43 protein-coding genes and 2 pseudogenes are annotated in these 50,233 nt (G+C 67.1%); 24 read left to right on the forward strand and 21 right to left on the reverse strand.

Annotated elements, in window-relative coordinates:
* The 3 genes from QWJ90_RS13780 to QWJ90_RS13790 form a co-directional block, all read right to left on the reverse strand.
* Positions 1–1,007: serine hydrolase domain-containing protein (locus tag QWJ90_RS13780; protein WP_290108431.1), on the reverse strand; the 1,007-nt coding region annotated here is incomplete at its 3' end.
* Between the two features lie 4 nt (positions 1,008–1,011).
* On the reverse strand, positions 1,012–1,875 hold the full coding sequence (locus QWJ90_RS13785; RefSeq protein ID WP_290108432.1) for a serine hydrolase domain-containing protein: 864 nt from the start codon (positions 1,873–1,875) through the stop codon (positions 1,012–1,014).
* 4 nt (positions 1,876–1,879) lie between these two features.
* Entirely contained in the window at positions 1,880–4,114 is a 2,235-nt protein-coding gene (locus QWJ90_RS13790) for an XRE family transcriptional regulator (RefSeq protein ID WP_290108433.1), read from the reverse strand.
* 124 nt (positions 4,115–4,238) lie between these two features.
* On the opposite strand from QWJ90_RS13790, the gene QWJ90_RS13795 reads away from it, so the two are divergent.
* The 4 genes from QWJ90_RS13795 to QWJ90_RS13810 all read left to right on the forward strand — a co-directional run bounded on the left by QWJ90_RS13795 (position 4,239) and on the right by QWJ90_RS13810 (position 7,312).
* Positions 4,239–4,949: an alpha/beta hydrolase gene (locus tag QWJ90_RS13795; RefSeq protein WP_290108434.1), complete on the forward strand. Its 711-nt coding sequence runs from the start codon at positions 4,239–4,241 to the stop codon at positions 4,947–4,949.
* A gap of 14 nt (positions 4,950–4,963) precedes the next feature.
* Positions 4,964–5,800: an alpha/beta fold hydrolase gene (locus QWJ90_RS13800; protein WP_290108435.1), complete on the forward strand. Its 837-nt coding sequence runs from the start codon at positions 4,964–4,966 to the stop codon at positions 5,798–5,800.
* Between the two features lie 148 nt (positions 5,801–5,948).
* Positions 5,949–6,290 carry an ArsR/SmtB family transcription factor gene (locus tag QWJ90_RS13805; RefSeq protein ID WP_290108437.1) on the forward strand — a complete coding sequence of 114 codons (342 nt, stop codon included), beginning with the start codon at positions 5,949–5,951 and terminating at the stop codon, positions 6,288–6,290.
* Between the two features lie 44 nt (positions 6,291–6,334).
* Positions 6,335–7,312 (forward strand): SRPBCC family protein, encoded by a 978-nt coding sequence (locus tag QWJ90_RS13810; RefSeq protein WP_290108438.1) that lies wholly within the window; start codon positions 6,335–6,337, stop codon positions 7,310–7,312.
* A 123-nt stretch (positions 7,313–7,435) separates the two neighbouring features.
* Here QWJ90_RS13810 and QWJ90_RS13815 read toward each other — a convergent pair whose 3' ends face one another.
* Entirely contained in the window at positions 7,436–8,332 is an 897-nt protein-coding gene (locus QWJ90_RS13815; RefSeq protein WP_290108439.1) for a carbohydrate kinase family protein, read from the reverse strand.
* Positions 8,333–8,565: 233 nt separating this feature from the next.
* Here QWJ90_RS13815 and QWJ90_RS13820 point away from each other — a divergent pair, with 233 nt between their 5' ends.
* From QWJ90_RS13820 to QWJ90_RS13845, 6 genes are all read left to right on the forward strand, one after another.
* Positions 8,566–9,276, forward strand: coding sequence for a GntR family transcriptional regulator (locus QWJ90_RS13820; RefSeq protein WP_290108441.1), 711 nt, complete (start codon positions 8,566–8,568; stop codon positions 9,274–9,276).
* Between the two features lie 20 nt (positions 9,277–9,296).
* On the forward strand, positions 9,297–11,006 hold the full coding sequence (atzF, locus tag QWJ90_RS13825) for an allophanate hydrolase (RefSeq protein WP_290108442.1): 1,710 nt from the start codon (positions 9,297–9,299) through the stop codon (positions 11,004–11,006).
* Between the two features lie 41 nt (positions 11,007–11,047).
* Positions 11,048–12,004 carry an ABC transporter substrate-binding protein gene (locus QWJ90_RS13830; protein WP_290108443.1) on the forward strand — a complete coding sequence of 319 codons (957 nt, stop codon included), beginning with the start codon at positions 11,048–11,050 and terminating at the stop codon, positions 12,002–12,004.
* Between the two features lie 31 nt (positions 12,005–12,035).
* Positions 12,036–12,911 carry an ABC transporter permease gene (locus tag QWJ90_RS13835; RefSeq protein WP_290108444.1) on the forward strand — a complete coding sequence of 292 codons (876 nt, stop codon included), beginning with the start codon at positions 12,036–12,038 and terminating at the stop codon, positions 12,909–12,911.
* A 14-nt stretch (positions 12,912–12,925) separates the two neighbouring features.
* Positions 12,926–13,741 (forward strand): ABC transporter ATP-binding protein, encoded by an 816-nt coding sequence (locus tag QWJ90_RS13840; protein WP_290108445.1) that lies wholly within the window; start codon positions 12,926–12,928, stop codon positions 13,739–13,741.
* Between the two features lie 174 nt (positions 13,742–13,915).
* On the forward strand, positions 13,916–14,359 hold the full coding sequence (locus QWJ90_RS13845) for a hypothetical protein (protein ID WP_290108446.1): 444 nt from the start codon (positions 13,916–13,918) through the stop codon (positions 14,357–14,359).
* Positions 14,360–14,490: 131 nt separating this feature from the next.
* On the opposite strand, the gene QWJ90_RS13850 is transcribed toward QWJ90_RS13845, so the two are convergent.
* The 4 genes and pseudogenes from QWJ90_RS13850 to QWJ90_RS13860 form a co-directional block, all read right to left on the reverse strand.
* A complete protein-coding gene (locus tag QWJ90_RS13850; RefSeq protein ID WP_290108447.1) occupies positions 14,491–15,075 on the reverse strand; it encodes a bifunctional 4-hydroxy-2-oxoglutarate aldolase/2-dehydro-3-deoxy-phosphogluconate aldolase in 585 nt (194 codons plus the stop codon).
* Positions 15,065–15,724: an IclR family transcriptional regulator gene (locus QWJ90_RS13855; protein ID WP_290108448.1), complete on the reverse strand. Its 660-nt coding sequence runs from the start codon at positions 15,722–15,724 to the stop codon at positions 15,065–15,067. The genes QWJ90_RS13850 and QWJ90_RS13855 overlap by 11 nt, the downstream gene beginning before the upstream one ends.
* Positions 15,725–15,841 (reverse strand): annotated as a pseudogene (locus QWJ90_RS14905) (helix-turn-helix domain-containing protein); the annotation flags it as partial.
* Entirely contained in the window at positions 15,825–16,748 is a 924-nt protein-coding gene (locus QWJ90_RS13860; RefSeq protein WP_290108449.1) for a sugar kinase, read from the reverse strand. The pseudogene QWJ90_RS14905 and the gene QWJ90_RS13860, both read right to left, overlap by 17 nt.
* Positions 16,749–16,851: 103 nt before the next feature.
* Between QWJ90_RS13860 and QWJ90_RS13865 the strand changes: the two genes are divergently transcribed.
* The 4 genes from QWJ90_RS13865 to QWJ90_RS13880 all read left to right on the forward strand — a co-directional run bounded on the left by QWJ90_RS13865 (position 16,852) and on the right by QWJ90_RS13880 (position 21,098).
* Positions 16,852–17,847, forward strand: coding sequence for a C-terminal binding protein (locus tag QWJ90_RS13865; protein WP_290108450.1), 996 nt, complete (start codon positions 16,852–16,854; stop codon positions 17,845–17,847).
* Positions 17,844–18,521: an RraA family protein gene (locus QWJ90_RS13870; protein WP_290108451.1), complete on the forward strand. Its 678-nt coding sequence runs from the start codon at positions 17,844–17,846 to the stop codon at positions 18,519–18,521. Before QWJ90_RS13865 ends, QWJ90_RS13870 begins: the two co-directional genes overlap by 4 nt.
* An 88-nt stretch (positions 18,522–18,609) precedes the next feature.
* Positions 18,610–19,953 (forward strand): MFS transporter, encoded by a 1,344-nt coding sequence (locus QWJ90_RS13875; RefSeq protein WP_290108452.1) that lies wholly within the window; start codon positions 18,610–18,612, stop codon positions 19,951–19,953.
* Entirely contained in the window at positions 19,950–21,098 is a 1,149-nt protein-coding gene (locus QWJ90_RS13880; RefSeq protein WP_290108453.1) for a mandelate racemase/muconate lactonizing enzyme family protein, read from the forward strand. Before QWJ90_RS13875 ends, QWJ90_RS13880 begins: the two co-directional genes overlap by 4 nt.
* A gap of 48 nt (positions 21,099–21,146) precedes the next feature.
* Here the strand turns inward: QWJ90_RS13880 and QWJ90_RS13885 are convergent, their stop codons facing one another.
* Positions 21,147–21,743: a helix-turn-helix domain-containing protein gene (locus QWJ90_RS13885; protein WP_290108455.1), complete on the reverse strand. Its 597-nt coding sequence runs from the start codon at positions 21,741–21,743 to the stop codon at positions 21,147–21,149.
* A gap of 66 nt (positions 21,744–21,809) precedes the next feature.
* On the opposite strand from QWJ90_RS13885, the gene QWJ90_RS13890 reads away from it, so the two are divergent.
* Both QWJ90_RS13890 and QWJ90_RS13895 read left to right on the forward strand, forming a co-directional pair.
* On the forward strand, positions 21,810–22,835 hold the full coding sequence (locus tag QWJ90_RS13890) for an NAD(P)/FAD-dependent oxidoreductase (RefSeq protein ID WP_290108457.1): 1,026 nt from the start codon (positions 21,810–21,812) through the stop codon (positions 22,833–22,835).
* The gene (locus QWJ90_RS13895) at positions 22,832–23,494 is read left to right on the forward strand and encodes an SAM-dependent methyltransferase (RefSeq protein WP_290108458.1); all 663 of its coding nucleotides are present in this window, start codon (positions 22,832–22,834) and stop codon (positions 23,492–23,494) included. The genes QWJ90_RS13890 and QWJ90_RS13895 overlap by 4 nt, the downstream gene beginning before the upstream one ends.
* Positions 23,495–23,800: 306 nt before the next feature.
* Here QWJ90_RS13895 and QWJ90_RS13900 read toward each other — a convergent pair whose 3' ends face one another.
* On the reverse strand, positions 23,801–24,628 hold the full coding sequence (locus tag QWJ90_RS13900) for a cation-transporting ATPase (RefSeq protein ID WP_290108459.1): 828 nt from the start codon (positions 24,626–24,628) through the stop codon (positions 23,801–23,803).
* A 212-nt stretch (positions 24,629–24,840) separates the two neighbouring features.
* Between QWJ90_RS13900 and cmtR the strand changes: the two genes are divergently transcribed.
* Together cmtR and QWJ90_RS13910 are read left to right on the forward strand one after the other, a co-directional pair.
* On the forward strand, positions 24,841–25,194 hold the full coding sequence (cmtR, locus tag QWJ90_RS13905) for a Cd(II)/Pb(II)-sensing metalloregulatory transcriptional regulator CmtR (RefSeq protein WP_290108460.1): 354 nt from the start codon (positions 24,841–24,843) through the stop codon (positions 25,192–25,194).
* Positions 25,191–25,862 (forward strand): cation transporter, encoded by a 672-nt coding sequence (locus QWJ90_RS13910; RefSeq protein ID WP_290108461.1) that lies wholly within the window; start codon positions 25,191–25,193, stop codon positions 25,860–25,862. The genes cmtR and QWJ90_RS13910 overlap by 4 nt, the downstream gene beginning before the upstream one ends.
* A 6-nt stretch (positions 25,863–25,868) precedes the next feature.
* On the opposite strand, the gene QWJ90_RS13915 is transcribed toward QWJ90_RS13910, so the two are convergent.
* From QWJ90_RS13915 to purL, 5 genes are all read right to left on the reverse strand, one after another.
* A complete protein-coding gene (locus QWJ90_RS13915) occupies positions 25,869–26,951 on the reverse strand; it encodes a VanZ family protein (RefSeq protein ID WP_290108463.1) in 1,083 nt (360 codons plus the stop codon).
* Between the two features lie 180 nt (positions 26,952–27,131).
* Positions 27,132–27,641, reverse strand: a complete 510-nt coding sequence (locus QWJ90_RS13920) for a DUF421 domain-containing protein (RefSeq protein WP_290108465.1) — start codon at positions 27,639–27,641, stop codon at positions 27,132–27,134.
* Positions 27,642–27,713: 72 nt separating this feature from the next.
* A complete protein-coding gene (locus QWJ90_RS13925; protein WP_290108466.1) occupies positions 27,714–28,847 on the reverse strand; it encodes an L-dopachrome tautomerase-related protein in 1,134 nt (377 codons plus the stop codon).
* A 278-nt stretch (positions 28,848–29,125) separates the two neighbouring features.
* A complete protein-coding gene (locus QWJ90_RS13930; protein ID WP_290108468.1) occupies positions 29,126–29,275 on the reverse strand; it encodes a hypothetical protein in 150 nt (49 codons plus the stop codon).
* Positions 29,275–31,608, reverse strand: a complete 2,334-nt coding sequence (gene purL / locus QWJ90_RS13935; RefSeq protein ID WP_290108469.1) for a phosphoribosylformylglycinamidine synthase subunit PurL — start codon at positions 31,606–31,608, stop codon at positions 29,275–29,277. Before purL ends, QWJ90_RS13930 begins: the two co-directional genes overlap by 1 nt.
* 1,332 nt (positions 31,609–32,940) lie before the next feature.
* On the opposite strand from purL, the gene QWJ90_RS13940 reads away from it, so the two are divergent.
* The 5 genes from QWJ90_RS13940 (at position 32,941) to QWJ90_RS13960 (ending at position 39,593) form a co-directional block, all read left to right on the forward strand.
* Entirely contained in the window at positions 32,941–35,466 is a 2,526-nt protein-coding gene (locus QWJ90_RS13940) for a toll/interleukin-1 receptor domain-containing protein (RefSeq protein ID WP_290108470.1), read from the forward strand.
* 254 nt (positions 35,467–35,720) lie between these two features.
* A complete protein-coding gene (locus tag QWJ90_RS13945) occupies positions 35,721–36,104 on the forward strand; it encodes a TIR domain-containing protein (protein ID WP_290108472.1) in 384 nt (127 codons plus the stop codon).
* Positions 36,076–36,993 (forward strand): DUF4231 domain-containing protein, encoded by a 918-nt coding sequence (locus QWJ90_RS13950; protein WP_290108473.1) that lies wholly within the window; start codon positions 36,076–36,078, stop codon positions 36,991–36,993. The genes QWJ90_RS13945 and QWJ90_RS13950 overlap by 29 nt, the downstream gene beginning before the upstream one ends.
* Before the next feature lie 628 nt (positions 36,994–37,621).
* A complete protein-coding gene (locus QWJ90_RS13955; RefSeq protein WP_290108474.1) occupies positions 37,622–38,821 on the forward strand; it encodes a toll/interleukin-1 receptor domain-containing protein in 1,200 nt (399 codons plus the stop codon).
* 316 nt (positions 38,822–39,137) lie between these two features.
* Entirely contained in the window at positions 39,138–39,593 is a 456-nt protein-coding gene (locus QWJ90_RS13960) for a helix-turn-helix domain-containing protein (RefSeq protein WP_290108475.1), read from the forward strand.
* 609 nt (positions 39,594–40,202) lie between these two features.
* Here QWJ90_RS13960 and QWJ90_RS13965 read toward each other — a convergent pair.
* The 5 genes from QWJ90_RS13965 to QWJ90_RS13985 form a co-directional block, all read right to left on the reverse strand.
* Positions 40,203–42,650 carry a GIY-YIG nuclease family protein gene (locus tag QWJ90_RS13965; protein ID WP_290108476.1) on the reverse strand — a complete coding sequence of 816 codons (2,448 nt, stop codon included), beginning with the start codon at positions 42,648–42,650 and terminating at the stop codon, positions 40,203–40,205.
* Positions 42,647–44,845, reverse strand: coding sequence for a GmrSD restriction endonuclease domain-containing protein (locus QWJ90_RS13970; protein WP_290108477.1), 2,199 nt, complete (start codon positions 44,843–44,845; stop codon positions 42,647–42,649). The genes QWJ90_RS13965 and QWJ90_RS13970 overlap by 4 nt, the downstream gene beginning before the upstream one ends.
* A complete protein-coding gene (locus QWJ90_RS13975) occupies positions 44,842–46,530 on the reverse strand; it encodes an Eco57I restriction-modification methylase domain-containing protein (RefSeq protein ID WP_290108478.1) in 1,689 nt (562 codons plus the stop codon). Before QWJ90_RS13975 ends, QWJ90_RS13970 begins: the two co-directional genes overlap by 4 nt.
* A complete protein-coding gene (locus QWJ90_RS13980) occupies positions 46,527–47,141 on the reverse strand; it encodes a hypothetical protein (protein ID WP_290108479.1) in 615 nt (204 codons plus the stop codon). Before QWJ90_RS13980 ends, QWJ90_RS13975 begins: the two co-directional genes overlap by 4 nt.
* A 573-nt stretch (positions 47,142–47,714) precedes the next feature.
* Positions 47,715–48,521 carry a DeoR/GlpR family DNA-binding transcription regulator gene (locus tag QWJ90_RS13985; protein WP_290108480.1) on the reverse strand — a complete coding sequence of 269 codons (807 nt, stop codon included), beginning with the start codon at positions 48,519–48,521 and terminating at the stop codon, positions 47,715–47,717.
* A 219-nt stretch (positions 48,522–48,740) separates the two neighbouring features.
* Between QWJ90_RS13985 and QWJ90_RS13990 the strand changes: the two genes are divergently transcribed.
* Positions 48,741–50,042: an ABC transporter substrate-binding protein gene (locus QWJ90_RS13990; protein ID WP_290108481.1), complete on the forward strand. Its 1,302-nt coding sequence runs from the start codon at positions 48,741–48,743 to the stop codon at positions 50,040–50,042.
* A gap of 3 nt (positions 50,043–50,045) precedes the next feature.
* Here QWJ90_RS13990 and QWJ90_RS13995 read toward each other — a convergent pair.
* Positions 50,046–50,233, reverse strand: a pseudogene (locus tag QWJ90_RS13995) (hypothetical protein); the annotation flags it as partial.

The following is a 50,233-nucleotide window of genomic DNA, read 5'->3' on the forward strand; positions in this document are numbered from 1 at the left end:
CCCCCCCGCGCGGCGCCCGCGCGCGCCGCGCCCCGCCGCCCCCCCCCCCCCCCCGCCCGCCGGGCCCGGCCCCCCCGCGCCCCCCCCCCCCCCCCCTCGGGGCGCGGGGGGGGCGGGGCCCCGCCCCCCCCCCCCCCCCCCCCCCCCCCCCCCGCGACCGCGAGCTCGGCCATCCTCTGGTCGCGCGACTCCTCGTGAGCGGTGATCGTCACGACGGCGTCGCGCGCCTGGTCGACGATCACGTACTGCCCGTATCTCCCGTCCAGGCGCCACGCGTCACCCGGGCCGTCCCACACGGCGATGCCGTAGCGCTCATATGGCGCGGGCCCGCCCGCCGGCACCCAATCGGAGTGCATCTCGTCGATCCACTCGGGCGAGACGAGCTGATTCCCCTGCCACACGCCACGGTCGCGCAGCACGCGTCCGATGCGCGCGAGCTCCTCGGTGCGCAGTTCGAGGCCGCTGCCGCCGACGATCGACCCGAGCGGGCAGCGATGCCACTGCGGGTTGTGGATGTCGAGCGGGTCGAAGAGGCGCGGCAGAAGCCAGTCGCGCACATCGCCGACCCGCGCGCCGAGCGCTCGCATCGCGACGTACGTGCTGGCATCGGAGTACTGGAAGACACGGCCGCGAGACGCTCGGCGCAGCATCTCCTGGCCGAGATCCGGCCAGGGCACGCGCTCGTCGCCGAACCACTCGAAGTCGATCCCGCTCGTCATCGTCAGCAGGTGGCGCAGGGTGACGGCGTCGACGCCGTCGCCGAGCTCCATCTCGGGCAGATGCGCCGCGACGGGATCGTCGAGGTGCACGATTCCCTCATCGACGGCCATGCCCATCGCCAGCGCGCAGACGCCCTTCGAGACCGAGTACACGTTCTCCCTGTCGTCGCTGCGCCAGCGATGCTCGGCGACCTCGTCGCCGACGAGCACGTGCGCGCCGTACGCCCCGAGGCCGCCGTCGTCGACGGCGCGCACGAAGCGGTCGAGCACCCTCTGCGCAGACGTCACGGCGTCAGTCTGCCAGCGTCTCGACGATCCGCGCGGCCATCCGGTCGGCGCCGAAGTGGTCGTGCGCGGTGATCGTGACGACCGTGTCGCCGAGGAAGATCAGCATCTGCCCGTGCGCGCCGTGCAGTCTCCAGGCGTCGCCCGGCCCCGCCCATCCGGCCAGGGCGTAGCGCTCGTACCCCGGGCCGGCGTCGCGTTCCACCCAGTCGGAGTGCATCGCATCGATCCATTCCCGCGACACCAGTCGGCTGCCGCTCCAGACGCCGCCGTCGCGGATGAACTGCCCGAGGCGCGCGAACTCCTCGGTGCGCAGCGCGAGGCCGCCACCCGCCAGGATCCACCCGTTCGGGCATCGCTGCCACTCGGTGCCTTCGATGCCCAGGGGCGCGAACAGACGCGGTTCGAGCCAGGTGTGCACGTCGCCGACCACCGCGTCGAGAGCCCGCATCGCGGTGTATGTGCTGGCATTCGAATACTGGAACACGCGGCCGCGCGAAGGCCGACGCAGGAACTCCCGCGCGAGGTCGGGCCAGTCGGTGAACATCGTCTCCGACCAGGGCAGATCGATGCCGCTCGACATGCGCAGCAGCTGACGGGCGGTGACCTCGGCGGCACCGTCGCCGAACGCGAAGTCGGACAGGTACGTCGCGACGGGTGCATCGAGGTCGAACAGCCCCTCGTCGGACGCCATGCCCGCGGCAATGACGCAGACGCCCTTTGCGGCCGACTGGATGTCCTCGCGGACGTCGGGCGTCCAGCGGTGCTCTGCGGCATACGGCCCGACGAGCACGTGCAGGCCGTGCGCGATGAAGCCCTGATCTTCGACGCTGCGGACGAGGCGGTCGAGGATGAGCTGCGCCGGGTTCATTCCCTCAGTCTTCCAGCGTGCTCGCGGACTCGTCGATCTGCGCCAGCGCCTCCTCGATCTCGGCCGCCCACTCATCGGGCCGGTGCGGGCCCGCCAGCTCGATCGCGAGGGTGAGGTCCGTCCGGGCATCCTGCAGTCTCCCCAGACCCATCGAGGCGAAGCCCCGGTGACGCATCGCACGCGCCTGGTAGGAGTCGTCGTCCGTCTCGCTGGCGAGTTCGGTCGCCACGCGGATCGCGTCGTCGTGCCTTCCGAGCACGAGGAGGGTCCTCGCCGCGCCGGCCAGCGCACTGTCGCGGGTGCTGGTGCGGTAGTGCTCGTCGATGTCGGTCGCCGGTGCGACCGCGATGGCGAGCACGCGCTCGAGTTCTGCGAGGGAGTCCTCGGGGTTCGTGTGGCGTAGCACGTCCGCGAGCGCCTGCCGCGCCTGCAGCTCGCCCTCCAGATTCCCCGCTTCGTGGAACGCCGTCACCGCTTCGCGGGCGTGATCGGCGCCGAGGGCGGCGTTCCCTGCGAACGTCGCACTTCCGGAGAGGTGCGTGAGCGCCCATCCGCGCAGCGCCTGATCACCGACCGCGGTCGCCAGATCGAGCGAGCGCCGCGCGGCGATTCCCGCTCTCTGATAGTCGAAGGTCTCGAACAGATGCATGTACGCTACATCGCCGAGCGCGTCGGCCTGCGTCCGCACATCACCGAGCGCTTCGGCGGCCGCGGCGAACAGCGTGAAGAAGTCGTTCCAGTGCCCCCACTCTAGCCAGCGATCTCCGAACCACCGGATGCCCGCGGCGGCGTCTCGCACGTGCTCGTGCTCCCCGTCGGCGGCCGCTCGTCGCAGCGCGCCCCACCAGTAGTCGACCTCGGTCGTCAGCCACTGCCCTGCCTCATCCCGGTCCGCTCCTGTGCCGGAGCGCGCGAAAGCTCTGCCGCAGCGGGCCGCGGTGTCGAGCATCCACCTGTCGAGACGCTCGACGCGTCTGCCGATCTCTTCCGCGGAGCGTTCGGCTTCGAGTCGTCGTGCGGCGAAGAGCCTGAGCAGTTCGTGCAGGCGGTACCTGCCGCCGTACAGCGGCTCCACCATCCCGAGGTCGACGAGACGGTCGAGCAGATCCTGCGTGTCCGATGTCTCGGTGCCGTGAACGGCGGACGCAGCGTCGGCGCTGAAGGATGGAGAGGCGTCCAAGAGGGCGAGGTCTTGAAAGAGCGATCGGATGTCCGCGGGAAGCGCCTCGTACGATGCCGAGAAGGCGCGTTCCACGGCGAGATCACCCGCGACGAGCAGTTCCAGGCGCGTGCCCTTCGCTCGCAGCCGGCGGACGAAGTCTGCCGCCGTCCGGGTCGGCTGCGAACTGATGCGTCCCGCCGCCACCCGGAGGGCGAGCGGCAGGTCGCTGCACAGTTCCGCGAGTTCGTCGATGCTGCCGTCGGTGCGCTGCGTCGACGGGATGGCCGACCGGAGGAACGTGAGGCTGTGCTCTCGCGTGAAGGGGCGGAGGCAGATGTGCTGCGCGCCCTCGATCCCGGGTAGCGTCCGACGAGAGGTGACGAGCACCCGCGACCGGCTGTCCGCGGAGAGGACGGGCCGCACCTGCGCCTCCAGGGCCGCGTCGTCGAGAATCACCATGACGGGGGTTCTCGCCGTGGCCTCTCGCCACGCATCTGCCGCATCCGCGAACGAACGGCACAAGACCTTCCCGTCCGTGAGCTGGCGAAGCAGCCCCAGCAGCACCTGCAACGGGGTGAGCGGCCGCTCTCCGACGCCCTGCAGATCGAGGAACAGCTCTCTGCAGCCATCCGGGCGGCCGCGGCGCAGCGCCTCGACCGCCACCGACGTCTTGCCGATACCCGGCGTTCCGCTGATGATGATGGGCGCTGCCGCGCTCCGTGTGCCGCCTGTGGAGCCGAGCAGCTCGACGATCCGAGCCACGTCGTCGTCTCGACCCGTGAAGTCGTCGATCCAGTGGGGACGAAGTCGCGCCACCTCGTCGTCCTCGTCTGCCGGTGTCGAGCGTCGGCGTGCGCGTGCGGCGTCGAAGAAGGCGTCGCGCTCGTGCCCGTCGAGGGACAGCGCGTCGGCAAGGGCGGTCACCGTGTGCCGTTGCGGCGTGGTGCTCACGCCTCGCTCGATGTCTCCGATCGTGCGATCGCTGATCCCGGACCTCGCCGAGAGCGTCTCCATCGTGAGGTCTCGATCGAGTCGGTGCTGGCGCAGAAGCGCTTTCAGCGGAATGGAGGGGCTCATAGGAAACCTCGGGTCAGCGCTTCTGCCTGTCTTCTTCGTCTCATCTTCCTGGTCGCCGGCGCCGCGCAGTAGTCCGATGGGTGAAAACACAGATCGTGTTCGTGTTGCAGACAAGGAGACCTTCATGCCACCCACCATCGTTCTCGTCCACGGCGCGTTCGCCGACGCGGCGAGTTTCGCGCCCGTGACGCGTCGATTACTCGACGAGGGCCTCACCGTCCGGGTGCCCGCCGTTCCGAACCGCAGCCTCCTGGGAGACGCCGCCTACATCCGTTCGGTCGTCGAGCAGATCGAAGGGCCGGTGCTGCTGGTCGGCCATTCCTACGGCGGGGCGGTCATCACCGTGGCGGGCGCCGCGGACAACGTGGTCGGCCTCGTGTACGTCGCGGGCTACGCCCTGGAGGAGGGCGAGAGCCTCGGCGAGCTGCAGGGCGGCTTCCCAGACTCCGATCTCGCCGCACACCTGGTCTACACCCCCTTCCCGACCGAGGGCTCCGACCCTGGAACGGACGTCACCGTCGAGATCGACGCGTTCCCGTCCGTGTTCGCGGCGGGGATCGATGCGGGCGAGGCCGAGGTGCTCGCCGTCTCACAGCGACCGCTGGCCGCCTTGGCCTTCAGCGAAGCCGCACCCGTCGCTGCATGGAAGTCGAAGCCCGCCTGGGGCATCGTCTCCGCAGCGGACCACACCATCAACCCGGACGTCGAGCGGTTCGGGTATCAGCGGGCCGGGCTGCGCTCCGTCGTCGAAATCGACGCGCCGCACCTCGTCATGCGCTCGCACCCCCACCAGGTCGTGAAGACCATCACCGACGCCATCGCCGAAATCGGCTGAAGAGGAGAACTGCCATGGGATACGTGACCACCGACGACGGTGCCGAGATCTACTTCAAAGACTGGGGCGACCGCGACGCCCAGCCCATCATGTTCCACCACGGGTGGCCGCTGTCGTCAGACGACTGGGATGCCCAGATGCTGTACTTCGTCGACAAGGGCTACCGGGTGGTCGCGAGCGACCGCCGCGGGCACGGCAGGTCGTCGCAGATCGGCACGGGCCATGACATGGACCACTACGCCAGCGATGCCTCCGCCGTCGTGGAGCACCTCGACCTGCGTGACGCCATCCACATCGGGCACTCGACCGGCGGCGGGCAGGTCGCGCGCTATGTCGCTCGATACGGGGAGCCGCAAGGGCGCGTTGCGAAGGCCGTCCTCGTGGCGGCGGTTCCCCCGATCATGGTGCAGACGGAGACCAACCCCGACGGGACTCCGCTCGCCGTCTTCGACGGATTCCGAAGCGCCCTCGCGGCCAACCGGTCGGAGTTCTTCCGCGCCGTCGCCGCCGGGCCCTTCTACGGGTTCAATCGCGAGGGTACGGCTCTCTCCGAGCCCGTGGTGGAGAACTGGTGGCGCCAGGGGATGATGGGCAGCGCGCTGGCTCACTACCAAGGCATCAAGGCGTTCTCGGAGACGGACCAGACCGAAGACCTCGAGGCGATCTCCGTGCCCGTGCTGATCCTGCAGGGGGACGACGATCAGGTGGTCCCGTACCGGGCCGCAGCGATCAGGCAGCATGAGCTCCTTCGCAACTCCACGCTCAAGATCTATGAGGGCTTCCCGCACGGGATGCTGACCACTCACGCCGACGTCATCAACCCCGACATCCTCGCCTTCATCCAGCAGTGACTCGTCGATCCGGCGCGGCGCGCCCTCCTCGCGTGGGAGGGGCGCCGCGCCGCCGCGCGCGAGGACTCGTCCGCGCGTGATCTGGCCGGCGGCATCCACGCGAGATCGCTCTTGACGAGTACCGGCCCGCGCCCTAACCTACAACCAAATGGTTGCACGAAATGACCTGCAGGACGCCGACGTCGACCGGATCTTCCGGGCCCTCGCCGACGCCACCCGCCGCGACATCCTGCGGCGCACCCTCGACGGCGAGCGGTCGGTGTCGACCCTCGCCGCCGAGTACGAGATGAGCTTCGCCGCCGTGCAGAAGCACGTGGCGGTGCTCGAAGCCGCCCGCCTCATCGTGAAGCGGGTCGAGGGAAGGGAGCGCCTCGTGCGCGCCGACCCGGAGACGATCGCGAAGGCGCAGCGTCTCCTCTCCGAGTACGAGCAGCTCTGGCGCTCGCGCATCGACCGCCTCGACGATCTGCTCGCCGAAGACGACACCTGATTCGCACAGGATGCCGCGGCATCCGCCTTCAAAGGAGAAATGCCATGCCTGTCACCTCCGTCGTGAGCGATCCCGAGGCGCTCACGCTCACGCTCGTCGCCGACTTCCCCGTCGCGCCCGCACGACTGTGGGAGGCGTTCACCGACCCGCGTCAGCTCGAGCGCTTCTGGGGGCCTCCCGGCTACCCCGCGACGTTCGAGGCGTTCGACTTCGCCCCCGGCGGCGTCGCCGAGTACGCGATGACCGGCCCGCGCGGCGACGTGTCGCGAGCGCGCTGGGAGTTCACGAAGATCTCCGAGCCGACGTTCTTCGAGGTCATCGACTCGTTCACCAGCGACTCGGGTGAGCCGGTGGACCTCCCGGCGTCGCGCATCGAGTTCTCTTTCAGTGATGCGGATGGCGGTGCCCGCGTCACGAGCACGACCCACTTCCCGTCGCTGGAGGCTCTCGAGCAGCTGACGGCCATGGGGATGGTCGAGGGTCTGACGATGGGGATCAACCAGCTCGACCTCGTGCTGCAGGACCTGCGCGAGTACGCGCAGGGTCGAGGCACGGAGGTCGAGATCCTCGACGATCAGCATGTGCGCATCACCCGGGTCATCCAGGGCCCGCGAGAGATGGTGTGGCGCGCGCACTTCGAGCCCGAGCTGATGCAGAAGTGGCTGCTCGGACCCGACGGCTGGGCGATGCCGGTCTGCGAGACCTCCACCGAGGTGGGCGGCACGTACCGGTACGAGTGGGAGCCGAGCGCCGGCGTCGAAGGCGAGCGGTTCGGGTTCGAGGGCGAGGTTCTGCACGTCGAGCCCGGTCGCCGGGCGGTGACCACCGAGCGGATGATCGGCATGGCGGATGGTCCGACGACGATCAACGACCTGTCGCTCTACGAGGAGGACGGCCTCACCCTGCTCACGCAGCTCATCGAGTATCCGGATGCGGCCACGCGCGACATGATCCTCGAGACCGGCATGGTCGACGGCATGGAGGCCTCGTACGCGCGGATGGAGGCGCTCGTGCTGGCCTGATGCCCGGCCCGGCGCCTCTCCCCGCTCGGCATGTCCCGGTTATGCACCTCAAACGTCACGGATGGCGTGCACAAGTGGGACATGCCGGGCGGGACAGGTAGGAGGGCGGCGTCTCGGCCAGGATCAGTCGCGCGCGGCGAGCTCCCGGGCCCACGGCAGATCGGCGCCCGCTCGTGAGACCGTGACGGCCGCCGCAGCCGCGGCGGCACGTCCGATCGATTCCATCGCACCCTCGTCGAGGTCACGGCTTCCGGCGTTCACGAGCGAGCGGATCAACGAGGCCATGAACGTGTCGCCGGCCCCGAGCGTGTCGACGACGTCGACCCGCACGGGAGGGATGCGCACGACGTGCTCGGCCGTCGCGAGCAGCGCGCCGTCCGCCCCGAGCGTGACTGCGACCATCCGCGGGCCGAGCGCGAGCACCCGCTTGGCGACCTCGTCGACCGGCACGTCGGGGAACAGCCAGCCCGCGTCCTCGTCGCTCATCTTCACGACGGTGGAGGCCGCCGCGATCTCCTGGAAGCGGGCGAACGCGGTCGCCCGATCGCCAACGAGCGCAGGGCGGATGTTCGGGTCGAATGTGATCTCGGCCGCATCGCACGTGCGCAGAATCGCGAGCACCGATGCGGCGCCAGGCTCGAGGAAGGCGGCGATCGAGCCCGTGTGGACGACCTTCGCCGTGGGTGCGACGGCCTCGGGCAGCGACCAGTCGATGTCGAACGCGTACGTCGCGCTGCCGTCCGTGCCGATCCGCGCGGTGGCGGTCGACGTCGCCGCCGGAACGACGGCTTCGGGCAGGATGTGCACGCCCGAATCGCCGAGGCGTGCGGCGATGCGTGCGCCGCGCTCGTCGGCGCCGATGCGCGTCAGGAGCGCGACGTCGACGCCGAGGCGACCGAGCCCGAGTGCGACGTTGGCGGGGCTCCCGCCGACGTGCTCGGTCGCGCCATCCGCTGCGGCCACGATGTCGATGAGGGCCTCGCCGATGACGAGGACGTCGGTCTGCGAACGCAGGGCCATGGGTTCTCCAAGCGGTGAGCGCGGGATGGTGCGGAGGGGGTCAGCGCGTCAGCGCGGCGACAAGGAGCGGCGGTCGAGGTCCGCATCTGGTGCGACCTCCCTCGATGCTACTCATCAGCCCGCCACCGCTCCGGAAGTGAGGCCCGCCGGCCCGCTGTGCGCGCGTGCATGTTCACGCCGTCGCGACGACCCGACAACATGCCCGAAACATGGGCGCTCCACGATGTCCAGCAATGGATACAGTCACGAGCACAGAGACGACGGGCCCGCGCGGCGCCCGCGTTCCCGCTCGCCGCCGTGTGTACGAGGCGCTGCGGACCGAGCTGCTCACCACCGCCGTGTCGCCGTTTCAGCGGTTCACCGAGGAGTACGTCGCCGAGCGCTTCGCGGTCTCGCGCACCCCGGTGCGCGACGCGCTCGCGCGGCTCGAGGGCGATGGCCTGCTGATCAACCGTGGCGGCGCCCTGTACCGCTACATCCCCACCCTCGAGGAGTTCACCGAGCTCTACGAGCTGCGGATCCTGCTCGAGTCCCACGGCATCGACCGCGCCATCGCCGACCCGACCGTCGGGCACTCGCGCCCCGTGCTCGAGCGCGAGATGACGCTGTGGCTCGAGCGCGCCGCCCAGCGGGTCGAACCCGACCCGGGCTTCGTCGACGCCGACGAGCAGTTCCACGTCGAGCTGCTGCGCGCGGCCGGCAATGCGCAGCTCGTGCAGTCGCTGCAGCAGGTGAACCGCCGAATCCGCCCCATCCGCATGCACGACTACCTCACGCAGGATCGCGTCGACGCCACGGTCACCGAGCACCTGGAGATCCTCGACCTCACCCTGCGCGGGCGCCTTCGCGACGCCCGCGACGCCCTGCGCAAGCATGTCGGCCTGTCCCAGTCCATCGTCGAGGCGCGCGCCGCGCGCGCCATGCAGATCGCGCAGATGTCGTGATCGCGGAAACGGAGAACACCATGCCCGTCCTCAGCTCCCACCTCGAGCCCGTCGCGGCCGTCGCCCGGCTCTTCGACGCCGTCCGCTCGGCCCCCTCGGAGATCTGGATCACGCTGCGTGACGAGCAGGACGTGGCCGCCGACGTCGCCGAGGTGCGGCGCCGCGTCGAGGATGGCGAGACCCTGCCGCTCGCCGACTACGTGTTCGCGGCGAAGGACAACATCGACGTGGCGGGGCTTCCGACGACCGCCGCTCATCCGGCCTTCTCGCACATCCCCGAGCGCACCGCGACCGTCGTCCAGCGTCTGCTCGACGCGGGCGCCGTGCTCGTCGGCAAGACGAACATGGACCAGTTCGCCACGGGGCTCGTGGGTGCGCGCAGCCCGTACGGCGCCGTCTCCAGCGCGCACGACGCCGACCGCGTGTCGGGCGGGTCGAGCTCGGGTTCCGGGGCGGCGACCGGATGGCGCATCGTCGACTTCGCGCTGGGCACCGACACGGCCGGGTCGGGTCGCGTGCCCGGCGCGTACAACCGCGTGGTCGGGCTGAAGCCGACGCTCGGCCTCCTGCCGCTCGACGGCGTGCTGCCGGCGTCACCCTCGTACGACACCGTGTCGATCTTCGCGCCCGACGTCGCCCTCGCGACGAAGGTGCTCGACATCGCGGCGGGGGTCTCCGAGCTCGATCCCCACAGCCGCGCCTGCCCGGCGGACGTGCCGCAGGCGGCGCCGGTGCGCCCGCGGGTCGCCATCCCCGACGACGCGTCGCTCGTCTCGCTCTCGCCCGCGATGCGCGAGGCCTTCGCCGGCGCCGTCCGCCGCGCCGAGGAGTTCGGCGCGGAGGTCCAGGCGGTCGACTTCGCCCCCTTCCTCGAGGCCGCGCAGCTGCTGTACGACGGCGGGCTCGTCGCCGAGCGAGGCTGGTCGTTCGGCGCGTTCCTCGCCGAGCATCCCGAGGATGCCGACCCCTCCGTCGCGACGATCGCCGCCGGCGCCATGGCGGTCGCCGGGGTGAGCGTCATCGGCGCGCAGCAGACGCTTCTCGCGCTGACCGCGGAGGCGCGGCGTCGCGTCGACGGCATGGACGCGCTCCTCATCCCGACCGCGCCGATCCACCCGCGTCACGACGAGCTCGCCGCGGATCCGATCGGCGTCAACCGCACGGTCGGCACGTTCACGAACTTCGTGAACCTCATGGACATGGCGGCCGTCGCCGTGCACGCGCAGACCGTGCCCGGCGAGGGCGAGTTCGGCATCTCGTTCGTCACGCCGGCCTTCCACGACCAGGTCGCGGCCGACCTCGCCGCGCGCTTCTGCGCTGCGGACCCGGGGGAGCCGCTCGCGTTCTCCGGCGGCGTGGACGTCGCGGTGTTCGGCGCGCACCTCCGGGGCGAGCCGCTCAACGGCCAGCTGCAGGCGCTCGGCGCACGCTTCCTCCGGGAGATCGCGACCGCTCCGACCTTCCGCATGCTCCTCATCGAGGGGGAGGTGGACCGCCCGGCGGTCATCCGGTCCGCGGATGGCGCAGAACTGCCGGGCGAACTGTGGCGCCTGTCTCCGCTCGCGGTCGCGCAGCTGCTGGCGTCCATCGCCCCTCCGCTCGCCCTCGGGCACATCGAACTCTCCGACGGCAGCGTCGTCCTCGGATTCACCGCGTCGGTCGTCGGCGAAGAGCGCGACATCACCGATCTCGGCGGCTGGCGCGCCTACCGCGCCGTCGCCTCCGTCTGACCATCCGAGCACTGACCACCCGAGCACGAGGAGAACCCCCCATGAACGTCACCAAGCCCCTCGCCCTGACCGGTGCTCTCGCCGCGGTCGCCCTCGTCGCCGGCTGCGCACCGGCCGAGGCCTCCGCCGAGGGCGGCACCATCACCGTCGGCACGCTCCGCAGCCAGCCGCACCTCTTCAGCCCCTACTTCTACGAGGGGGTCGCGGAAGACGGGCTCGAGTTCGAGATCGTGCTGTTCGACACCTCGAGCGACATCAAGAACGCGATCGTGTCCGGCTCCATCGACTTCGGTGTGACGGGCGCGGCATCCGTCGTCTCGGGTGTCGCGGAGGAGCAGGATGTCCGCATCGTCGCGTCGGCCGCGGACGGCGGCACGCGCATCGTCGCGTCGCCCGACATCGAGACCGCAGAGGATCTCACGGGCAAGAAGGTCGGCTTCCCGATGGGCGCGACGCAGGAGATCCTCCTCAAGCGCACGCTCGAGGCCGAGGGCATCGACCCCGCAGCCGACGTCGAGCTCGTGAACCTCCCGTTCGCCGACATGGCGGGCGCGTACGAGTCGGGGCAGATCGACGCCTTCATCTCCGCCGAGACCGGCCCGTCGATCGCGATCGTCGGCGGGGCGCACGAGCTGCTCTCGGCGTATGACACCCCCATCGGCAAGACGAACATCGTGCTCGCCACCAGCAACTCGCTCATCGAGAGCGACCCCGAGCTCGTGCAGGACGTCGTCGACACGCACGTCGCCGCCATCGAGGAGATGAGCGCAGACACTCAGGCATGGGCGGATGGCCTCGTGGAGGAGTTCGCGCTCGACCCGGAGGTCACCCAGACGGCCATCGACAACACCTGGGCGCGCTGGGAGCTCGACGACGCCTACGTCGCGACCCTCGAGGCCATGGGCGCCGAGATGCTCGCCTTCGACCAGATCGCGTCGGAGATCGACCCCTCGCTCCTCGTCGACACCACCTTCGTCGACGCGGCGTCGGCGTCCTGATCTCGAGACCGGAGACCCGAGGGAGACTCGCATGACCGCCACCCTGGAGGCGCCGGCGCCCGGCCGCTCGGCGCCACCCGCGCCATCCGCTCGCCCGCGCAGGCGACCCCGTCTCTCGTGGACGTGGGCGCTCGCCCTGCCCGTGCCGATCCTCATCCTCATCGGATGGCACGTCGGCGCCGTCAGCGGATGGGTGCTGCCGTTCGACATCAAGATGGCGTTCCTGCCGACGCCGGCGGAGGTGGGCCTGCGACTGGTCGACTTCGCCGTCGGCGGCGTCTACGACGACTCGTACAGCGGCACCCTCTGGGGCCACCTCGGCGCCTCCGCCCTGCGGGTGCTGCAGGGCTTCCTCCTGGCGGTCGCGGTCGGCGTGCCGCTCGGCGTGCTGATGGGCCGCTCGAAGCTGCTGTTCCGGATGCTCGAGCCGACCGTCAACCTCGTCCGCCCCATCCCGGTGACGGCGTGGGCGCCGCTGGCGCTCCTCCTCATCGGGTTCGGCGACCGCTCGACGGTGTTCCTCGTCTTCCTCGCGGCGGTGTTCCCCGTGCTGCTCAACACGATCAGCGGCGTGAAGCAGGTGCCTACGCGGCTGTTCGAGGCCGCCGCGATGCTCGGCACCCCACCGCTGCAGGCCCTGGCGAAGGTGGTGCTGCCCGCGGCGGCGCCGCAGATCATCGCGGGTATGCGCATCGCGATGGGCCTGTCGTGGGTGATTCTCGTCGTCGGCGAGACCGTCGGCATCAACACCGGCCTCGGGGCGCTCATCACGCAGGCGCGGGAGCAATCGCGCACCGACCTCATCATCGTGGGGATGGTCGTGATCGGCCTGGCCGGGTTCGTCGCCGACCGGCTCCTCTCGCTCGTCTTCGCCGTGGCCTTCGGCCGGCGCCCCATCCAGACCTGATGAAGGGAACGCACATGACCGACAACACTGCCCCGGTGGGGGCGCCCGCCGACATCGTCATGAACGGTCTCGGCAAGCGATACCCCGGCGCGGCCATCCCCGCCGTCGAGGGAGTCGACCTCACCGTCGCCGCCGGCGAGGTGGTGTGCATCGTCGGAGCCTCCGGCTGCGGCAAGTCCACGGTCCTGCGGATGGTCGCCGGCTTCGAGACCGTGACCGACGGCACCCTCCGGGTCGCCGGGAAGACCGTGACCGGCCCCGGGCCCGACCGCGGTGTGGTCTTCCAGGACTACGGCCTCTTCCCGTGGCTCACCGTGACGGAGAACATCGCGTACGGGCCGAAGCAGGCGCGCCTGCCGAAGGTCGAGGTGCGGCAGCGCACCGAGCAGGCGCTCGCTGCGGTCGGACTCACCCGAGTGGCGAAGTCCTTCCCGCATCAGCTGTCGGGCGGCATGCAGCAGCGCGTCGCCATCGCGCGGCTGCTGGCGAACCGGCCGTCGGTGATGCTCATGGACGAGCCGTTCGGGGCGCTCGACGCCCTCACGCGCACCGACATGCAGCATGAGCTCCAGCGCATCCAGCGGCTGGCGGGCACGACCATCCTGTTCGTCACGCACAGCATCGAGGAGGCTGTCTACCTCGGCGACCGGGTCGTCGTCATGGCCGGTGGCACCGCGCACGGCATCTCGGGCCACGTGCGCGAGGTCGTCGACATCGGGCTCGGCGTCGACCGCGACCCGACCTCGCCGGAGTTCACCGCCTACGAGCGCCGCATCGACGCGCTCGTGCACGCCGGCAACGACCGACGACTGGAGGCCGTCGCGAGCTGATTCCGCCCCCGGCATGTCCCCCTTATTCACGCCATCGGCAGACCTTCGTGTGAATAAGCGGGACATGCTGGGGCATTCTTTAAGCAAGGGCGTCGCTCGGCCTCGCTAGGCTGACTGGTATTCCCCGCGCTGCGGATTCCGGCTGCAGCGCAACGAGGAGAGCGCGCACCCCACATGGCTGACCCCACTGCGGATTCCGACGACTTCGGTCGTCTCCGCGAGCGACTTCTGGGAGCCGTGGGGCGCCTCCAGAGGCGCGGGGACGAGTTCGTCGAGCAGGATGGCCGCAACGCCGTGCTCGGGGTGATCCGGTTCCGGCTGCTCCAGCTCATCGATCAGCGCGAGGCGGTGGGCGCCGCCCTCGAGATGCTCGAGCGGCACCCGGCGCGGATCCCCTCCGACCTCCGCGCGCGGGCGTACACCTCGCCGATCGCGTCGAACGCGTTCGTGCGATACGACATGCTGACCGCGCTGGAGCAGGAGACCGACCTGCAGCGCATGCGCCTGCGCCTCGCGACGGCGGGCGAGGTCGAGAACCTCGACGAGGGCTCGGTCGAGGTGCCCTACCTCGACGAAGCCCTCGCGCTCGCCGCTGACGCCGCCGCCGCGCTGCGCTGAGCGAGGCGCTGCCGCCTCCCGTTCGGCCGACCGCTTTCCGCGTCGGGAGTACGGCTGGCCTCTCGCGGTGGATGGTGGCGGTCGGCAGCGCCGGACGATCCGGCCGTCGAGGCGTCAGGGAGTCGGGGGAGTCATCGACTGTGGGAGGCGAGGTCCCGCACAGCGGATCCGATCGCGACACCCCGGGCGCCGGCTTCAAGGAAATCGGGCGCGTTTGACAGGCTCATTCCGCCGGTCGCGACGAACCGGGCCTCCGGGAACGGGCCGTGCATCTGGGTGATCCAGGCGCTTCCGAGCACGGACGCTGGAAACGCCTTCAGCCAGGTGAGGCCGAGCTGCAGGCCAGCGTCGACCTCGCTGGCGGTCGCGACGCCGGGCAGCGCAGGAATGCCTCGCTCGGCCGCCGCGCGGATGATCGCGGGCGAGAATCCGGGCGTGACGACGAAGTCCGCTCCGGCTGACGCCACCGCGTCGAGTTGCTCGGGCGTGCGAACAGTCCCGGCGCCGACGGGGTGCCCCTCCGCTCGGCCCCGTTCGAGGAGCGCGCTGAGCGCCTCCAGGTCCTCGGGCCGCTGCACGGGCACCTCGACGAGCTCGACGCCCGCCGACCACGCCTGCGCCGCCAGCTCCAGAGTCGTGTCGGCGCCCAGTCCGCGCAGGATGGCCATGTACGGCGACGCGGCGAAGCCCGCCGCGAACCATTCGTTATCGATCATCGTCTTCTCCTCCGTCTTCGGGTGCCCAGCCGAGTTCCAGCGAGATCGCATCGGCCGCGGCGAGCAGCGCCGGCAGGACATCGTGTTCCATCTCGCCGAGGTCCTGCACCGATCGCAGCTCGATCGACGAGACGGCCGCGACGACGGCTCCGCTGGCGTCGCGGATCGGTGCGCCCAGCGCGTTGATGTAGTCCTCGCGCTCGCCGTCGTCCATAGCCCACCCCCGCTCGCGCACCTGCGACAGGGTGAGGTCGAAGGCGTCCAGGGAGGTGATGGTGTTCGTCGTGAATCGTTCGAAGCCGTGATCACGCAGTATCGTCGCCCGCACCTCGGCCGGCTGGAACGCAAGGATGGCCTTCGCCACGCTGGCCGTGTGCAGAGGAACCGGTTGACCGATCCGCGAGGTAAGCCGGATCGAGCGTCGGCTCGGATCGACCTTGTCGACGTACACGATGTCGTTCCCCTGGAGTTCGGCCAGGTGTACCGTCTGGTCGAACTGGGTGCTGAGCGAGACGAGATGTGGGCGCGCGATCTGCGCGAGGTCGAACTGATCGGCGGCGCGCACCGCGAGTGTGATCATCGCCGGCCCGATCCCGTACCGGCCGTCGGTGAGCCTGCGGAGGAACCGCCGTTCGGTGAGCAGTTCCACGATGCGAAGCGCGGTGGAACGATGCACGTCGAGGTGACGGGCGATGCTCGACGGTGTTGAGGGCTCCTCGCTGACCAGGGAGAGGACCTCGATCGCGCGCTCAATGCTCTGAGCCATGGGCAGGTCCCTTCGGATCGACGAAATCGGCCGTGGTCGCGAGAACCGTCGCGGCGAGTCGGTGCCCGCTGCGCAGCCGATCAAGCGGGTCGCGCCCGCACAACAGCTCGTGCAAGTATCCCGCCGCGAAGGAGTCGCCCGCGCCCACCGGCTCCACCACCTCGACGGGGGTGGTCGGTTCGGTGAAGGCCTCATCACCTGCGAAGAGCGTCGCCGCGATGCCGCCGTCCTTGACAACCAGCTGGTCGGGTTCGGGAAGGAGGCGGCGGACATCGGCTGAGGTGCGTGCTCCCCAGAGCTCGGCAGCCTCGTCGAGGCCCACGAAGACGATGTCGGCGCGACGCGCTGCGCGCAGCAGCGTCGCGGACGCGTCGCGGGACCCCCACAAGCGTGGGCGGTAGTTCACGTCGAACGAGACGAGGTGCCCGTGCTCCTTCCGTCGCCTGAGGAGCGCGTCGACGAGCTCGCCGGTGGAGGTGGAGAGCGCGGCGGTGATGCCAGACGTGTGGACGAGCGCGGTGCCGTCCAGGCGACTCCACGGCATGTCGTCGATCCCGAGGGCGGATGCGGCCGAGCCCGTGCGGTAGTAGAAGATCCCCGTGCGCTCGGCGCCCGGGTCCTTGAAGTAGACCCCTGTCGGGCGCGAGGCGTCCGCCTCGACGTGTGCGATGTCAACCCCGTGGGTCGTGAGCATACGCCGGATGCGCTCACCGAGCGGGTCCGCTCCGAGGCGGGACACCCAGGCGGCGTGATGTCCCAGCCGAGCGAGATACATCGCGACCGTCGATTCAGCACCCGCGGCATTCACGGTGAGCGTGGCGGTCTCGACTAGCGGGACCGGTGGCGGTGGGGCGAGCTGGGTCATCGTCTCGCCCACGCAGAACACCGAGCGGAGGGGATGGCTCATTGGACTCTCCTTGATCGGGCGGCGGAAGCCGTGTTAGCGTCAGCTCAAACGTAGCGCACAGCGCACCAGTGTTGCAAGCAGCGCAACAGAAAGGAGTACGAGGATGTACAAGGTCTACGTCACCGACTACGACTACCCCGACCTGGATGTCGAGCGATCCGTGCTCGAGCCCATTGGCGCGGAGGTCATCGGCCTACAGGACCGGACCGGCGAGAACCTCATCCGTCTCGCTGCCGATGCCGACGCGTTCCTGCAGCAGTACGCGAAGATCACCGCCACGACGATCGAGGGCCTGACGAACTGCAAGGTCATCGCCCGCTACGGGATCGGCGTCGACATCGTCGACGTGGATGCCGCTGCGCGCGCCGGCATCGTCGTCACCAACGTGCCTGACTACTGCATCGACGAGGTCGCCGATCACTCGATCAGCATGGCCTTCACGATCATCCGCTCGATTCCGTCGTACAACGCCGCTACGCACGAAGGGCGCTGGCATTGGAGCGACTGGAACCGCCCGATCCGGCGAATGCGCGGCAGCGCGTTCGGCTTCGTCGGCTTCGGCCGGATCGCCCAGAACATGGCGCGCAAGCTCGCCGCCTTCGGGTTCGACATCGCCGCCTACGACCCCTACGTGTCGGAGGGGATCATGCGCTCGCACGGCGTGCGGAAGCTCGATCTGAGCGAGCTGCTGCGCACGTCCGACCTCGTTGACGTCATGTGCCCCTACACGCCCCAGACGCATCACCTCATCGACGAAGCGGCTCTGACGCAGATGAAGCAGGGAGCTCTGCTGGTGAACTGCGCGCGGGGCAAGGTCGTGGACAACGTTGCCCTGTATAACGCCCTCGTCTCCGGCCAGATCGCGGCGGCCGCGCTCGACGACACGGAGGAGGAGCCCGCCAAGCGCGAGAGCTGGCAGCCCGCCGACAATCCGCTGTTCTCACTGGAGAACTGTCTGATCACCCCGCATGCCGCATACGTCTCGCAGGAGGCGCTGGATGAGGCACGCCGTACGGCGGCCGAGAACGTGCGCTCGGTGCTGTTGGGTGAAGGCCCTCTCGATCCCGTCGGAGCGCGTCCCCAGGAGGTTGCACGATGAGCACGGTCTTCGGCACCCGCCCCGACCTCGACACCGAGGCCATCGCCAAGTTCGTGGAAATGGCCGACGTCATGTCGCTGTCCTGCGTCGTCTCCGACGCGCTGGTGCGCACGGGCACGATGCGCAGCGACATCAAGCCGCGCGCGGCGGATCGCAAGATCATCGGTCCAGCACTGACGGTCAAGCTGACGGCGGGCGACATCGTCGACTGCCTCGACATCTTCACGGTCGCCCAGCCGGGCGACGTCGTCGTCATCGACGCGTTCGGCGACACCGAGACCTCCATCTGGGGCGGGCTCATGAGCGGGTTGGCTCGCAACGCCGGCGTGGTCGGCGCGGTCATCGACGGCAGCGCGCGTGACGTCGACGAGGCCCGCTTCCTGGACTTCGCCATCTCCTCGAAGGCCGTCGGCCCTCGCCAGGCGCACACCGCCATCAGCGGGAGGCGGGAGCCGTTGGAGATCAACGTGCCCATCTCATGCGGCGGCATCATCGTGCAGCCGGGTGACCTGGTCGTGGCCGACGAGATCGGCGTGGCCGTCGTTCCGCACGGCGAGCTCGGCGAGGTCTACCCCCGCGCCCGCACCATCGCCGACAACGAGAGCGCCATGCGCGAGCTCATCGTCCAGGGCGCCACCTTCCAGGATCTGCTCGACAAGTTCGGTCGGATCTAGCAAACACTCCCTTCCACCCCTCACCCTTGAGAAAGCAAGGACGCATCTCATGCTCGGATCCTCTCGTTCCACAGACACGGCGCTACTCGTGCCGAAGCCCCGCGGCAAGGTCCGCTGGGTGGTGCTCGGGCTGCTCATGCTGCTCGCGCTCATCAACAACATCGACCGTCTGGCCTTGTCTGTCGCCGCCCCCGGGATGCAGGCCGATCTCGGCATCACCGCCACGGACATCGGTCTCCTGGGCAGCGCGTTCGCGCTGTTCTACGCGGTCGGGCAGCTGCCCTCGGGGTACCTCATCGACCGATTCGGTCCCCGGATGATGCTCGGGACTGCCGTGATCGTGTGGAGCGCGGCCACTGCGGCGATGGGTGTGCTCCACAACATGGCGGGCTTCCTCGGTGCACGCGCGATGCTGGGCGTCGCCGAGGCGCCGTCGCTTCCCGCGACGAACAAGATCGTCTCCCAGTGGTTCCCCAAGCGCGAGCACGGCATCGCGAACGCGAGTTGGGATGCGGCCCTGAAGGCCGGGCCGGCGTTCTTCACGGTGCTGCTCGTGTGGATCGTCGCCGCCTTCGGATGGAGGTCGCTCTTCCTCATCGCCGGTGCCGCCGGCATCCTGTTCGCAATCGTGTTCCTGATCAGCTACCGCAACCCGGAGCAGGTGAAGCGGCTCAGCGCCGAGGAGCGCGCGTACATCCAGCAGGATGACGACGGTGGCCAGCAGGACACCGGGGTGAAGATCGCCTGGGGCCGCCTGTTCGGGCGGCGGAGCATGTGGGGCATGATGCTCGGCTACTTCTGCAACATGTTCGGGTACCAGATCTTCCTCACGTTCCTGCCGCTGTTCATCATCGACCAGTTCGGCATCCCGTTCGCATCACTCGGTTACATCGCGAGCGTCCCCTGGATCGGCGCCATCATCGGCGACCTCGCCAGCGGCTGGATCTCGGGTCGACTCGGCGTGCGTCCCGGTTGGACGACCAAGCGGGCGAAGAAGGTGATGATCACCACGGCACTGATCCTGCAGGCGATCGTCATCGCGCTGATCCCCTTCAACGCCGCGTTCGCCCCCGAGCTGGCGCTGCCCATCGCGATCGCACTCATGGCCGTCGCGCTCGGTTTCAACGGCGCCGTGGTCGCTCACGCCTGGTCCATGCCGGCGGAGGTCACCGCCCGCCCGACGACGGCGAGCGTCGCCAGCGTGCAGAACTTCGGCGGGTTCCTTGGTGCGACCGTTTCGCCGCTGTTCGCCGGAGTGATCGTGGACGCGACCGGGTCGTTCGACATCGTCTTCTGGACCGCAGCGGTGATCTCGCTGGTCGGCGCTGCGGTCTATCACCTCATGGTGCAAAAGCCCATCATCACCGCTGAGGAGCTGGGACTTCCCGCAGCGCCCGGCGACCCCTCGGAGAAGGCGCAGGTGGATGCATGAAGATCACGGCAGTCGAGACGTTCGTTCTGAGCACGACGCTGCCCCGACCCTTCGCGTACTCGCAGGGATGGGTCACAGCTCGCTCGACGACCGTGGTGAAGGTGACCACCGACGAGGGCCACGTCGGGTGGGGCGAGACCTTCAGCGTGGGGCTGCAGCCGCCTCAGATTGCGGCCTCGGTGATCGACAACGCGCTAGCCCCGCTTGTCGTCGGCCGCGATCCACTCCAGACCGACGTGATCTGGGACGACCTCTACGTCCGCACGCGCGACTTCGGTCGAACGGGCGTGGTCGTCGGAGCGATCAGCGCGATCGACATCGCGCTGTGGGACATCCGCGGGAAGGCCGCTGGCCTTCCGGTGTGGAAGCTGCTGGGCGGAGCCTTCCGCGATCGAGTCCAATGCTACGCAACGGGCTTCTTCCGTCTGCAAGGGCAGCACGAGAGTGCGGAGATGGCCGAGGAGGCGGCACGGCACGCGGACGACGGCCACACGCTGATGAAGATCAAGCTCGGATTCGGCCTCGCTGACGACATCGTCGTGATGAACGCAATCAGGGATGCCGTGGGCGACCGCTCGGGCTTCATGATCGACGTGAACCACGGCTACGGCCCGAACGATGCGATCCGCCTCGCCACCGCCCTGGAGGACTTCGGGCTGCGGTGGATCGAGGAGCCCGTGATCCCGGAGGACTTGTCGGGCTACCGCCGCGTGCGCGATGCCATCCGCACGCCGGTGGCCGGAGGCGAGGCAGAGTTCACGCTGTACGGGTTCGCCGCCCTGTTCGCCGCGCAGGGGGTGGACATCGCGCAGCCAGATATCTGCCTGGCCGGCGGATTCACCGCCCTCAAGCACATCAACGTGCTGGCGCAGTCGCACGGCGTGCAGGTGAATCCGCATGTGTGGGGCACGGCGATCGGCCAGTACGCCTCCCTCCATGCGCTGGCGAACACCCCGACGACCCACCCCGGCCTCTACGCCGACCAGCCCCTCTTCGAGTACGACACGTCGTCGCACCCGTTCCGGACCGCGCTCGTGTCGCAGCCCCTGCAGCACGAGGACGGGTATCTCGCGATCCCCGACGGAGCAGGGCTCGGGTTCGAACTGGACGAGGATTTCCTGAGGGCGCACGCCGTCGAGCAGTGACCCTGAGACGCGCCGCGCTGCGCTGAGCGAGGCGCTGAGCGGCGCGTCTCAGGCGCCGTCCTGCTCCTCGCGCGCCTGCGAGCGGGCGCGGAGGTGGATGCGCTTGCCCTCCTTGCTGAAGATGGAGAGGATCTCGGTCGGCCCCGCCCCCGTCGCGGACAGCGCATGCGGCAGGCGGGTGTCGAACTCGGCAGCCTCACCGGGGCCGAGGATCACCTCCTGCTCCCCGAGGATGAGCCGCAGTCGCCCGGTGAGCACGTAGAGCCACTCATGGCCCACGTGCACCTTCAGATCGGGCGCGGGTGTGACTCCGGGTGGCTGCGCGGGCAGCGTGAGCTTGTAGGTCTGCACGGGGCTCGACTCCGGCGAGAGGCTCTCGACGCGCACGCCGTCGATCCTTCTCGTCGTCCGCCGCACGCGCGGATCGGGCGCGGTCGGCGGCACGATCTCGTCGAGCCCGATGCGGAGGGCGCGGGCGATCGGCACGACGAGCTCGAGGTTCGGGGCGCGCTTGCCGGCCTCCAGACGCGACAGCGTGCTCGAGGAGATGCCCGTGGTCTCCGACAGCTCGGCGAGCGTCATGCTGCGCTTCTCGCGCCAGGTCTTCAGGCGCGGGCCGATCAGGGCCAGCGATTCGTCGGGCATTCCGCTCCTCTTGCCGATTCGGCATCGTTTATTGCCTATACGGTAGTCGATGCTCACGCTGGATCCATGAAGAACTCCGACCGGCCATCCGCCCCGCCCTCGAACGCTGCGCTCGCGGGGGAGCACTGGGATGTCATCATCGTCGGCGGGGGCGCCGCCGGATTGAGTGCCGCGCTCATCCTCGCCCGCGCCCGCCGCCGCGTGCTCGTCCTCGACACGCAGCAGCCGCGCAACCGCTTCGCGCCGCACATGCACGGCGTGCTGAGTCGCGACGGGTACTCGCCGCTCGACCTCGTGTCCGACGGTTATCGGGAGGTGCGCGCTGTCGGCGGCGTGATCGCCCCGGAGCGAGCCGTTGCCGCGCAGGCGATCGCCGACGGGTTCGAGGTCACGACCGAGAGCGGCGCGGTCGCCAACGGGCGCCGCCTCGTCGTCGCGACCGGTGCTCGCGACCGGCTGCCGGACATCCCGGGGCTCGCCGAGCAGTGGGGCCGCGGGGCGGTGGCGTGCCCGTACTGCGACGGATACGAGGCCCGGGGTCGGCGCATCGGCGTGCTCCTCGGCTCCGTCGCGGGGCTGCACAAGGCGCACATGCTGCGCCCGTACTCGGAGGACATCACGGTGTTCACGGCGCTTGCTGGCCCCCTTCCGGAGGAGGAGCGCCTCCTGCTCGAGGCGCGCGACATCCGGGTGGAGGCGCGGCTCGTGGCGCAGGTCGTCAGCGAGGGTGAGGAGCTCGTCGCGCTCGGCCTCGTCGACGGCACGACCGTTCCCGTCGACGTCGTGTTCGCCGAGCCCGCGCTCGAGCCGCTGGATGGGCCGCTGCGCCAGCTCGGCGTGGACCGCGTGGCTACGCCCTTGGGCGAGTGGACCGCGGTCGACGCCCTCGGCCGGACGAGTGTCGCGGGGGTGTGGGCGATCGGCAACGCGGCGAATCCCGCCGCCCTCGTGCCCATCGCCGCGGGATCGGGGGCTGCGGCCGCCCTGGCGATCAACGGCGAGTTCATCGCCGAGGAGGTGGCAGCGGCGCGTCGGTCGATCGTCGAGGTGCCGGACGACCCGTCCGCCCGCACCGTCGAGGTGGCGCGGTGACCGGCGTGGACGCGGCGGTCGACGAGCCCCGTGACCCGGCGGCGTTCTGGGAGGCGCGCTACCGCGACGCTCGCGCCGAGAAGGGTCTGATGTGGAGCGGGCGGGTTAATGCCGCCGTCGAGCGTGAGGTCTCGGGTTTCGAGCCCGGAACCGCCCTCGAGCTCGGCAGCGGCGAAGGAGCGGATGCCCTCTGGCTCGCCGAGCGCGGATGGTCCGTCACCGCCGTCGACATCTCCACCGCCGCGCTGGAGGTCGGCGCGGCGGAGGCCGAGCGGCGCGGGCTCGGCGACCGCGTCGAGTGGGTGCAGGCCGATCTCGCGACCTGGCGCCCATCCGTTCAGTACGACCTCGTGACGACCGCGTTCCTGCACTCGCCGGTCGAGCTGCCGCGCGAGCGCGTGCTGCGGCAGGCGGCCTCCGCGGTGGCGCTCGGCGGGCAACTGCTCATCGTCGGGCACGCCGCCTTCCCGCCCGGGTCGCACGGCGACCGCCACGACGGGCCCCCGCTCCCGTCGTCGGATGAGGTGCTCGCCTCGCTCGCACTGCCCGAGGGGTGGATCGTCGAGACCAACGCCATGGTGGATCGGATGGCGACCCGCCCCGACGGCCAGACCCTCGCGGTCACCGACGCCGTGCTGCGCGTGCGTCGAGCCGGGTAGGCGGCGTCGGGGTTGGGTGGTGCCGTTGTGCGGCTTACGGGGCGGATAACGCGAGTTCCGCACCACCGAGCGTTCGGGCCTCGGGTTCGGTGGTGCCGTTGTGCGGCTTTGGGGGCGGATAACGGGAGTTCCGCACGACCGAATAGCCGGGCCTCGGGTTCGGTGGTGCCGTCGTGGTGCTTAGGGGCCGGATAACGCGAGTTCCGCACGACCGAGCGGCCGGGCGCCCGGTTCGCCAGTGCGGTCGACACGCCCCCGCCCACGAAACCGTGTCGCCCGCACTGGCGAACCCACCGCAGGCCGCGCTCAGCGCCCGAAGAAGTCGTTCAACCCCGGAATGTCGAAGCCCTGTGCGATGTCGCCCAGCCCGCCGCCGGCCTCCGACACCTGGTCACCGAAGCCCTGCGCGTAGTCGCCGGCCTCGGTGACGAACCCGCCGGCGCCCTCCGCGATCGACTGCACGTCGAGGTTCTCCGCGATGCCGTCGAAGTCGATGCCCTGCGCCTGCTCGAGCAGCGCGCCCCCGACGCTCGTGAGGATGGCCCCTCCCGCGACCACGCCGAGGAGGCCGGCCGCCCCGGCGAGCACGCCGCCCGCGACGCCGACACCGCCGGCTCGCGCGAGGAGCCCGCGCAGCTTGCCCGGCTGGGTCGCCTCGGTCCGCGCCGCCGCGCGGGCGAGCTCGGGAGCGTCGGACGAGCGCGGCTGCTCGTGCGGGGGGAGTTCCGCGCGCATGCGTGCGGCGACCTGGGCGCGCTGGTCGGCTGTCAGTCGAGCGAACGCCTCGCGGTGCACCTGCTCGATCTGGTCGGGCCGGGCGGTCTGCAGCAGGTAGTCGTAGCGCGCGATCGCCGCGCGGTCCTGCGCCGAGCCGGATGGCGCGGGCGGCGTCGGGCGGTTTCCCTGGCGGTAGTCGCCGTACGGAGCCGGCGGCCGCGGCACGCCCGTCGCGGCCGAGCGGTACCCGTCCGAGCGCTCCTGCGGCCGGGACTGGTCTCCGAGCAGCGACTCGGCGGCACTGCGGGCCTTCGCCATCCAGTCGTTCTGCGACGACGAGCCGCGCTGCGACGACGACGAGGACTGCGCGTCCATCGCCTTCTTGGCGAGCTTGATGATCTGGTTGAGCTTGCTCATGGCATCCTCCGGAAGGGTCGGCGAAGCCGACTGCTGCCAGAGTCTCCTTCACTCCGACGGATCGGAGCCGGCGACCCGGAACTCGATGACGAGTCCGTACTGACGGGCCGACCGCGGCGGAAGTACTCCCCCTGTGAGCTCGAAGTTAGCGAGCGAGGCTATGCGTGCGCCGAGAGCGCCACATCGGTCACCGCCCGCTGTATAGTCAGTGTGTGCTGACCATTGCTCCGAAGTGGGATGTCCTCAATCGCCTGGGCCGTGCCCTCGCCGATCCGACGCGGTCGCGGATTCTGCTGCGCCTGCTCGACGAGCCGGGCTATCCCGCCCGACTGGCAGAGGAGCTGGAACTCACCCGCACCAACGTGTCGAACCACCTCGCCTGCCTGCGCGGCTGCGGGATCGTCGTCGCCGTTCCCGAAGGGCGCCGCACGCGCTACGAGATCGCCGACCCGCACCTCACCCGCGCGCTCACGTCGCTCGTCGACGTGGTCCTCGCCGTTGACGATGGCGAGGGCTGCACCGGCGACGACTGCGACGCGCCCTTCTGCTGCGGAACCCGCGCATGAGCACCGTCACGGTGCCGTCTCCCCAGCGGCGCGCCATCCTGCAGCGGCGCATCCGCTGGATCGTCGCTGCGACGATCACCTACAACCTCATCGAGGCGATCATCGCGATCGCTGCCGGCTCGATCGCCTCCTCGACCGCGCTCATCGGCTTCGGGCTCGACTCGGTCGTCGAGGTGCTCTCCGCGGCGGCCGTGGCGTGGCAGTTCGCGGGTCCCGATCCCGAGGCGCGGGAGCGGGTCGCGCTCCGGGTGATCGCGGTGTCGTTCTTCGGCATCGCCCTCTACGTCTCCGTCGACGCGCTCCTCACGCTCACGGGGCTCCGCGAACCCGAGCACAGCCCGGTCGGCATCGCGCTCGCCGCGGTCAGCGTCGCGGTGATGCCGTTCCTCAGCTTCATCGAGCGCCGCACCGGCCGGGAACTCGGCTCCGCGTCGGCGGTCGCCGACTCGAAGCAGACGCTCATCTGCAGCTACCTGTCCGCCGCCGTCCTCGTCGGGCTGCTGCTCAACCTGCTCTTCGGATGGTCGTGGGCCGACCCGCTCGCTGGTCTCGTCGTGGTGGTCTTCGCCGTGCGCGAGGGGCTTGAGGCGTGGCGCGGAGACGCGTGCAAGCAGCCGGTCGCGGCGCTGACGGGCGAGCGCCAGGGGGACGTCTGCGACTGCTGCTGACCGGCGTCACGATCGTTCCCCGGACGCGGTCGATGCCGCGTGCTGCTCGCGCGCGTCGGAGAGCTGCTGTCCGGAGAGCACGCCCGGCAGTCCTCGGGCGTCGCGGGTGGTGAAGACGAGGACGAGGCTCACGATCGCGAGGACGTTCGCGGAAAGGCTGAGCGGATCGGGGAGCAGCGACAGCAGCGCATACCCCGTCACGCCGCCGAGGGCGCGCAGGGTGTGCGCGATCGGGCGCGGCAGCGGGGACCCGCTGTACCGGAGCTGGACGGCGAAGTCCCCGACCGACTGACCGCTCACGAGGATGAGGACGAGCCAGATCAGGGCGGCCGTCACTCCGCCGACGACGCCGGGCAGCGGACCGAGCGCGAGCTTGTCGTCCTGCAGGCCGTAGATCAACCCCGCCCGCACCCCGACTGCGACGACGAAGGCCACGATGACGTGTCCAATCCCGTCGCAGAGGATGGCCAGCAGCCTGCGGACGCGCGTGACCGGGCGAGGAGCGTCGGCGTCTGCATCGGAGCGGGGGCGGACGAGACGCGCGGGCACGATCAGCGCTGCGAGCGACCCCAGCGCGGCGCCGGTGGTGTTGGTGAGGAGGTCGTCGACGTCGAACACGCGGTACGCGCAGGGGTACAGCCCCCAGACGCCGGTGAGCTGGGTCGCCTCGATCAGGGCGGAGACGGCGAGTCCCATGAGAACCGCGGCGAGGATCCGGCGTCCTGCGAGCACGCGCAGGAAGAAGCCGAGCGGCGCGAAGAGTGCGACGTTGAGCACCAGTTGCAGGACCGCCGGATCCGTCAGCGTGGTCCCGGGTCGCGCGAGGGCCCCCGCGATGTCGTCGACGAAGGCGAGAGGATTGAGATTCGTCCCGCTGCAGATAATGGCCTCGGGCGCGGGAAGCGGCAGCAGCGTGTAGGTCCAGATGGCGCAGAAGTACACGAGCGCCGTGAACGAGACGAGCAGCCGGCGTGCACTCAGTCGGCCGCGGGTGCGGTAGCTGATGATCACGAAGGGGATGAACAGGGCCACCCCGACCACGACGCCGGCGCCGATCGCGAGGGTCCCGAGAAGAACCTGCTGTTGCATCGGCGCATTCCTCCCAGTCGTTCAGGCGGGTCGCGCGATGAGGGTTGTCGTGCGCGTCAAGAGCGATTCTTGCCGATCGCGCCCGTCCACGAACATGACTGAGCCACGTTCCTGGAATGTTCATCCGCTGCCCAAGCGCGATCGGCGCTATCAGCGCGAGCGAGACCGCCGCTCGCCGACTCAGAACCCGGGCACGCCGCTCAGCGCGGAGCCGTCGCCGGCCTTCGCCTTCGTGATGACGCTGAATTTGCCGTTCGTCTCGAGCACGACGGCGGCGATGTCGGAGAGCGAGCCGGATCCGGAGCCGCGGACCGCCTGATGCACCTCCGCCTCGGTCACACGAGCCGACGCCATCGCCTCGCGGCGGAAGCTCCCGTCCCTCACCAAGAGGACCGGCTCGGCGGTGATGGCGCGTCGGAAGGCCCGGATCCGGGTGGAGAGGAACGAGACGATGAGCTGAAGCGCCAGGAGCAGCCCGAGCGCGACGACGCCCTCGGTGTAGGACACATCGCTCGAGAGCAGGATCGTCGCGAGCGTCGAGCCGAGGGCGACGGTGACCACGAAGTCGAAGGCGTTCAGCTGGCTGAGCGACCGCTTCCCGGTCAGGCGCAGGAGCACGATGAGCGCCGTGTACGACGCCGTGCCGATGACGATCACGCGCAGGACGTCTGACCAGGTGTCGAACCACATGGCTCCGGCCTATCACGCGCGTCGCTCGTCCGCTCGCCGACCGACCGCGCGGCGGCGCATCCGCGCTCCGCCTCAGCGCAGCAGCACCGGCCCCGCATCGATGGCCAAGCGGAACAGGTGGTACGGGTAGACCCGCAGGTCCTGCCCGTCCTGATAGGTCGCCTGCCGGTGCAGCTGGTTCGCCGTGACATAGAGATGACCGTCGCGCGCGATCGACATGGTGTCGGGCCAGAGCAACCGCTCGTCGTGCACGAGGGTCTGCATCTCCCCGTCGGGAAGCCGCCGGAGGACGGCGTTGTGCTCCCAGTTCGTCGCGTAGAGGCGGCCCTGGTCGTCGCTCTCGAGCCCGTCGGCGCCGCCGCCCTTGTCGCCCTCGTCGACGACGGTCGCCGCGACCTCCTCGTCGGAGAGCGCCCGGTCGCGCAGCGCCGCGGTGTCTACGCTGAACCACCGGCGCGAGATGAGCGGGCAATACCAGAGACGCTCGCCGTCGTGGGAGATCGCGATGCCGTCCGCGCCCATCTTGACCGGCTGCGGGGCCTCTCCGGCAGCGCGCTCGGCGAACACCCGCCCTTCGGCGACCGGCACCATCTCCTCGGGCGGCAGGGCCTTGGTGGTCGGATGGTCGTGGAGGCGCCGCCATGCCTCGCCCGTTGCGAGGTCGACGACGATGATCCCGTTCGGGCCCTGGTCCGAGGAGTCGGTGATGTACGCGAAGCCCGCCTCGCCCTGGCGCAGATCGAACCGGACGTCGTTGAGGTAGGTGGTCGGCAGGGCGACATCCGGTTCGAACAAGATGGTCTGCGCGATCTCGTCGGTGGCAAGGTCGACGCAGACGAGCTTCGGGCCGCCGCGCTGCGTCTCCTCGAACATCGGGCTGCCGGTGTCGAGAACCCACAGGCGGTCGGCGGGGTCGACGACGATGCTCTGCACCGACACGAAGGCGTTTGGATCGGCCTTGCCCTCGGCCTGGTTCGCCTCCGCGCTTGGGTACGGCTTCGCGGTGTCGTCGACGAGCTCGACGACGGTGGCGGGCACCTCGTCGCCCCACTTCGGGAAGTTCACGAAGATGCGCCCCGTGTGCGAGACGCTCACGCCGGTCGGCATGGGGCCGTCGGTGAAGGTGTGCACCACCTCGAGCTCACCGCGCGGGGTGTCGGAGACGTCGATGGCCTGGTCGTCGCGGCCGAGGAATGGGTTCGTCATGCGGTCGAGCCAAGCGGATGGCCGGGGTGCGGCCCAGGGGGTTGCGCGCGGCCGGCGAGCCGCAATCACCCCCGGACGTTGAGCGAGCGAAGCGAGACGAAACGCGCCGCACCTGTCGCCCGTTTCGTCTCGTCGCTTCGCTCCTCGCTCAACGTCCGGAAGGGGCCGCAACCCGCCCGTTTCGTCTCGTCGCTTCGCTCCTCGCTCAACGTCCGGAGAGGTCGCAACCACCCCCGGACGTTGAGCGAGCGAAGCGAGACGAAACGCCGCAACCCGCGCTACGGGAACAGCAGCGCGAAGATCGCGCTCCCGCCACCCGTCGCGATCAGCGCGATGATCGCGACCCAGGCGACGACCCGCACGCGGCGCAGACGCTGCGCACGGTACGCCTCGTAGGCGGCGTCCTCCTGCTCCTCGAGGTCGGACATCAGGCGACGGGCTCGACCACCGTCGGGCCGAAGCGGGCGGGCAGGGTCGCGGTCGACAGCTCGCGCAGCTCCGCGGCGGACACCGTGAAGACGTCCTGCACCTCGAGCGCGGGCTCGCTGTCGGTCACGCCGATGCGGGCGACGGGGTAGCCCCGGCCCTCGCAGAGGCCGCGGAACTTCACGTCCTCCTCGCGCGGCACCGTCACGATGACCCGGCCGGTCGACTCGCTGAAGAGGGCGGTGGCGGCGTCGACGCCGTCGCGCGCCATGATCTCCGTGAGCCACACGCGGGCGCCGACGCCGAAGCGCAGCACGCCCTCCGCGAGGGCCTGGCCGAGGCCGCCCTCCGACAGGTCGTGGGCCGAGGAGATGAGCCACTCGTCGCGCGCGGCCTGCAGCAGGCCGGCGAGGCGCTTCTCGCCATCCAGATCGACGACCGGCGGGCGTCCGCCGAGGTGACCGTGGATGACCTCCGACCAGGCGGAGCCATCCAGCTCCTCGCGCGTGGTGCCGAGGAGGTAGATGTTGTCGCCGGCGTCCTGCCATCCGCTCGGGATGCGGCGGGTGACGTCGTCGATGATGCCCAGCACGCCGACCACGGGGGTGGGGTGGATGGGCGTCTCGCCGGTCTGGTTGTAGAACGATACGTTGCCGCCGGTGACCGGCACGCCGAGCGCGAGGCACGCGTCGGAGAGGCCGTCGACGGCCTGCCCGAACTGCCACATGACCTCGGGGTTCTCCGGCGAGCCGAAGTTCAGGCAGTCGGTGACGGCGGTGGGCACAGCTCCCGTGACGGCGACGTTGCGGTACGCCTCGGCGAGGGCGAGCTGCGCGCCCGCGTACGGGTCGAGCTGGCAGTAGCGGCCGTTGGCGTCGGTCGCGATCGAGAAGCCGAGGCCCGACTCCTCGTCGACGCGGATCATCCCCGCGTCGTCGGGGAACGACAGGGCCGTGTTCCCGAGCACGTAGTAGTCGTACTGGTTCGTGATCCACGAGGTGTCGGCGAGGTTCGGGCTCGCGACAAGCTTTGCGAACTGCTCGCGGATGGCCTCGGGCTCGGTCGGGCGCTCCAGGCGCGACGCCGAGTCGGCCTGGAGGGCGTCGATCCACGCGGGGTAGGAGACCGGGCGGTCGTAGACCGGGCCGTCGACGGCGACGGTGGAGGGGTCGACGTCGACGATCGTCTCACCGTCCCAGGTGATGACGAGGCGGCCGTCCCCGGTGACCTCGCCGAGGACGCTCGTCTCGACATCCCACTTGCCGGTGACGGCGAGGAAGGCCTCGAGCTTCTCGGGAGCGACGATCGCCATCATGCGCTCCTGCGACTCGCTCATGAGGATCTCCTCGGGCGTGAGCGACGGGTCGCGGAGGAGCACGTTCGTGAGCTCGACCTTCATGCCCGAGCCGCCGTTCGCGGCGAGCTCGCTCGTGGCGCAGGAGATGCCGGCGGCGCCGAGATCCTGGATGGCCTCGACGAGGTCGGCCTTGTAGAGCTCGAGGCAGCACTCGATGAGCACCTTCTCGGCGAAGGGGTCGCCCACCTGCACCGCGGGGCGCTTGGTGGGTCCGCCGTCGGCGAAGGTGTCGGAGGCGAGGATGGACGCGCCGCCGATGCCGTCGCCGCCGGTGCGGGCGCCGAAGAGCACGACCTTGTTGCCGGTTCCGGTGGCGTTGGCGAGGCGGATGTCCTCGTGGCGCATGACGCCGACCGCGAGCGCGTTGACGAGGGGGTTGGCCTGGTAGACGGAGTCGAAGACCGTCTCGCCGCCGATGTTCGGCAGGCCCAGGCAGTTGCCGTAGGCGGAGATGCCGGCGACGACGCCGTGCACGACGCGGGCGGTGTCGGGGTGGTCGATGTCGCCGAAGCGCAGCTGGTCCATCACGGCGACGGGGCGCGCGCCCATGGAGATGATGTCGCGGACGATGCCGCCGACGCCCGTCGCCGCGCCCTGGAAGGGCTCGATGTACGACGGGTGGTTATGCGACTCGACCTTGAAGGTGACGGCCCAGCCTTCGCCAACGTCGACGACGCCCGCGTTCTGGCCCATGCCGACCATGAGGCGCTCGCGCATCTCGTCGCTGACCTTCTGGCCGAAGCGGCGCAGGTAGTTCTTCGAGCTCTTGTAGGAGCAGTGCTCGCTCCACATGACGGAGTACATCGCCAGCTCGCCCGAGGTGGGGCGGCGGCCGAGGATCTTCTTGATCTGCTCGTACTCGTCGGGCTTCAGGCCCAGCGCGTCGTACGGCTGCTCCTTCTCGGGAGTGGCCACGGCGTTCTCGACGGTGTCGGCGACGTGGGCATTGGCGGACGCGGATGATGCGGGCGTGGTCACGCGAGAGGCTCCTGAGGGGCGAGGGGGAGCGGACGAGGAAGAGTCTACCGGGGCGGGATGGCGGGAGATGAGGGGGAGGGCTGGCGCGGGGCTGAGGGGGAGGGGTGCGCGGTGCCGGTTTAGGACGCCGTGTAGGTAGGGCTAGGTATGAGTGGAACTAATCGCCCTTTGCATGGCTTGAGGCGCAGCAGAAAGACGAGCCAGGAGCAAGAAGCAACTGCGCACCTGGAGGGCTCGAACGCGATTGAGCACGATGCTCACTCAGACAGGCGCCTGCAAGAACCGGGGAATTACGCGGGACTTGAAGACTCGGGCAATATCTAGCGACGGTCGAAATCAGGTCGCGTCAACCGTTTGCGTGCGAAATACGGGGCAATACTGCGCGAGGAATCAGGCCGTGAGGCGTGTCCGCCAGGCGAACCCAACGGAGGCTAAATCGAGCCCGGCGGCGACGCGAGTCGAATGAGCATATTGCTGATCGGACATCGCTGGAGGTTGGCTGCAGTTATGAACTAATGGCTGATTCCTGCCGTCGCTCCAGAGTGAGGCGGTCAAGCGGTAGCACCGGCGGGCCGCTCAGCGTCCGGTCGACGGGCCTCAGGGCTGAGCAGCCCCTGATGTGACGCTGCAGGATCAAGTGGCTTGCCCGGGTTGTAGAGGTCTACCGCCGGCGCCCGCCGGAGTTCCTGAATGCGTACTTCTGGAGCTAGACCCGAGTCACGCGCGCGACTCATGAGGCGGGTTGCGGTGCTCTGGCTTACCTGAAGAGTGTCGAAGACGAGCTTCAGCGGTGGATAGCTGATTGCTGTCGCGACGCGATAGACGGAAATAGCGGGGGGTGCAGAGACTCCATGGGCTCGCGCTCCTCGTGCGCCCGCACGCGACTGAAGAAATCGCGCACCGGAATTCGGTTGAGCTTGTCGCCACTCTCAGCGCCGACGTCGACCATGTCAAGGGCTGACCTCGTCAGGATCCAGTGCGTTCGAACCCCCCTGAGCACCTGGCTCGTGATGTTGCGCCTCCGCATGGGGCTCGAGCGCAGCGAAGGTGACGGCCGTGCGTCCGCGCGTGTCATCCCACTCTACGTGGACGGTGATCGTGCCGGGCACGTCTGCTCGCCAAGCAGCGCGCGCGGATCCCTGACGATCGACCCTCCACGTGAAAGGTCGACAGCGGGGGCGAGTGCAATGCGATCGCTCAGAGGCCGCTTCTCATGAGGGCTTCACTCTGAGGGAGCGCGATCCGTCCCAATGCGCCGGGGATCAATCGATTACCGGTAACCCGATCTGCCGCACGTTGCGCCCCGTTGGGGCGCGGAGAGCATTCCGCCTGGTGAACCTGCTGTACGGTCGGCGAAGATGGTCCCGCTCGGGCACCGCAAGGTTGGGGATTTTAGTGACTCGTTTCTTCATCTCGCACGCATCTGCGGACAAGCCCCTCGCGCTGGAGTTGAAGCGACTTCTTGACGGGAACGCCTGGGTCGATCTTCACGAGCTTGACGTGGGTGATCTGCTTCTGAAGCAGATCAGCGACGGCATCGAGAACGCGTCCGACTTCACACTGCTCTGGAGCGAGTCGTCGGCGGAGTCTAGATGGGTGAGCTTCGAACTCCACATGGCATTCATCCGCTGGCTGGAAGACAGTGCCATTGCGATTCGGGTCATTCGCCTCGATACCACTCCCGTGCCGCTGTACCTGCGACCGTTTCTCCAAGCCCGTGGCGCAACCGACGCCGCATCGATTGCAAAGGCCCTGGCAGGTGAACGGCCGGCGCCGCATGCGCGCAAGCCCTTCCTTAATCGGAACCAGGAAATTGGCGCCATCGAAGAGGCGCTCTACGGCGTAGACGTTCGGGCCTTGTTCGTGTGTGGGCTCCCTGGGATCGGTAAACGCAGCCTTGTCCGCGAGGCCCTGACGCGCCTTACGATCGGAGCGAACGCAAGTCATACGATCTCTGTCACCGCGGCGACCGCAGAGACCGAGCTGAACCTCCTCGTGTCGCGCGCAGTCGGCGGCAATGAGGTGGAAGACGGCTCCGGCGTCCACGAAGCCCTCGCAGATGCCTTGGCCAAGCTAGAGCAGTTCGCGGAGCTGGGCGGCATCTGGGTGTTTGAGGGTGTCGAACACTGGCTCAGGGAAGACGGTGCGCCGGGTCGGATTCTCAGCGCGATCCTTGAGGGGGCGTACGCGCGCGAGGGCTACAGCCGCCTCATTATTCTCACGTCCCGGCGAAGGCCGCGCATCGCACAGGTGGAGTCGAGAGTCTCGAGTTTCTTCCTCAACGGGCTGGCCGCGCCTCACGGGTTGATGCTGTTGAAAAATCTAGGTGCGAGCCAACCCGATGCTGAGTTGGTATCCGTGGTCAAGGAACTAGACGGTCATCCCCTCGCCCTCGAAGTCGTGGCGCCTCGTCTCCCCCTTACCGCCGCCGATCTCCGCGAGCAACGGCACGAGATCGCAACAGACCTCGTGGATCCTTCCACCATCGCTCCCGCAACCTGGCTCATGCTGGAATTGCTCGCCCTCGCGGACGGCCCCCTTGCGGGCGAGGACTTGGCTGCCATGCTCGAGACTGATGCAGATGGGTTCAAACGTGACGTTGCGGAAGCCAGCCACTACTCGCTAGTTGTCTACGACGGCCTCGGTTCACTTTCGCTCCACCCACTGGTGCGGGACTATTTCCTTCGTTCATTCCGCTCAAGCCCCAAGCATAAGGAGCGCACTGCACGCGTCGCCGAGTACATGCGCACCGCGGTGGAACGGCTCCAGAGGACCGACCCGCAGTACGTTCCGTCGCTTCTAGCCGCGGTGAAGCTTCTCGGTCTAGCCGGAAGATTTGACGAAGCGCGAGACCTGCGTGGAGGCCTGACGGGAACCCTCACTCAGACGGCGCTCGAGTTGTATCACGAACGACGCTATGCCGAAGCGTTGCCGTTCCTGGATGAAGCATTAACCGGCATTGATGAAGTTGACCGGAACACGCTGCAGCTCAAAGCGAAATCGCTCGCGTACCTTGGGCGGCTGGGGGAGGCTCGAGACCTCGGGGATCACCTCGTGGAAGCGAATCCAACCGATCCTTCGGTCCTTCGCGACAGAGGGCGAATTGAGTTCATCGGTAGGAACTGGCCTGACGCGATCAGCTTCTTTCAGAAGGCGATTCCGCACAGACATAATCCAGCTCAGCTCTGGTCCGACATCGCGCAAGCTCGAATGCGAATGGACGATTGGACTGGTGCGGTCGCGGCAGCGCGGATCGCTATTGATCGTGGTGGCGACACTCCCTGGACCCTCGCCCTGTATGCGGAGGCGCTGGAGAACCTCGACGAGGTCGAAGAAGCGGAGCGTGTGATGGCACGCGCTGTAAGTCGCGAGCCAGCCAATGCGGCCTATAGGCACCGGCTCGGGCGCATCGCGCAGCGAACGGGCAACTCAGCCCTTGCCATGGAGCAGTTCCGAAAGAGCGGTGAGATCGACGGGAACTATTTCCAGTCTCTCCTTTCGCTCGCCAGCATGCTCGCCGACACGGGTGAGCTCGACGGCGCCCGAACCGAGCTCGAACGAGCAATGCGCGTTCCCGGCGTTCCCATGGGAGTGTCCAAGAACGTCGAAGCCAAGATAAGCCTTCTCAGTGGCAACACTTCAGGCGCAGCGTCATCCATCGCGGCGGCATTGGACGACGTCCGCGATGCCGCGAATATCGCACTAGCAGTCCGCGTGTGGATTGCGAGAGCGGAGGCGGGAGAAGTCAGCACGGGCCAAGCTCGCGCGCAAGTGACCAGCTTGTCGAAGGAACTGGACTCACATGACCAACTAAGGTCAGTGCTTGACGTCAGTCGCGAGTTTCCGCAATACTTCTAGGTCCAAAAGGGTAGCTGCTCGGTGTCGAAGGGTGGCCACGCGCCGCCGGTCACAGCGCTTGACTGCGACGCTTCGCCGGACAGCGAACTACAGGCATCGGCCGCCGATGCGCTCGAACAGGCGAGGCGATAGATTATCGAGCGCGCTGGCCCAAGAATGCCGCACGCGGTGAGCCGGCAGAAGCAAACGGCGGACGCCAATAAGTCCATGTACGGCGCGATGGTCGCGCGGATCGTTAGCCCGGGGGTACATCAATGACGAAGCACATCTTCCTTTCGTTCGTCGAAGAGGACCTGGCGCTGGTGCGCCTGTTCCGAGGTCAAGCGAAAAATAAGAAGAGTGCACTGGAGTTCGACGACTACTCAGTTAAGGAGCCATATAACAGTACAAACGCTACGTACATCCGAAGTCAGATCAGTGCGAAGATCCGTGCCGCCTCGGTAACGATCGTTCTAATTGGGGATGACACTCACAAGAGCGAATGGGTCGAGTGGGAAATCGCGAAGAGCGTGGAGCTCGGCAATAAGGTCATCGGCGTTCGGTTGAAGGCGGGCGTGATTACTCCCGCGGCTCTGACCAATGTGCGCGCCCGGGTGATTGGATGGGACATTGACGCAATCGTCCTTGCCATCGGCTAGTGAGCTGCGAAAGCCCGCCGAGACGGATTTTCCTGCCCTGTATCGCAGCGCTGACCAAGAATCGCTTGCGGGTCAGCGCGCCTTCGTGCGATGCATGCGCTACCGCCTTGGCGGCTTACTTGTAGCCGCCGCCGGCGGGATGTTCACCACCTTCGACGGCCTTGAGTGGCTGGGCGGATTTGTCGCGGTAGTTGCACTACTTGTGGCGTTGGCTGCGGAGCTATATACGGTCGCTGCCCGGCCCGACCGAATCTGGTACGAGGGCCGAGCTGCGGCGGAGTCCGCCAAGACGCTCGCGTGGCGCTATATGGTCCGCGGCGAAGGCTTCGGGGACGATGGCCTCACCATCGACACCCGCTTCTCTGAGGAGCTCCAGGGATTGTTGACCGACCTCGACCACGTGCCTCCCGCTGACGGTAGCGGAGGGCAGATCACGCCGCTGATGCGACGAGTGAGGGCGGGCACGTTCGATGAGCGACGCGCGTTCTATCGCGAGTTCCGTGTTGTTGATCAATTGAGCTGGTACTCGCGGAAGGCAAGATTCAACGCTCGGCGACTTCGCCAATGGACAACAATGATGGTCATCTTCGAGGTCGCGGGGATCTTTGCCGCCGGGCTACTGTGGGCACAGGTGATTGCCTTCGATGCACTCGGCCTAGTCTCAGCCCTCGCTGCCGCGCTCACCGCTTGGGCGCAGTCTCGGCAATATCAGACTCTGTCCTCGGCGTACTCAGTGACCAGCCAAGAGGTGGCTTCCGTTCTGTCCCAGCTCGATTCTCTTCAGAACGAGAGCGCGTGGGAGCGCTTCGTGACCGAGGCAGAGGAAGCATTCTCTCGGGAGCACACGCTGTGGCGCGCCTCTAGAGGAATTCGAGTAGGCGGCCGCTAGGCGCGACGCGATGTACCTGCGGTTGCGAAGCCGCCGGTCCATAGTGGCGTACGTCACGATGTCGCAATGCAAGGTCAGGCAAGCTCCTCGCGATCCGGGACGGCGACGTAGCCGAGAGGCTTCTCAATGCGCAGGTCGTAGCGGCACTAAGACATGAGCCGGAACCTGCCGTTCTCGATGGTGGAGACCTGCATGCGTGCGTTCTGCTTCGCACCTTCGAGGACTTCCGGTTGCTCGTACCGCGATGCCCGGGGAGAAGGCGAAGTGATGCGCGCCCACCAACCCGCCTGCAACGCGGACTCGTAGGTCTCACCGAAGGGAGATCCCCTCCTCGTAAGCCATCGTCCAGCCTGCTTTGACCTTGTGTCGGCACTCATTGCTCTCCAGCGACAGCCGTCTTGAGCCCATCTCGAGCAACTGGGCGCAGACTCTCGTCATGTGCGATTGCTCTACTCGGGCGGCGGGGGCATGTAGTGGGGCATGCTGCGATAGCAATCGAGTACGAAGAAGTGGCGGCGCGAAATCTCTTGTTCGATGCCGTCGCCCGTTTCGGCCGATAGGGACAGTGTTGCCGTATCCTCCGAAGGAGGGTCAAGGATGCCAAACTCCGAACCACGTCAAGGACGCAATGAGCAACAAGAACAATAAGCGGAGCAAGCAGTTGGTCAACGCTGGCAAAGAATCGACGCTGCCCTCTGTCACTGGGGATTCAAGCGTGGCGGCGAAGTTAACTGGTCGAGCTGATGCCGAGATCACAGTCTTTCTCAGCTATTCTAGAGCCGACGACCGCGTCTATCGGATGGTCAGGCCCTTCAAGGACCTCCTCGCCCATTTCGTCCACGCGAAGTCGGGGCGCCGCATTCGAGCGTTCCTCGATCAGGAGAGTATCGCGTGGGGCGAGATATGGAAGGAGCGACTAGAGGCTGAGATTCTGGGCGCTTCGGTGTTCATTCCTCTGCTTAGCGCCAACTATCTTGAAAGTGAGATGTGCAGACTGGAGTTCAATAAGTTCCAGTCGAGCGCCACCGCTCTCGGTGTGAAGGAACTTCTCTTACCAGTTCTACTGGTCGACGCTCCGGTCATCTTCAATTCGACCTCACCGGACGACATCGTTCGCGAAGCGGCCTCGCGGGATTGGGAGATCATCGAGGACGCGGTCTTGGCGGACGCGGGGTCGTCTCAGTGGAAGCGCACGATGGCGCGGATCTCGGATCGATTTGTAGCAGCGTACGAGGTAGCCGAGGCGAGGCTTGCAAACCTCGAGGATGTGTCGGACTCAGGGATGCTGACGGATCTCGGCCGGCCCAACCAGCCTTACGACGACGAGGACGATCCCGGTCTAGCAGAGCTTATCGAGTCCATCCAGGCTGAGATTGCTGACTTGACCGAGATCGGGCAGTCGCTTTCACCTGCGATTCAAGACCTCGGCACTGCTGCGTCCGACGCGGGCCAGGTCGGGCAATTGACGTCGCCGCAGCAGATTCACGCGTGGAGCGTGCGTGCCGCCCATGCCTTTGAGGCGCCAGCGATCACGATCGGGAATCTCGGTGAACGAATGCTGGTGACTACAAAAGCCTTGGATGTTGATATGCAACAACTCCGCAGATTCGCCGTCGAGTTTCCCGCCCTAGGTGACGGCTACAATTCTATGCTGAGCCAGCTGGCCGGCATAGACAGCGTAGGGTCTCAATTGGACCAGTTGCTGGTACAAATGAGGCCTGCTGAGGCAGTGTCGGTGCCGCTTAGAAAAGCCCTTCGTCCAGTCCGACTCGGTCTGACGCGCGTGACAGACAGTCTTCGCCTGATTCAGACCTGGCAGCCTGCCTAGTGCACGTAAAACCGAGGCGCTCTGCGGTTGCTTCATGTTCTCGTTTGCTTGTCGGAGCAAGCACAACCACCTCGTGCGCTCTCGATAGTCGCCTCTCAGCCTCTGCTGGAAGTTGACCGGGCGCTCGGATCGACACCACTCTGAACCTCCGTGCCGCGGAGACATTTTGGCCCCACCTACGGACGGTCGCGAGTTTCCCGGGCACATGGCGCCTGGGAATACGACCCAGGGCATTCGCATCCGGGGCTGGCTCACGCTGCGGGACTGAGCTCGCCGAAGGTTTATAGTCGGTGCTGCGTTCTGGAAGGATCTAGTCATGTCCGCCAGCGCTACAGCCGATCTGTTCTGGTCGACACGACCGACACTCATGTCGGCGAGTGAAGTCGCGCGCTTCCTGAATCGGACGGAGGCGACTGTTGTGGCGCTTGCGCGGAAGCATGACATTGGTGCGTACAAGGTGTCCGGGCGATGGCTGATTGCACGGATCGACGTGCGCGGCTTCGCTGCCGCAGATGCGCGTGCGATGAAGTCTGACCTACGCCTCGTTGTCAATCCTGCGCCAAAGTTCACTGGTGACGTCGCGGGCGCGCTCGCTCACCTGCCGGAACATCTTTCCAGGTGTGCTGTGGCTGATGTGCTACGCGTCGAGGTCGCAAGGCTGTCCGGATTCGGGCTTGACGTCTGTCCTGACGGGAGTATCGAGCGGGACGTTGTCGTGGCATACCTCCGTTCGGTGTCGAACTTTGGCCCGCATTATTCAGCTGCGTCCTGATCGCGGAAGCGCATACGGTCTGATTCAGTCGTCGAGGCCGAACGCCGCGGTCACCTGTTCGTGAACTTGTGACCTAGCTGCGCGGCAGTGTTCTGGTTTGCGAATACGCCGTACGCCATAGGGCCTTCTCACGGGGAAATGGTGCATCGTCGGTGGTTCCTCGCAGAGGTCTGGTTCGTCGTGCGGGTTGCAGTGGGGGTCGGCGGCGTCGGCGATGCGCTCAGTGTTGTTGCGAGTTGGGCTCGGGCCGCGCTGTCGGAGAGGCTGCTGCTAGACGTCACGACCTTTCGTGGACAAGGCTCGTGCGAGTCAGACTCGGCTGCTACCGCGAAGGGCATCCACCGGTCACGGCGCATGCGCTGCTCACTCGGCCCAGCCTTCGACGAGCACGACCCCTGTCGACCGCGTAGGAATCTACGCCGCCGGGTGCGTCAAACTGATCGTCTGGCCACTTTAGGATCTCCTCGACGAGCTGACGTGCGCACGTCCGACCTGCATGAGCTAACAGAGCTCCTGCATCTTCCCAGCATGATCGACGCGCAACGGATGTCGTAGACCGAGTCAAACGAGTCGGTCAAGGCATTATGAGTCTTGTTCGTCGGGCGGAGTTTAGCTCTCGCTTGCGCCACTCGAGACCAGCGCTTCGATGCTCTTCTTCTCGAAGTAGCGAAACTTTTGGATCGCGTCGGTCATGTTGCCGACATCAATAACCCCGATCTCGGTCAGCTTCGCATATGACTGCAGCGAGAGACCCGTGGAGCGGAGGAACAACTCTGTGTCGAGTGACTCGATCACGTGCGCGAGGCGCTCCTCGCGGAAGTCGGTTAAATACATGAAGATCAAAACCTTCGCGGAGACCTTTTTAAGCTTCTCGCGGATATTCTTCCGCTTCTCGGCAATCTCCTTTTTGGGTCTGCGTTGCTCACTCGCTGCGCCGCCAGCGCGCTTTACCGCGGTGAGCTTCTTCGACGCGGTGACAATCTTCTCGGCTTCCTCACGAATCGTACGGAAGTCCTCGATCTGCTCAAGTTCAGCGATCAGGTCGACGTCTTGAAGTAGCCGGTCCATCGTGACGCCGTTGAGGTTGTACAAATCGACCGAACGCCACCGGCGAGCGAGAGCGTTCGCACTGATCCCGCCGTGTGCCCAATCCAGGATTGCCTTAACGTCGAGTTGCTCCATCCGGCCACCATCGATCGCGAAGATCGGGAGGAAGTTGATCAGCTCGCCCAGAACCGACGCCTGCGTGGCGATCCGATCGGCGGAATTGTTCGCCAACTCTGTGCCGTACAGCGCCACGAGCGAGAGCGCCCTGTTCGGATCGAACTCGAACACATAGGCGGTGCGCTTCTGAATCTCGCCGTCGGTCTTCCACGGCGACTGCACGCGGAATGCTGCCTGAAAGTAAGACTCCGGAGCTTTCAACGAGCGGAGCATGAAAATCGACGACCACTCCGGAACGGTCACGCCGGTCATCAGCTTTCCGCAAGACAGAGTGATCGATCCCGACTTGCCCTGTTCCTCCGAGCGACGAATTACCGCCTGGAGCGGCGGGAGCGCCTGCGCGCCGATCTTCGCCTTCGTCCCCGCCGCAACGTAGATCTCGTAAGTTGAGAAGAACGGGTCGCTTCGCAACAGGTCGGCCATCGCCTCGCAGGAGGCAACGTCCTGGAGGTACCAAACGGAGTGCCGCACCGCATCCTTGAACTCAGCCGCCTCATACGGGAATTGAGCGTTCGCCTCGCCGGTCTCAACGATCTTTTCCGGCAGCGCCTTCTTCCCGCGGATGAGGTCGAGGAATGATGCTACGTAGTCCGGCTTCTCGAAGACGTAGCCAGTGTCGGCCTTCTTTGCCTTGAAGTAGGTGTTCAGGTCGAATCCGTCGTACTCCCCGTCCTCTGCCCACGCACCGCCGGGGGTGCCCATCGAGTACGTATACATGCGCATCTGCGGCAGCTCTTCGTAGGGATTGCAGCCCTTCGTCACGTCCCAATGAGTCTTCTCGCGTTGCTCGTCTATGTAGGTCCAGTTGAAGACCTCGGATTCTGCGTAGTCGCCGTTCGTGATTGCCTTGAAGGGGGTGCCCGAGAGGTGCAGGTGATACTTGGTCTTCAGTCCGTAGTCGATCTTCGGCACGACGTCGGCATCGGTGTCGCTCGACTCATCCGCGGCCTTCATGAACATCTGCGCCAAGGCGGCTTCTGCTTTGTCCTGGGGGTCGTAGACCTCACGAGCGGCATTGGTAGACGCTCCGAAGTGGAACTCATCGATCACGATGCAATCCCAGTCAACGAGGTGCATAGTCTCGTTGCGTTCCTTCGGCTTGCCCTCCGGGTCACGGCCGATCACGTCCTGGAAAGATGCGAACCACGCGGTCGGTCGTCCGCTGTCGATCAGGGCGTCGGCCTCGCGCGGAGGTGTATCGCGGTCGACGTACTGCCAATCGATGAAGTCGACATGGCTCAGCAAGTCGTCGCGCCACGCGCTCCGCACCGCTGGCTTGTACGTAAGGATGAGCAGCTTCGTCCAGCCCATCTCCTTTGCGAGCTGATACGTGGTGAACGTCTTCCCGAAGCGCATCTTCGCGTTCCAAAGGAACTTCACGGTGGTTCCGGGCCCGAACGTCGCCTGGGTGCGGAAGAACTTTGCAGTTTGCTCGACGGCCCGCTTCTGCTCGGGGCGCGGTTGAAAGTCCTGGATGCGGGTTGGGTCGAAAGGAAGCCCGCGTTGCAATGATCGCAACGCTGCCCAAACCTCAGCTTCGGTCGCCTCGAACCACTCACCCCCCGGGTTGACGATTCCCGCGTTTCGCAGGACACGGTGAACATCATGGTCGCTGAAGTCCGCGCCGTTGGGCCCGACCGCGGGCTCGGAGTGGAAAAGGATGTCGACGCCGTGTAGTCCTGGGAACGCCGTACCAACCTGTTGTCTCACCCGATCAATTCCCGGATTGACGGTCTGACCGACCTTGATCCAGGACTCGCCCTTCTGCCCGCTCGCGCGACGCCACGGCTTCGCGTTTCCAGCGTGTGTATAGGCGTAAATGTGGTTTGTCACGCAGCGCCGTCCTCCGAGTCGACCTCGCCACTCTCGCGCTCGATGGCGTCATCGGATAGCTCGTCGAGCACCTCAGCATCGGCTTCACCCAGACTTGCAAGGTAATCCGCTCTGAGGTCCTGCAGAGACTTACCGGTAGCGGCGATTACCCACCACCACCATCCGTTGGTTTCGGTACCCGTGACAGCCACGGCGGCAGCTGAGGGGCTGTCGTAGGGCGCGTCGTCGATGAAGATGCGTCCGTCTTGTGCCACCGACGCTCGCACTCCCGCGTGCCTTGACGTTGGGTGCCGGGTTGTCAGCTCACTTCCGACCTCCAGCCAGCCGGAAGCCACGAGCTGTGCGATATCCACGCTGACGGCCGTCGATGGTGCAGCAGCGGCTCCGCGGAGGCCGGCATGCCCGGCGGGCGCGGGCCAGATGCCGAGAATCTGATCGATGAGCAGCGCTGTGCGCTGTTCGATGGACGACTCATCCCACCGGTCCCGGACGAGGTTGATCGCATCCTTCGTGATCAGCACATCGTCGTGATTGAGGAAGTGCTCCCGCTTCGTGGTCCACGGTCCGTTGTTGACCTTACTGTTGAGCTTCTGCGTGACCAGGGTGAGATTTCCGAGCTGCTGCACGGTGCGGTCTCGCGCCGCTTCCTGTTCCTCGGTCAGTTGAGCCGGCCAGTGCTTGCGCCACCCCTGCGGCATCAGGTGCTCGATGGTGCCTTTGACCCGCACGACAGGGCCCATAGCGAGTTGCTTGCCGTCGGGATATCCGCGCTTCGCATCCTCCAGGGCCTCCAGCACCATCCGGAGGCGGCCCCGCAGATACTTCCAATACGCGGTCGCGCCGGTCAGCGCTTCTCTGACCTCGTCGTCGCCGGGCCAGTAGCCGACAGCGGAATGGTTTGCAACGAGGAGAGCCTCGGCCGCGTCCGCGAGCAGGTCTTTCGGCTGCGTGCTCAGGTGCTGCATAAGGTCGACGATGAATCGGTTCGAGCCCTGCGACGGCGCCTTTACCAATGCGCGACGCACAAACCAGCTTTCCAGGATCGAGAGGATCCGTTCGCGATCAGCGACAGGAACGGCGGCCTGTTCGGGCTCATCGAGCCACATGAGCAAGGGTCGCGCGATCTCGGAATCGAGGGTCCCGACGCGGTAGCTGAAGAGCTCAACTCTGCTGAGCGGGCCGTTGACGTTCTCGGATCCTTCAATGATCGACCGGTAGCGATCGGCGGCCGCTTTGATCTGCGGAAGCAGCACGCCTATGTCTTTAGCGACCGTGTTCACGTAGTGCTTGAACTGAGTGAACACCTCGCGAATCGGGAAGTCGAGGAGTGTCCTGGCGGTGAGCCACTGCCAGAGGAACAGGGACGCACGGGAGTTCTTGATGCGACCGGTGGTAATTTCCTTCTCCCACCACGGCGTTTCGAACTCGGCCCAGTAGTTCAGGTACGCCTTCTCGGCATCGTGCGGTGTGCCAGCGAGGTTCTGGAACACGAAGTTCTTGATGAGGTCAGCCGCGGACAGGGGTGTGCCACGCGCGTTGAGTGTCTCGAAGATCGCCTGCGCGTCTTCATTTGCATCGAGGCGGATGCTGGCGATCTCCAGCCGATCCATCACGGTAGCGACTAGCATCCGGGCACGCCGCTCAGCAGCCTCGTCGTCACCGAGCCAGGTGTTTATCGAGCCGGCGAAGAACTCGTGCGCATCGCCCAGCCGCGACTTCACGACGGTCAAATAGTCGACGGGCGTCGGCGCAGACATCACCGAGGTGAAGGCCTCACGGTCGCGATTAGTCGGCCAAAGCTTGTAACGGTCGTTCTCGTCGTCGCGATAGTCGGACGGATTCTCCACGAGCGGGAGAATTTGCCCAGCAAGCTGCGCCCACCCGCGTCGCTCGAGCTCGGTGTGCAGCGAATCGAGCAGAAGTTGCAGCGTCGTGAGCCGCTGCTGGCCGTCGATTACGTTCCATGTTGGCAGTGCGCCGAGCGTCGTCGGCACCTGCTGGATGACGATAGCTCCAAGGAAATGAGTTGCTGTCTGATTATGTTGCGAGATGACTTCGATCAGTCGAACGATGTCTTGCCACAGCGGGGCCCATTGTGTCTCCTTCGACCAGACGTAGGGCCGCTGGAAGAGCGGCACTACAAGCCTCGTCGGGTTGTAGAAGACATCCTTGGGCTTTACAACATCGGTCTTCACTCGTCGTTCCCCTCATCGTCAGGTTCGACGGCAGCGTCGCCGGCACGATACTTTCGGCCGCCGGGAAGGTGAGTCTCGGGAATCGGCGAGTCCAGCGAGAGGATGATCGATCGAGGTTTGATCGAGGTCTCGATGTATTCGATCTCTTCCGGCGAGAGTCCATACCGTGCGAAGAGATCTGAGTCAGTCCAACGTCGTGTCATGTCGAGCATCGGAACGAATCGAAAGCGATCGGGTGTCACGTGCTGCGAAATCTTCCGCTGCAGGACGAGGAAGCGCACGAACTTCGTCGCGAGATAGTACGCGAAGTTTTCCGTCTCTTCCCGGGTAGAGAACATGCCCGGGATGAAGTAGGTCTGAGTACACGCCGACCCCGGTGCCAAAGCGATGGGTTCGCCGAGAACGACGTCGATGATGTTCCCTTCATCGTCCTCAGGGGTATCTCCTGACGAGACCATGGGGAGGATGACTTTCCACCTGTCGATCCATTCGTGGTTGCGTTCGATTTGATCGGGGCGGCTGTATCCGATCTTGGTCGCATAGATCAGTGGAACTGCTCCCTCGAATGGTTCCGCGACGCTCCCCTTGTAGTTTGAACGCATGGTGAGACCAAACGGCTTGGTGACGCTAGAAATGTCCTCAACCGTTTGGGGTTCCGCTGCCGAGATCACTTTGCGGATGATTGATAGCGCTCTGTTGTCTCGGACAACGACTCCGTCACCCTCGCGAAGATCGCGCGTAACAGAAGATTTGAGTTCGCCGCGCACTCGCGTCTGGAACTCAACATCGCCGTCATAGTCGCGGTCCCACAGGAAGTATGAGACGCCCCCGCGAATCTTCACTTGGGGAAAGACGTCGTAGATCTTGGGGTTATTGACCAGGATGCGAAGTCGCCTATCCGCAATCATTCGATCCCGGAAGTTGTCCATGCCCTTTCCGCCCGCGAACCATCGTGAAGGTGTAATCATGACTACATACCGAGGGTTCATGGCGATCGCTCGCTCGACGAAGAGGTGGTAGATACTCGAAGCCGTCTTGCCGTGGCCCTCCGTTCCCATCTGGTAGGGCGGGTTCCCGATGATCACGTCAAATTTCATCGTGCCCATCTCCTTCGTCGGATAGGTTTTGTGAATGAACGAATAGGCGTAAGACTCGCGCTGGTCTCGGATGAGCTTCGACGGCGCCTTGCAGAGCGAACACTTATCTCCTTTGCGGGTCAACGTGTGCTCAGTCTCGACGAACGGCACGTTACCGTCAGGCGAATCAAACTGGACTACGAGACCAGCGAGTCCCAGGTCCTTGACTTCCTTACCCGTCGCGTTCTTCGTCTGGTAGAGAGAGCGACGGGTGATCTCCCCGTTGATCTGAGTCGTCGCCGCGCCGAAGATCATGTTCTTCACAATGTGCTCGCGGCGTTTCTGGCCATCCGGTTCCCACGCGGCGAGGCCGACCATTAGTCGCCTGAATGCCTCGCGAAGGAAGATGCCCGATTTCGCCGCGGGGTCGAGCCACGTGTAGTGCGGCTCCGACCAGACATGCTCGGGCAAAATGTCGAGCATCGCCGCGACGACCTTGGGAGGCGTATAGACGTCGTCGTTCGGCAGCTGGGCAAGCGTCTCGAGCACATCCGGAACTTGCAGGTCGGGGGGCTGCTTCGCCGCCGCTGCGACTGCTTCCGCGGTCAACTCCCGAGCTCCGAATAGTGCACCGTCGGCAGAGCCGTGGGCGGCTCGTAGAACAGGTCGACCATCGGTACCTCCAACTCCGACGGTACGCGCTGGAATCGTTCCCCCTCCAGCGGCGTGTACTCGACAAACAGGATCTGATCGGCCGCGTTCAGTGAGTCACCGACGACGACGTTGGTCGTGATGATCGCTTCGGCTGCACGCACGAAACCCTCCGTTCCGGGCTTCCTCCACAACACGTGGGCCGCATCAATCACCATCATCATTCGTTCGCGCGCCTCTTCGACGTTTTCTTCATTGATATCGACGCCGTACGTCGAGGCGAGGCAGCGCAGCAATGCGAACTCGTACCAGTTATCGCTGCCGCCGTGCGTCTTCTCGTTGATAGCGGCAACCTTGCGCTCGAGTATCGCGACGAGGAAGTTGCCATCGCCAGCCGCCGGTTCCAGGAACCGAGTGTCGATGTGTGCGAAGGCGTCGGGAATGAGGTCTAGCATCGCCTCCACCTCACGCGGCTGGGTATAGACCTCACCGAGATCGCGAACCCGCTCGCGAGACTTGATATGCCGCGGCTCCCTCATTGCAGTCCGTTCACTTGTCGCTACAACCACGGGACCATTCTGTCGCCTCTGTGGGACATCACGTGACCAGTCGACGCTGAGTGGTGCTCGCGGAGGTCCCGATCGTCTTCGGGCACCGCTGGCTGGCTTTCACCACTTCGCGGCACGGAAGCATACGGGCCGATGAGTAGGGGCTCGGGGGCACCGAAGTGCATACGCATTCAATGGCTGAGTGTCGCGATCATGCTGGGCGGCGAGGTGCGGTGTACGCAGCGGTTCCTCGGGGAGTCATGGCGATGCGTACTGGCGGTGGGGTGACGGCGCTGCCGGCGGATCCGCAGACCCGTTACCGCCAGCGGAAGTGATAAGAGAGCAGGTTGCTCAGTTTTCAACGAGGCTCGCGATGCCTAGAACGCTCGATCTCGTCGTTGCGACGTCCAGCGAAGCGCGCTGAAGGGGCTTGTCGGAGCCCTTCGGAGGGCCTCGAGATTCTCGGATTGCGGAAATGCAACGGCCAATAAGGCGCTCTGCTTGGTCTGACCACACTGGAGCCCCCTGGTCAGAAGCAAAAAGAAAACTCTGCCCTGAAGGGACTCGAGCGCATAGGTGGTGACCGCGCCACCTCTACGGCGTCAACACCTCGACCCCGGCCGCGGCGAGCGTCGCCGCGAGCTCGGGGCTCGGCTGCTCGTCGGTGATCAGGTAATCCGCCTGCTCGAGCGGAACCACCTGAGCGAAGAGGCGACGGCCGAGCTTCGTCGAGTCCGCGAGGATCGCCACGCGGTCGGCGCGCTGGATCATCTCGGCCATCATCGTCGCGTCCCCGAGGTTCGTGGTCGAGTACCCGGACTCGTGCACCGCGCCGACGGCGATCAGGGCGAGGTCGCAGCGGATGTCCACGTCGGGGGTGCTCGAGCTCAGCGCGAGTGACACCGGCCCCGTCGTCGCCTGCGTGATCGTGCGCACCGAACCTCCGAAGACGTAGAGGTCGCGGAACACCAGGGGCGAGATCTCGCCCGGGATGCGCAGGTTGTTCGTCGCGATGGTGAGGTCCCGATGGTTGCGCAGCGCGCGGGCGACAGCGAGCGCCGTCGTGCCGGCGTTCAGCATGATCACCGAGCCGTCCTCGACGAGGCCGGCGGCGACCTGGGCGATCTTCTCCTTCTCCGCCACCTGCATCCGCAGGCGCACGTCGAGGCCGCGGTCGCGCCCCTGGTTCTCCGCCGCGCTCACCGCCCCGCCGTGCGTGCGCACCACGACGCCAGCGCGATCCAGCTGATCGAGGTCGCGGCGGATGGTGTCGATCGAGACGTTGAAGTGCTCGGCGAGGTCGCCGACGGTCACCCTGCCGAGCTCGTCGACATAGGCGGCGAGATCGGCCTTGCGTCCGGCCGGCAGCCGTCGTCCTCGAGCGGGAGCCTGCGCATCCATGCCGTCATCTCTAGCACAGCAATGCAGGAAAACGGCAAGAAACCGCAGAAAGAGCACCAGCAGCACATCGACGCGCAGACCCGGATACTGCGTCGCAGTCCGGTAACGGCGGCGATTCCGCTCTTGACTGCCGCCGCATCCTCCTGCATGCTCTTGCTTAAACAGGCATGAAACGGCAGAAGCCGGAGAAATGCCGCAGGATCTCGAAGAGGAGAGACGATGGCCATTCAACGGCGTATGCCCCGTCGCGCAGTGATGTTCGCGGGCCTCGCGACCACCGCGGCGACGGCCCTGGTGCTGTCCGGCTGCGGGTCGAGCGACTCCGGCGGCGGATCGGACTCCGCCGGCGGCGACGTGACGATCGAGTTCGCGCAGTGGTGGGAGCCCGAGCTGCCCGACGGTGAGTTCCGCGCCCTCATCGACAAGTTCGAGGAGGAGAACCCCGAGATCACGGTCGATCTCGTCAGCGGCCCCTACGCCTCCACGAAGGAGCAGCTGTTCGCCGGCGCCGCCTCCGGCACCATGCCCGATGTCGTCGGCCTCGACGGCGCGTGGGTCAACGACTTCGCCTCGCAGGGCGTCATCACCGACCTCACCGCGCTCATGGCCGAGAACGACTACGACGACAGCGAGCTGGCGAGCCAGATCAAGGTCGACGACAAGACCTACATGATCCCCGTCGTCAACTTCGTGTACCCCATGTTCACCAACGACGACCTGCTCGCCGAGGCCGGGGTCGACGCTCCGCCCACCACGCGCGAGGAGTTCGCCGACGCGGCCGAGAAGATCACGGCGCTCGGCGGCGACACCTCGGGATGGGTCCTGCCGCTCTCGCTCGAGGCGCCCAACGGCGTGCAGAACGACGTCATGTCGTGGGTGTGGGCATCCGGCGGATCGATGCTCGACGGCGGTCAGCCCGACCTCACGAACGACGACGTCACCTCGGCGACGGAGTTCATCGGCGACCTGTGGGACTCGGACGTCATCGCCTCGGGCAGCTTCACGATGAAGGAGCAGGACAAGGTCGAGGAGTTCACCAACGGCCGGGTCGGCATGATGATCGACTCGCTCGCGCACATCAACCTCATCCGCGAGACGAACCCCGACCTCAACTTCTCCATCTCGGCGCTCCCCGCCGAGGAGGGCTACGAGGGCGAGCGCGGCATCCCCTACGCCTCGTGGGGCATCGGCGTCGCCGAGAACTCCGAGAACAAGGAGGCCGCCTTCAAGCTCGTCTCGTTCCTCATGAGCGAGGAGACGAACTCCGAGCTGTCGACGATGGCGAACGCCTTCCCCGGCAACACGAACTCGGTGCCCGCGTTCGTCGAGGACGACGAGCTGTTCGGCAAGGCGTTCGAGATCTACCAGGCGGGCTACCCGGCGAACGAGTTCACCGGCCTGCCCGTCGCGGAGGAGCTCATGCGCCAGCTCGGCGAGCAGCTGCAGTCGGCGCTGGATGGCCAGCAGTCGATCCCCGACGCGCTGGAGAAGGCGCAGGCGTCCTGGGAATCCGAGTTCTGACCCTCATCCCTCACGGTCGGGGGCCGCGGGGGCGGCGCCCCCCCCCCCCCCCCGCCCCCCCCCCACCTCCGCGAGGAAGCGCTCCTGCTGCTCGTCGCCCACCTGCACGATCGCGACATCGGTGAAGCCCGCGTCGACGAAGGGGCGCACGCTCTCGGCGAGGACGTCGAGATCGGGCCCGCACGCGATGG

It is taken from the genome of Microbacterium oryzae, from assembly GCF_030406385.1.
Lineage (GTDB): Bacteria > Actinomycetota > Actinomycetes > Actinomycetales > Microbacteriaceae > Microbacterium > Microbacterium oryzae_A.

Excerpts from the sequence above, each read along its gene's own strand:
- QWJ90_RS13785 (WP_290108432.1), bottom strand. The coding sequence starts at position 1,875 with ATGAACCCGGCGCAGCTCATCCTCGACCGCCTCGTCCGCAGCGTCGAA.
- QWJ90_RS13790 (WP_290108433.1), bottom strand. The coding sequence starts at position 4,114 with ATGAGCCCCTCCATTCCGCTGAAAGCGCTTCTGCGCCAGCACCGACTC.
- QWJ90_RS13795 (WP_290108434.1), top strand. The coding sequence starts at position 4,239 with ATGCCACCCACCATCGTTCTCGTCCACGGCGCGTTCGCCGACGCGGCG.
- QWJ90_RS13800 (WP_290108435.1), top strand. The coding sequence starts at position 4,964 with ATGGGATACGTGACCACCGACGACGGTGCCGAGATCTACTTCAAAGAC.
- QWJ90_RS13805 (WP_290108437.1), top strand. The coding sequence starts at position 5,949 with ATGGTTGCACGAAATGACCTGCAGGACGCCGACGTCGACCGGATCTTC.
- QWJ90_RS13810 (WP_290108438.1), top strand. The coding sequence starts at position 6,335 with ATGCCTGTCACCTCCGTCGTGAGCGATCCCGAGGCGCTCACGCTCACG.
- QWJ90_RS13815 (WP_290108439.1), bottom strand. The coding sequence starts at position 8,332 with ATGGCCCTGCGTTCGCAGACCGACGTCCTCGTCATCGGCGAGGCCCTC.
- QWJ90_RS13820 (WP_290108441.1), top strand. The coding sequence starts at position 8,566 with ATGGATACAGTCACGAGCACAGAGACGACGGGCCCGCGCGGCGCCCGC.
- atzF (WP_290108442.1), top strand. The coding sequence starts at position 9,297 with ATGCCCGTCCTCAGCTCCCACCTCGAGCCCGTCGCGGCCGTCGCCCGG.
- QWJ90_RS13830 (WP_290108443.1), top strand. The coding sequence starts at position 11,048 with ATGAACGTCACCAAGCCCCTCGCCCTGACCGGTGCTCTCGCCGCGGTC.
- QWJ90_RS13835 (WP_290108444.1), top strand. The coding sequence starts at position 12,036 with ATGACCGCCACCCTGGAGGCGCCGGCGCCCGGCCGCTCGGCGCCACCC.
- QWJ90_RS13840 (WP_290108445.1), top strand. The coding sequence starts at position 12,926 with ATGACCGACAACACTGCCCCGGTGGGGGCGCCCGCCGACATCGTCATG.
- QWJ90_RS13845 (WP_290108446.1), top strand. The coding sequence starts at position 13,916 with ATGGCTGACCCCACTGCGGATTCCGACGACTTCGGTCGTCTCCGCGAG.
- QWJ90_RS13850 (WP_290108447.1), bottom strand. The coding sequence starts at position 15,075 with ATGATCGATAACGAATGGTTCGCGGCGGGCTTCGCCGCGTCGCCGTAC.
- QWJ90_RS13860 (WP_290108449.1), bottom strand. The coding sequence starts at position 16,748 with ATGAGCCATCCCCTCCGCTCGGTGTTCTGCGTGGGCGAGACGATGACC.
- QWJ90_RS13865 (WP_290108450.1), top strand. The coding sequence starts at position 16,852 with ATGTACAAGGTCTACGTCACCGACTACGACTACCCCGACCTGGATGTC.
- QWJ90_RS13870 (WP_290108451.1), top strand. The coding sequence starts at position 17,844 with ATGAGCACGGTCTTCGGCACCCGCCCCGACCTCGACACCGAGGCCATC.
- QWJ90_RS13880 (WP_290108453.1), top strand. The coding sequence starts at position 19,950 with ATGAAGATCACGGCAGTCGAGACGTTCGTTCTGAGCACGACGCTGCCC.
- QWJ90_RS13885 (WP_290108455.1), bottom strand. The coding sequence starts at position 21,743 with ATGCCCGACGAATCGCTGGCCCTGATCGGCCCGCGCCTGAAGACCTGG.
- QWJ90_RS13890 (WP_290108457.1), top strand. The coding sequence starts at position 21,810 with ATGAAGAACTCCGACCGGCCATCCGCCCCGCCCTCGAACGCTGCGCTC.
- QWJ90_RS13900 (WP_290108459.1), bottom strand. The coding sequence starts at position 24,628 with ATGAGCAAGCTCAACCAGATCATCAAGCTCGCCAAGAAGGCGATGGAC.
- QWJ90_RS13910 (WP_290108461.1), top strand. The coding sequence starts at position 25,191 with ATGAGCACCGTCACGGTGCCGTCTCCCCAGCGGCGCGCCATCCTGCAG.
- QWJ90_RS13915 (WP_290108463.1), bottom strand. The coding sequence starts at position 26,951 with ATGCAACAGCAGGTTCTTCTCGGGACCCTCGCGATCGGCGCCGGCGTC.
- QWJ90_RS13920 (WP_290108465.1), bottom strand. The coding sequence starts at position 27,641 with ATGTGGTTCGACACCTGGTCAGACGTCCTGCGCGTGATCGTCATCGGC.
- QWJ90_RS13925 (WP_290108466.1), bottom strand. The coding sequence starts at position 28,847 with ATGACGAACCCATTCCTCGGCCGCGACGACCAGGCCATCGACGTCTCC.
- QWJ90_RS13930 (WP_290108468.1), bottom strand. The coding sequence starts at position 29,275 with ATGTCCGACCTCGAGGAGCAGGAGGACGCCGCCTACGAGGCGTACCGT.
- QWJ90_RS13945 (WP_290108472.1), top strand. The coding sequence starts at position 35,721 with ATGACGAAGCACATCTTCCTTTCGTTCGTCGAAGAGGACCTGGCGCTG.
- QWJ90_RS13955 (WP_290108474.1), top strand. The coding sequence starts at position 37,622 with ATGAGCAACAAGAACAATAAGCGGAGCAAGCAGTTGGTCAACGCTGGC.
- QWJ90_RS13960 (WP_290108475.1), top strand. The coding sequence starts at position 39,138 with ATGTCCGCCAGCGCTACAGCCGATCTGTTCTGGTCGACACGACCGACA.
- QWJ90_RS13985 (WP_290108480.1), bottom strand. The coding sequence starts at position 48,521 with ATGGATGCGCAGGCTCCCGCTCGAGGACGACGGCTGCCGGCCGGACGC.
- QWJ90_RS13990 (WP_290108481.1), top strand. The coding sequence starts at position 48,741 with ATGGCCATTCAACGGCGTATGCCCCGTCGCGCAGTGATGTTCGCGGGC.